Source organism: Natronobacillus azotifigens (genome assembly GCF_026805325.1).
Lineage (GTDB): Bacteria > Bacillota > Bacilli > Bacillales > Amphibacillaceae > Natronobacillus > Natronobacillus azotifigens.
Window position 1 is genome coordinate 1 of record NZ_JAPRAT010000004.1, and the last position, 57,671, is coordinate 57,671.

The 57,671-nt window shown below is 36.8% G+C and carries 52 protein-coding genes, 1 tRNA gene, 1 other RNA gene and 1 other annotated feature (1 of these 55 running past the window's edge); of the genes, 25 read left to right on the forward strand and 29 right to left on the reverse strand.

Annotated features, from left to right (window positions below):
- Positions 1-381: 381 nt before the first annotated feature.
- The 7 genes from OWO01_RS03045 to tadA all read right to left on the reverse strand — a co-directional run bounded on the left by OWO01_RS03045 (position 382) and on the right by tadA (position 4,926).
- Positions 382-648, reverse strand: coding sequence for a pro-sigmaK processing inhibitor BofA family protein (locus tag OWO01_RS03045; RefSeq protein ID WP_268778957.1), 267 nt, complete (start codon positions 646-648; stop codon positions 382-384).
- Positions 649-872: 224 nt separating this feature from the next.
- Complete coding sequence (locus tag OWO01_RS03050) at positions 873-1,091, reverse strand: YaaL family protein (RefSeq protein WP_268778958.1); 219 nt, start codon at positions 1,089-1,091, stop codon at positions 873-875.
- A 191-nt stretch (positions 1,092-1,282) separates the two neighbouring features.
- Positions 1,283-1,879 (reverse strand): recombination mediator RecR, encoded by a 597-nt coding sequence (gene recR / locus OWO01_RS03055; protein WP_268778959.1) that lies wholly within the window; start codon positions 1,877-1,879, stop codon positions 1,283-1,285.
- A gap of 13 nt (positions 1,880-1,892) precedes the next feature.
- The gene (locus OWO01_RS03060; protein ID WP_268779084.1) at positions 1,893-2,222 is read right to left on the reverse strand and encodes a YbaB/EbfC family nucleoid-associated protein; all 330 of its coding nucleotides are present in this window, start codon (positions 2,220-2,222) and stop codon (positions 1,893-1,895) included.
- Positions 2,223-2,241: 19 nt separating this feature from the next.
- The gene (dnaX, locus tag OWO01_RS03065) at positions 2,242-3,939 is read right to left on the reverse strand and encodes a DNA polymerase III subunit gamma/tau (protein ID WP_268778960.1); all 1,698 of its coding nucleotides are present in this window, start codon (positions 3,937-3,939) and stop codon (positions 2,242-2,244) included.
- 134 nt (positions 3,940-4,073) lie between these two features.
- Positions 4,074-4,338: signal recognition particle sRNA large type (ffs, locus tag OWO01_RS03070), an RNA gene on the reverse strand.
- A gap of 78 nt (positions 4,339-4,416) precedes the next feature.
- The gene (gene tadA / locus OWO01_RS03075) at positions 4,417-4,926 is read right to left on the reverse strand and encodes a tRNA adenosine(34) deaminase TadA (RefSeq protein WP_268778961.1); all 510 of its coding nucleotides are present in this window, start codon (positions 4,924-4,926) and stop codon (positions 4,417-4,419) included.
- Between the two features lie 129 nt (positions 4,927-5,055).
- On the opposite strand from tadA, the gene OWO01_RS03080 reads away from it, so the two are divergent.
- Complete coding sequence (locus tag OWO01_RS03080) at positions 5,056-6,348, forward strand: glycoside hydrolase family 18 protein (protein WP_268778962.1); 1,293 nt, start codon at positions 5,056-5,058, stop codon at positions 6,346-6,348.
- 44 nt (positions 6,349-6,392) lie between these two features.
- Here the strand turns inward: OWO01_RS03080 and OWO01_RS03085 are convergent, their stop codons facing one another.
- Entirely contained in the window at positions 6,393-6,908 is a 516-nt protein-coding gene (locus tag OWO01_RS03085; protein ID WP_268778963.1) for a type 1 glutamine amidotransferase domain-containing protein, read from the reverse strand.
- Between the two features lie 338 nt (positions 6,909-7,246).
- On the opposite strand from OWO01_RS03085, the gene OWO01_RS03090 reads away from it, so the two are divergent.
- Both OWO01_RS03090 and OWO01_RS03095 read left to right on the forward strand, forming a co-directional pair.
- Positions 7,247-7,888, forward strand: coding sequence for a deoxynucleoside kinase (locus tag OWO01_RS03090; protein ID WP_268778964.1), 642 nt, complete (start codon positions 7,247-7,249; stop codon positions 7,886-7,888).
- Positions 7,885-8,544, forward strand: coding sequence for a deoxynucleoside kinase (locus OWO01_RS03095; protein ID WP_268778965.1), 660 nt, complete (start codon positions 7,885-7,887; stop codon positions 8,542-8,544). The genes OWO01_RS03090 and OWO01_RS03095 overlap by 4 nt, the downstream gene beginning before the upstream one ends.
- A gap of 38 nt (positions 8,545-8,582) precedes the next feature.
- On the opposite strand, the gene proC is transcribed toward OWO01_RS03095, so the two are convergent.
- The 18 genes from proC to dnaA all read right to left on the reverse strand — a co-directional run bounded on the left by proC (position 8,583) and on the right by dnaA (position 31,390).
- Positions 8,583-9,404: a pyrroline-5-carboxylate reductase gene (proC, locus tag OWO01_RS03100; RefSeq protein ID WP_268778966.1), complete on the reverse strand. Its 822-nt coding sequence runs from the start codon at positions 9,402-9,404 to the stop codon at positions 8,583-8,585.
- A gap of 263 nt (positions 9,405-9,667) precedes the next feature.
- Positions 9,668-9,760, reverse strand: a tRNA-Ser gene (locus tag OWO01_RS03105).
- Between the two features lie 66 nt (positions 9,761-9,826).
- On the reverse strand, positions 9,827-11,101 hold the full coding sequence (serS, locus tag OWO01_RS03110) for a serine--tRNA ligase (protein WP_268778967.1): 1,275 nt from the start codon (positions 11,099-11,101) through the stop codon (positions 9,827-9,829).
- 66 nt (positions 11,102-11,167) lie between these two features.
- Positions 11,168-11,387, reverse strand: a binding site (T-box leader).
- Positions 11,388-11,427: 40 nt separating this feature from the next.
- Positions 11,428-12,018 carry a pyridoxal 5'-phosphate synthase glutaminase subunit PdxT gene (gene pdxT / locus OWO01_RS03115; RefSeq protein ID WP_268778968.1) on the reverse strand — a complete coding sequence of 197 codons (591 nt, stop codon included), beginning with the start codon at positions 12,016-12,018 and terminating at the stop codon, positions 11,428-11,430.
- A gap of 40 nt (positions 12,019-12,058) precedes the next feature.
- Positions 12,059-12,943: a pyridoxal 5'-phosphate synthase lyase subunit PdxS gene (gene pdxS / locus OWO01_RS03120; RefSeq protein ID WP_268778969.1), complete on the reverse strand. Its 885-nt coding sequence runs from the start codon at positions 12,941-12,943 to the stop codon at positions 12,059-12,061.
- Between the two features lie 891 nt (positions 12,944-13,834).
- Positions 13,835-15,172, reverse strand: a complete 1,338-nt coding sequence (locus OWO01_RS03125) for a D-alanyl-D-alanine carboxypeptidase family protein (protein WP_268778970.1) — start codon at positions 15,170-15,172, stop codon at positions 13,835-13,837.
- A gap of 457 nt (positions 15,173-15,629) precedes the next feature.
- Positions 15,630-16,313 carry a Crp/Fnr family transcriptional regulator gene (locus OWO01_RS03130; RefSeq protein ID WP_268778971.1) on the reverse strand — a complete coding sequence of 228 codons (684 nt, stop codon included), beginning with the start codon at positions 16,311-16,313 and terminating at the stop codon, positions 15,630-15,632.
- Complete coding sequence (locus tag OWO01_RS03135; RefSeq protein WP_268778972.1) at positions 16,310-18,178, reverse strand: heavy metal translocating P-type ATPase; 1,869 nt, start codon at positions 18,176-18,178, stop codon at positions 16,310-16,312. Before OWO01_RS03135 ends, OWO01_RS03130 begins: the two co-directional genes overlap by 4 nt.
- 60 nt (positions 18,179-18,238) lie before the next feature.
- A complete protein-coding gene (locus OWO01_RS03140) occupies positions 18,239-18,445 on the reverse strand; it encodes a heavy-metal-associated domain-containing protein (RefSeq protein ID WP_268778973.1) in 207 nt (68 codons plus the stop codon).
- An 822-nt stretch (positions 18,446-19,267) separates the two neighbouring features.
- The gene (gene guaB / locus OWO01_RS03145) at positions 19,268-20,740 is read right to left on the reverse strand and encodes an IMP dehydrogenase (protein ID WP_268778974.1); all 1,473 of its coding nucleotides are present in this window, start codon (positions 20,738-20,740) and stop codon (positions 19,268-19,270) included.
- A 184-nt stretch (positions 20,741-20,924) separates the two neighbouring features.
- The gene (locus OWO01_RS03150; protein WP_268778975.1) at positions 20,925-22,022 is read right to left on the reverse strand and encodes an HD-GYP domain-containing protein; all 1,098 of its coding nucleotides are present in this window, start codon (positions 22,020-22,022) and stop codon (positions 20,925-20,927) included.
- A 69-nt stretch (positions 22,023-22,091) separates the two neighbouring features.
- Positions 22,092-24,578 carry a DNA gyrase subunit A gene (gene gyrA, locus OWO01_RS03155; RefSeq protein ID WP_268778976.1) on the reverse strand — a complete coding sequence of 829 codons (2,487 nt, stop codon included), beginning with the start codon at positions 24,576-24,578 and terminating at the stop codon, positions 22,092-22,094.
- Between the two features lie 47 nt (positions 24,579-24,625).
- The gene (gene gyrB / locus OWO01_RS03160) at positions 24,626-26,554 is read right to left on the reverse strand and encodes a DNA topoisomerase (ATP-hydrolyzing) subunit B (RefSeq protein WP_418936193.1); all 1,929 of its coding nucleotides are present in this window, start codon (positions 26,552-26,554) and stop codon (positions 24,626-24,628) included.
- A gap of 73 nt (positions 26,555-26,627) precedes the next feature.
- The gene (gene remB / locus OWO01_RS03165) at positions 26,628-26,918 is read right to left on the reverse strand and encodes an extracellular matrix regulator RemB (RefSeq protein ID WP_268778977.1); all 291 of its coding nucleotides are present in this window, start codon (positions 26,916-26,918) and stop codon (positions 26,628-26,630) included.
- 18 nt (positions 26,919-26,936) lie between these two features.
- Positions 26,937-28,049 carry a DNA replication/repair protein RecF gene (recF, locus tag OWO01_RS03170; protein ID WP_268778978.1) on the reverse strand — a complete coding sequence of 371 codons (1,113 nt, stop codon included), beginning with the start codon at positions 28,047-28,049 and terminating at the stop codon, positions 26,937-26,939.
- A gap of 10 nt (positions 28,050-28,059) precedes the next feature.
- Positions 28,060-28,290 (reverse strand): S4 domain-containing protein YaaA, encoded by a 231-nt coding sequence (yaaA, locus tag OWO01_RS03175; RefSeq protein ID WP_268778979.1) that lies wholly within the window; start codon positions 28,288-28,290, stop codon positions 28,060-28,062.
- 396 nt (positions 28,291-28,686) lie between these two features.
- Complete coding sequence (gene dnaN, locus OWO01_RS03180) at positions 28,687-29,829, reverse strand: DNA polymerase III subunit beta (RefSeq protein ID WP_268778980.1); 1,143 nt, start codon at positions 29,827-29,829, stop codon at positions 28,687-28,689.
- Between the two features lie 208 nt (positions 29,830-30,037).
- A complete protein-coding gene (gene dnaA, locus OWO01_RS03185; protein WP_268778981.1) occupies positions 30,038-31,390 on the reverse strand; it encodes a chromosomal replication initiator protein DnaA in 1,353 nt (450 codons plus the stop codon).
- 587 nt (positions 31,391-31,977) lie between these two features.
- On the opposite strand from dnaA, the gene rpmH reads away from it, so the two are divergent.
- The 11 genes from rpmH to OWO01_RS03240 all read left to right on the forward strand — a co-directional run bounded on the left by rpmH (position 31,978) and on the right by OWO01_RS03240 (position 44,202).
- A complete protein-coding gene (gene rpmH, locus OWO01_RS03190; protein WP_017471599.1) occupies positions 31,978-32,112 on the forward strand; it encodes a 50S ribosomal protein L34 in 135 nt (44 codons plus the stop codon).
- Positions 32,113-32,194: 82 nt separating this feature from the next.
- The gene (rnpA, locus tag OWO01_RS03195) at positions 32,195-32,536 is read left to right on the forward strand and encodes a ribonuclease P protein component (RefSeq protein ID WP_268778982.1); all 342 of its coding nucleotides are present in this window, start codon (positions 32,195-32,197) and stop codon (positions 32,534-32,536) included.
- A 209-nt stretch (positions 32,537-32,745) separates the two neighbouring features.
- A complete protein-coding gene (gene spoIIIJ / locus OWO01_RS03200; RefSeq protein WP_268778983.1) occupies positions 32,746-33,522 on the forward strand; it encodes a YidC family membrane integrase SpoIIIJ in 777 nt (258 codons plus the stop codon).
- A complete protein-coding gene (gene jag, locus OWO01_RS03205) occupies positions 33,522-34,142 on the forward strand; it encodes an RNA-binding cell elongation regulator Jag/EloR (protein ID WP_268778984.1) in 621 nt (206 codons plus the stop codon). Before spoIIIJ ends, jag begins: the two co-directional genes overlap by 1 nt.
- A gap of 2,009 nt (positions 34,143-36,151) precedes the next feature.
- Entirely contained in the window at positions 36,152-37,528 is a 1,377-nt protein-coding gene (gene mnmE, locus OWO01_RS03210; RefSeq protein ID WP_268778985.1) for a tRNA uridine-5-carboxymethylaminomethyl(34) synthesis GTPase MnmE, read from the forward strand.
- Positions 37,529-37,569: 41 nt separating this feature from the next.
- A complete protein-coding gene (gene mnmG, locus OWO01_RS03215; protein WP_268778986.1) occupies positions 37,570-39,450 on the forward strand; it encodes a tRNA uridine-5-carboxymethylaminomethyl(34) synthesis enzyme MnmG in 1,881 nt (626 codons plus the stop codon).
- Between the two features lie 91 nt (positions 39,451-39,541).
- Positions 39,542-40,258, forward strand: coding sequence for a 16S rRNA (guanine(527)-N(7))-methyltransferase RsmG (gene rsmG / locus OWO01_RS03220; protein WP_268778987.1), 717 nt, complete (start codon positions 39,542-39,544; stop codon positions 40,256-40,258).
- A gap of 454 nt (positions 40,259-40,712) precedes the next feature.
- Complete coding sequence (gene noc / locus OWO01_RS03225; protein WP_268778988.1) at positions 40,713-41,570, forward strand: nucleoid occlusion protein; 858 nt, start codon at positions 40,713-40,715, stop codon at positions 41,568-41,570.
- A 211-nt stretch (positions 41,571-41,781) separates the two neighbouring features.
- Positions 41,782-42,564 (forward strand): ParA family protein, encoded by a 783-nt coding sequence (locus OWO01_RS03230; RefSeq protein ID WP_268778989.1) that lies wholly within the window; start codon positions 41,782-41,784, stop codon positions 42,562-42,564.
- Positions 42,536-43,375 (forward strand): ParB/RepB/Spo0J family partition protein, encoded by an 840-nt coding sequence (locus OWO01_RS03235; RefSeq protein WP_268778990.1) that lies wholly within the window; start codon positions 42,536-42,538, stop codon positions 43,373-43,375. Before OWO01_RS03230 ends, OWO01_RS03235 begins: the two co-directional genes overlap by 29 nt.
- Positions 43,376-43,494: 119 nt before the next feature.
- Positions 43,495-44,202, forward strand: coding sequence for a DUF554 domain-containing protein (locus OWO01_RS03240; protein ID WP_268778991.1), 708 nt, complete (start codon positions 43,495-43,497; stop codon positions 44,200-44,202).
- A gap of 1 nt (position 44,203) precedes the next feature.
- Here the strand turns inward: OWO01_RS03240 and yyaC are convergent, their stop codons facing one another.
- Positions 44,204-44,803: a spore protease YyaC gene (yyaC, locus tag OWO01_RS03245; RefSeq protein ID WP_268778992.1), complete on the reverse strand. Its 600-nt coding sequence runs from the start codon at positions 44,801-44,803 to the stop codon at positions 44,204-44,206.
- A gap of 82 nt (positions 44,804-44,885) precedes the next feature.
- On the opposite strand from yyaC, the gene OWO01_RS03250 reads away from it, so the two are divergent.
- The 8 genes from OWO01_RS03250 (at position 44,886) to OWO01_RS03285 (ending at position 51,545) form a co-directional block, all read left to right on the forward strand.
- Complete coding sequence (locus OWO01_RS03250) at positions 44,886-45,911, forward strand: YkvI family membrane protein (RefSeq protein ID WP_268778993.1); 1,026 nt, start codon at positions 44,886-44,888, stop codon at positions 45,909-45,911.
- A gap of 61 nt (positions 45,912-45,972) precedes the next feature.
- Positions 45,973-46,164, forward strand: a complete 192-nt coding sequence (locus OWO01_RS03255; protein WP_268778994.1) for a DUF951 domain-containing protein — start codon at positions 45,973-45,975, stop codon at positions 46,162-46,164.
- A gap of 222 nt (positions 46,165-46,386) precedes the next feature.
- On the forward strand, positions 46,387-47,487 hold the full coding sequence (gene ychF / locus OWO01_RS03260; protein ID WP_268778995.1) for a redox-regulated ATPase YchF: 1,101 nt from the start codon (positions 46,387-46,389) through the stop codon (positions 47,485-47,487).
- A 180-nt stretch (positions 47,488-47,667) separates the two neighbouring features.
- On the forward strand, positions 47,668-47,958 hold the full coding sequence (gene rpsF, locus OWO01_RS03265; protein ID WP_268778996.1) for a 30S ribosomal protein S6: 291 nt from the start codon (positions 47,668-47,670) through the stop codon (positions 47,956-47,958).
- Between the two features lie 12 nt (positions 47,959-47,970).
- A complete protein-coding gene (ssb, locus tag OWO01_RS03270) occupies positions 47,971-48,462 on the forward strand; it encodes a single-stranded DNA-binding protein (RefSeq protein ID WP_268778997.1) in 492 nt (163 codons plus the stop codon).
- Positions 48,463-48,482: 20 nt separating this feature from the next.
- Positions 48,483-48,716, forward strand: a complete 234-nt coding sequence (gene rpsR / locus OWO01_RS03275; protein WP_268778998.1) for a 30S ribosomal protein S18 — start codon at positions 48,483-48,485, stop codon at positions 48,714-48,716.
- Positions 48,717-49,236: 520 nt separating this feature from the next.
- Positions 49,237-50,553: an electron transport complex subunit RsxC gene (gene rsxC / locus OWO01_RS03280; protein ID WP_268778999.1), complete on the forward strand. Its 1,317-nt coding sequence runs from the start codon at positions 49,237-49,239 to the stop codon at positions 50,551-50,553.
- On the forward strand, positions 50,553-51,545 hold the full coding sequence (locus tag OWO01_RS03285) for an RnfABCDGE type electron transport complex subunit D (protein WP_268779000.1): 993 nt from the start codon (positions 50,553-50,555) through the stop codon (positions 51,543-51,545). Before rsxC ends, OWO01_RS03285 begins: the two co-directional genes overlap by 1 nt.
- Positions 51,546-51,763: 218 nt before the next feature.
- Here the strand turns inward: OWO01_RS03285 and OWO01_RS03290 are convergent, their stop codons facing one another.
- Together OWO01_RS03290 and OWO01_RS03295 are read right to left on the reverse strand one after the other, a co-directional pair.
- A complete protein-coding gene (locus OWO01_RS03290) occupies positions 51,764-53,128 on the reverse strand; it encodes an MATE family efflux transporter (RefSeq protein ID WP_268779001.1) in 1,365 nt (454 codons plus the stop codon).
- Between the two features lie 326 nt (positions 53,129-53,454).
- Positions 53,455-54,246 (reverse strand): HAD family hydrolase, encoded by a 792-nt coding sequence (locus OWO01_RS03295; RefSeq protein ID WP_268779002.1) that lies wholly within the window; start codon positions 54,244-54,246, stop codon positions 53,455-53,457.
- Between the two features lie 230 nt (positions 54,247-54,476).
- Between OWO01_RS03295 and OWO01_RS03300 the strand changes: the two genes are divergently transcribed.
- The 3 genes in view from OWO01_RS03300 to rplI are tightly spaced (at most 29 nt apart) and all read left to right on the forward strand, a layout consistent with a single transcriptional unit that may run on beyond the window.
- On the forward strand, positions 54,477-55,433 hold the full coding sequence (locus tag OWO01_RS03300; RefSeq protein ID WP_268779003.1) for a YybS family protein: 957 nt from the start codon (positions 54,477-54,479) through the stop codon (positions 55,431-55,433).
- Between the two features lie 29 nt (positions 55,434-55,462).
- Positions 55,463-57,436, forward strand: a complete 1,974-nt coding sequence (locus tag OWO01_RS03305) for a DHH family phosphoesterase (RefSeq protein WP_268779004.1) — start codon at positions 55,463-55,465, stop codon at positions 57,434-57,436.
- Positions 57,433-57,671 carry the 5' portion of a 50S ribosomal protein L9 gene (gene rplI, locus OWO01_RS03310; protein ID WP_268779005.1) on the forward strand. Its footprint extends 208 nt past the window's final position, so only the first 239 of its 447 coding nucleotides appear in the window; its start codon is at positions 57,433-57,435; the stop codon falls past the right edge of the window. The genes OWO01_RS03305 and rplI overlap by 4 nt, the downstream gene beginning before the upstream one ends.

The window sequence follows — 57,671 nt, forward strand, 5'->3', positions numbered from 1 at the left end:
ATAATTACGCTGCTTTTTTTGACAACTTCTATATCGTATCATACATAAGGTATAGAAGTCAATGATTTTTTTAATCTTTTGTCGAAACAACTTGGCCTCTCGTTGTTTTTTTACAATGTTATTTCGACGCTCAAATAATATACCATATAGTAATGAGTAGTGCAAGTTATTTTTGAATAAAGTCATCTATTCCTACTTGTACCCGGTGTAATCCTAGATAAAACACTAATTCAAAATTTAATTGTGAAAAAATTATTCATAAACACTAGTATTCAAAAATTGAAGAATCCCTGAGTACCATTTAAGCAAAAAACTCAACCTCCGATAGGAAATTGAGTTTTTCTCTCTCATTAAATTATAGATATAGATTACTACGAAAAGTTAAACAAAGACAAATATATGCAATGCAGTTAACGAAATCATACCCGGGATACCTAGAAACCCAGCAATTGTGGCTGTAACCACATTAATTGGTAAGTGCATACCTACAGATGCAGCAACTATATTAAAGAAAAATAAAAACAATGCACCAATTGCTAACTTCATTGCTCCTTGCATAAGTGCTTGAATCGGCTTTATTGGTGCTCCGACAATTAGTAAAATAGTAATCATTGCAATAATAATGCTAACGATCATAACTGAGTTCATCACAATCTCCCCTTTATCCCGGAGCAACCGTCCGTAAAGCACCCACTCGTCTACATCAAAAAAATCAAAGTTGGCTAAGTGGAAGGAACGGAAACTAGCACTCCGAATGGTTCAACTAACAATCAGTGGGGCAATATCGAATCTCTCCACCCATTATAGTTTCACTTTTTATACTTATAAAGAAATTATGATAATTCCATAAAAAATAGAACAGCTCGTCACAACTAAATGTGACGAGCATTTAAATTACGATAACGAGCCTCTCTCAACAAATAAAAATATTTCGCTTCTGCAACCATTAAATCATAGCGACCGACATCACTGGGCTCAACACTTCTTTCAATAATACCTTTCAACTTCATCCATTCTTTCTGTAAGCGAAAAATATCATCTAATAAAATTTGTTCTAATTCCTTCTGCTTTTTCTTTTTACGTAGACCCACATAGGTCACCACCTTTATCATAGAGCAATTGCCCGTAAGACTCCCTCTTCATAGCAGCAAGAAAAACAAAGTTGCTAAGTAGGAGGAGCGGGCGCTAGCACCCCGAATAGTTCAAGGGCCTTCAGGTCATCCTTTAGGGCTAACAATCAGCAGCGGTAAAGCTAAACCCTACACTGATTTGGCGTTTCCCTTTATAATTCACGTCTTCCTTCTAACGCTTTCGACAAGGTTACTTCATCGGCATACTCTAAATCGCCACCCATTGGCAATCCATGAGCTATACGAGTAATTCGGATACCTGATGGCTTTACTAATCGCGAGATATACATGGCGGTAGCTTCCCCCTCAATATTAGGGTTCGTTGCTAGAATTAATTCTTCGATCTCCTCATCCTTCAAACGAGTTAACAAGCTTGGTACGTTTATATCCTCTGGACCGATGCCATCCATTGGGGAAATTGCGCCATGCAATACATGATATCGACCATTAAATTCTTTCATTTTTTCCATTGCAATCACATCTTTTGGATCTTGCACCACACAGATGACTGTATTATTTCGTGATTCATCTTGACAGATTGCACAAGGATCTTGATCCGTAATATGACCGCAAGTAGTACAATGAGAAAGTTCTCGTTTTGCATTCACTAATGCTTTAGCAAAATCTAACACGTCATCTTCTTTCATATTTAATACAAAAAAAGCCAGACGAACCGCTGTTTTCGGTCCGATTCCTGGCAATTTAGTAAAGCTATCAATCAGCTTTGAAATCGGTTCTGGATAATACACTAATCATGCCCTCCTAGAACATTCCTCCAGGTAAATTCATTCCCTGTGTGAATTGTCCCATGGTTTCGTTAGACTTTTCTTCTACTTTATTTAAAACTTCATTTGTTGCGGCAATAATAAGATCTTGTAACATTTCCACATCATCAGGATCGACAACTTCTTCGTTAATTTCAACATCTAAAATCTCTTTCTTACCATTTGCTACTACTTTAACCATTCCACCACCGGCAGTAGCTTCAAACGTCATTTCTTGTAACTCTTCCTGAGCCTTCACCATATCCTTTTGCATTTTTTGCATTTGTTTCATCATTTTATTCATGTTACCCATACCACCACGCATAATATTTCCCTCCTAATATAATCTAGTCTTCATGGATTTCTAATAAATCATCGCCAACAAGTTTTCTTGCCTCAGCTATTACCGGATCTTCTTCTTCCTTTTCATCTTCCGGTTTCTCGTCTACTTGTTGTCGTTGTTTCTGAACATATTCTTGTCGAATTTCAAGCCAGTTTGTTTCTGGTATTGGAACAACGGTTATTGGCTGCCCTACTAATTCTTGTAATAATGATTCTATCTTATCTCGATGTTCCATAGCAAGCGAACAATGTATTTCGTATTTAAAAGCAATAATTAATGCATCCGCTGAAGCAGCACTTGGTTTAGCATCTTGTAGTGTTGCATGGGCAGGTGCGTTTTGCTGCTTTAACAATTTCATAAACGTTGCCCATTGCGATTGAACTTTCTTCAAATCGTCTTTTTGAGCAGTGTCAAGCACCTGGCGGATCCGTTCATAAGGAACTTTAAATCTGCTTTTCGTCGGTGGTTGTCTACGTTTATTCGTTTCATTGGACCGTTGCGCTTCTGCAGTTGCAGGCGGATTCTTTTTTAAGGCAGCTAAATCTTTTTCTAGTGTATCAAGTTTCTGTTTTAACTGCAAAACCTCGTTTGAATCTGCACTTTGCTCACTACCAGCTTGGGATTCCTCTGTTAATTTCAACAACGTAATCTCTATGAATACTTTCGGGCTATTTGTCCATTTCATTTCTTGCTGGCACTGATTTAAAGACGAAATTGCTTGTTGAATCCATTTTGCATTTACTTTTTCAGCCAATGCCTCAAAGGAATCATTGATCATTGCGCGTTCAAGAACTTCTGCTAAACCAGGTGCACTTTGGTATAACAAAAGGTCTCGCAAGAAATAAATCATGTCATGCACGAGTCGCCCAGGATCTTTTCCCTCTTGGATAAAATGATCGACCAATCGTAAGGCTTGTTGAACGTTTTTTTCAACTAGCGCTTCCACTAATTTAGTCAAGTTACCTTGAGAGACAGATCCGGTGATTGCTAAGACATCTGCTAAACCAACTTCCCCATCACTATAGGAAATCGATTGGTCTAATAAGCTTAATGCATCGCGCATTCCACCTTCCGCTGCTAAGGCGATTGCTTCATATGCTTCTGGCTCGACAGAAACTTCTTCTTCCCCCATGATTGCTTGCATTCTCGCTACGATCGTCTGTTGAGTAATTCGTTTGAAATCAAAACGTTGACACCTAGAGATGATCGTTAAAGGTATTTTATGTGGTTCTGTCGTGGCTAAAATGAAAATCACGTGTTTCGGTGGCTCTTCTAACGTTTTTAGTAATGCATTAAAAGCACCAATAGAAAGCATATGTACCTCGTCAATAATATAGACTTTATAAGATACTGCACTAGGCGCATATTTAACTTTGTCCCGGATATCACGGATTTGTTCGACACCGTTATTGGATGCAGCATCAATTTCCATCACATCAGAGATCGCCCCTGATTGAATACCTTGGCAAGATTCACATTGTCCACAAGGTTCTTTCGTTGGTGCCTGCTTGCAATTGATTGTCTTTGCGAAAATTTTTGCCGCACTTGTCTTTCCTGTTCCCCGCGGACCCGAAAACAGATAGGCATGCGAAAATTTCTCTTGAACAATTGCGTTTTGTAATGTCCGAGTAATATGCGATTGTCCTACTACGTCAGCAAAACTTTGTGGACGCCAGACACGATACAGTGCTTGATAGCTCATTTTAGCTAAACCCTCTCTTCTTCATTCTTTTCTATTATAACTGAATTGCCCAGCCAATGTGAACAATTCCTTGGAAAATACACAAAAATCTCTCACCATAATGGTAAGAGATTTATTTCATTCATATAATAATGCCGTGCACCCATCGTCGATGAGACAACCCCAAGCGTTACATAAGTTCATGGCTCAGCCCAGGCATCCCTGCGGCACACAAGAAAGACCGCTTACTGCTGCTTCCTTCCGGACCTGACAGGGTTCACGGGTTCTTGTTGCGCAGGACCCGAGCGTCAGCACCAATTCCTTATGGCAGACCTTAAGGTTATCCACCTCAGATGGGAATTCCGTCTCGCTATAGCGGATTGCGAGTATAGGGCACCGCTACCTCCCCACCTAGCACGGCAAGTTTGTTAACAATTTTCATGTGCACTAATTTAGCGCAAATACAAGTATAAAACTTTTTCACCAAAATTGCAATGTTTAATCGATGGTATTTTTTTCCTTATAATCAACTATAGAAAGCACTTTGGCTTGTTTCTTTTGTTCACGTAATTGTTTAAAAAAACGCGTTAATAGCTTCCCACAATCTTCTTCCATTATACTACCAACGACTTCTACTTGATGATTAAAACGTGAATCATTTAACAAATTCATTAAGGACCCTGCACAACCAGCTTTCGGATCATATGCACCAAAAACTACCCGAGGAATTCGTGCTTGAATAATCGCACCAGCGCACATCGGACATGGTTCTAAGGTTACGTAAAGGGTGCATTCTTCTAAACGCCAGCTTTCTACTGCTTGATTTCCTTTATCAATCACAAGCATCTCGGCGTGGGAAGCCGTCGTTTGTAATGCTTCTCGTAGATTAAACGCCTGAGCAACAACCTCTCCTTGATAAACAAGGACAGCCCCGATCGGCACTTCGCCTAACTGTTGTGCTTTCAATGCTTCTGCTATGGCCAGCTTCATATAATCTTCATCTGTCATCGTATAAGCTCCCATTTCTAGTATTTGTCCTTTATTGTAACAAATCTACAAGAAAAAAAGAACCTCACACTCCTATCTTCCCACGCATAGGCTAATTATGGAGATTTGATTATTAAGGAGGAAAAACGTATGCAAATACATGTAGTGCAGCAAGGTGATACACTTTTTTCGATCGCTAATAACTATGGCACAACGAGCCAAGCTATTAGTGATGCGAATGAATTGGATAATCCAGATCAACTTGTTGTTGGTCAAGCGCTTGTTATTCCAATCGTTGGTCAATTTTATTACGTACAGCCCGGTGATAGTTTATTTAAAATCGCACAGCAATTTAACCTAACTTACAAGGAATTAGCTAGCATCAATACAATTGATCCAAATCAACCCCTGTCCATTGGATTCCGACTATATATACCTGAACAACCGAAACGAACGATAGAAACAAACGCGTATGTAGAACCAATCGGTACAACTGTCTCACCAACACTAATTAATGCATCCGAAAAACATGCACCATTACTAACTTATCTAGCTCCATTTAGTTATCAAGTAAACCGTGATGGAAGCTTACAACCACCGCTACTCGATAATTTCCAAACGATTGCGGAACAAAATCAAGCCGTCCTTATGCTTGTCATTACCAATTTAGAGGAAGGAGCTTTTAGTGATGAACTTGGGCATTTGATTGTTACAGATGAACAAGTGCAAAACAGAATGTTAGACGAAATCATCCAAACTGCTCAAACAGTCGGTTTTCGTGATGTTCATTTTGATCTTGAATACTTACCACCAGAAGATCGTGAAGCATACAACCAATTTTTACGCAAAGCAAAAGAAAGACTTTCAACGGAAGGATTGCTCATGTCAACCGCACTAGCCCCGAAAACACGGGCCGATCAGCCAGGAGCATGGTATGAAGCACATGATTATCAGGCGCATGGTGAGATCGCTGACTTTGTTGTATTAATGACCTATGAATGGGGTTATAGTGCGGGACCCGCAATGGCAGTTTCTCCACTAGATCAAGTAAGGATCGTGATAGAATATGCACTAACAGAGATGCCCGCAGATAAAATCATGCTTGGACAAAATCTCTATGGCTATGACTGGACACTTCCTTTTGAACCTGGTGGAGATTATGCAAGAGCAGTTAGCCCGCAACAAGCCATTTTATTGGCACGTGATAATCAAGTTGCAATTTCTTATGACACGATAGCACAAGCACCATATTTTCGATATACCGATGAGGCTGGTGATCAACATGAAGTCTGGTTTGAAGATGCTCGATCTATTCAGGCAAAATTCGATCTCATTAAAGAATTAAATTTACGAGGCATTAGCTACTGGAAACTCGGTTTAGCTTTCCCTCAAAATTGGCTTTTGTTAGATAGTAATTTCACGATAAATAAATACCTCGATTAATAAAAATCCCCGCTTCACTTCAAGAAAAGTGGAGCGGGGATTTTTTATTTACTTAGTAAGCGAAGTGATTCTCGATTAAATGCATCGATATCATCTGGCGTACGGCTTGTTACTAATTGTTCTTGGCAGACAACGACCTCATCATCGATAAAATTCACACCTGCATATTCCATGTCTACACGTATCGATTTATATCCAGTCGCCTTTCTACCTTCCAAAGCCTTTGCGGTAATCAGAAGTTGAGGACCATGGCAAATGGCGAATACAGGTTTTTTTTCATCCATAAATGCTTTTGCAAAAGCAACAAAACGATCATCATCTCGCATAATATCAGGTGCAAAGCCACCAGGGATTAATAGTGCATCAAATTCTTCAACAGATACTTCTCCAATTCCACGATCTACTGGGAATTTTGACTCCCCTTTTTTCCCCGTAACAACTGCTTCTTTTTCATGGCCAATCGTCACTACCTCATGACCTGCGTCTTCATACGCTTCTGCAGGACCAGTATACTCAACATCCTCAAAGAGATCCGAAATGACAACAGCTACTTTTTTCATACAAATCATCTCCTCATTTTTTATCATGGAGTAACTCGCGGTTCACCCCGAAGGCATCAATGGCCTTTAGGTTATCCATTAAGACTACCAATCAGTCGGGGAAGATCATCCTCCACTAATTGAAGTTTCACTTTATCCTAAATCTTAGTTAAAAGTTTACCCTATTTCAATTGTTGTAAACCATTTTTGCATTTTTTCAAAGTAAGTATCTTGCTATCTATCTAGAGCTTCTCTTATATCCTTAAGAGTTTCCAATCATTCTTCATATCCAATTAGGCTCAAGTTATGGTAGAATAAGCTTTGTCTATTTTTTATACTATTATTGAGGAGGAAATAGGATGAATCACGTTCCTTTTCTTGCCGTTGAAGGACCAATTGGCGTTGGAAAAACATCATTAGCAAGAAAAATCGCCAGTCACTTTGATCTCCATTTATTGAAGGAGATAGTAGAAGAAAATCCATTTTTGAGCAAGTTTTATGATGATATCGATGCGTGGAGTTTCCAAACAGAGATGTTTTTTTTATGTAATCGATATAAACAATTAGAAGATATTCAACGTTTATACTTATCTGCGAATAAACCGGTCGTTGCGGATTACCATATAACAAAAAATATGATCTTTGCTAAACGAACATTAGCAGAAGAACAGTTTGATAAATATGAACAAATCTATCATATTCTCACCGCTGACATGCCAAAACCAAATGTAATGATTTATTTGGATGCTAGTTTAGACACATTATTAGCGAGAATTACTCAACGTGGTCGAGCTGTTGAACAGAATATCCAAGCTTCTTACCTACAACAATTAAAACAAGACTATGAGATATTTATGGATACTTTTGAAAAAGAAAACCCCGATATCCCAGTGATTCGAATCGATGGAGATCAGTTAGATTTTATTAAATATCAAACAGACCTCGAAAAGATTATTCAAAAAATAGAGCATCAACTAATCAAAGGAGCACGAAACAGATGAATTTAAGAGAAAAATATCAAATTCCCCATGATAGTGTGATCACCATTGCTGGAACAGTCGGCGTTGGTAAATCTACCATGACCCATGCACTAGCGGACGCACTAAATTTCCGAACATCTCTTGAAAAAGTGGATACCAATCCCTATTTGGACAAATTTTATGCTGATTTTGAACGATGGAGTTTTCATTTGCAAATTTATTTCCTCGCTGAACGTTTTAAAGAACAAAAACGAATCTTCGAATATGGTGGGGGATTTATTCAAGATCGATCGATCTACGAAGATACTGGTATTTTTGCAAAAATGCATTATGAAAAAGGAACAATGACTGGCATCGATTATGAAACATATCGTAGTCTGTTCGAAGCTATGGTTATGACTCCATATTTCCCACATCCGGATTTGTTAATATATTTAGAAGGTTCATTTGAAGACGTGACAAGTAGAATTAAAGAACGTGGTCGCCCAATGGAGCAACAAACGCCAGTGAGTTATTGGAAAGAAATGCACGGTCGCTACGAAAATTGGATCAACAGCTTTAACGCTTGTCCGATCTTACGTATCAATATCGCTGACTATGATTTGGTTGAGAATAAAGGATCAATTGAATCTGTTTTAGAAAAAGTAGGGCACTTTATTAATCAATCAAGAAAATAATAGGGTTATAAAAAAACGGACAGATTTGTCCGTTTTTTTTATTCGCTAAGTAATTTTCCTAGTTCAATCGAGCGATTTGTTGCCTGCTTGATTGCTTGTTTGAAGGCTAATTTAACTTGATAATCATCTAAAGCAAGTAATCCTTGCTCGGTCGTTCCCGCCGGGCTAGTGATTTTTTTTCGTAATGTTGCCGGATCATCTGAGGATACTTGTAACATTTGGGCCGCTCCTAAAATGGTCTGTTTAATAAAATCACTCGCTAACGACTTTTCTAAACCCAATTCAACCGATACATCTTCAAGTGCCTCAATCACATAATAAAAATATGCCGGCCCTCCCCCTGCTAGACCTGTTATAACATGAATTTCATCTTCTGTTACCTCACGAACCAATCCAATCGTTTCAAATAAGCTTTTAGCAATTTCCATATGCTCATCTGTAGCATGTACACCTTTTGTTAGCCCAGTTGCACTCTGACCAATCATGGCTGAAGTATTTGGCATCACTCGTACTACAGCCACTGGTGCTGCCAACTGCTCTGCAATATAATCCGTTGAGACTCCTGCCATTACGGATAAAATGAGGACATCTTTTGTAATGAATGATTTTAATTCCGCTAATGCTGAAGACGCATCATTTGGTTTCATTGCTAGTAAGATGACGTCCGCTTGATCAATGGTTGCTTTTACTTCACTATTCACTTCAACTTGATATTTTTCTTTAATCTGCGCTAACTGTTCTGGATCATTTTTATTCGTAACCATCACTTTATCTGGCTCAATAAAACCTTGCTGAACAACTCCAGCAATGATCGCTTCTGCCATTGCACCTGCACCAAGAAATGCTATTTTATTTAACATCCTAATCCCCCTCGTTAATTCATTGCTAGTATCCTAACAGATTTATCTTTTCTTGTATAGATAATTTGTGGAATATTTCGAAAATAATTGATCGTAAAACTCTGAAACACATCACGTACAATTTACTGATATTTAAACAAAAAGTGATTATTTTGTCATCAGCTTTATTTATCTCTACATTCTCGTAAGACTCTCCACAATGTTATTTATGCGCAACATAAAAAAACACCTAACAAAGTTAGATGTTTTTGAATAAATATGTATGGCGGAGGAGGAGGGATTCGAACCCCCGCGAGCCGTGAAGCCCCTGTCGGTTTTCAAGACCGATCCCTTCAGCCGGACTTGGGTACTCCTCCGTGACTGACGACAAAATTTATAATATCAGTTTCCGCCAAACATGTCAATATACTTCTGATCTTTTTTTACTTAATAACCGTTTTCCCACCCATATATGGTTGTAGCACAGTAGGTATATTTATAGAACCATCCGCATTTTGATTATTCTCTAGAATTGCCGCTACCGTTCTACCGATTGCTAAACCAGATCCATTAAGGGTATGAACGAATTCTGGCTTTGCTTTTTCTTCTCGACGGAAACGAATACCTGCACGTCTTGCCTGAAATGCCTCAAAATTTGAACAAGAAGAAATTTCACGATACGTATCATTACTAGGCATCCAAACTTCTATATCGTATTTTTTTGCAGCCGTAAAACCTAAATCAGCTGTACACATGCTCATGACACGATACGGTAATTCTAATAACTGAAGAACTTTTTCTGCATGCCCTGTCAATTCTTCTAATACTTGATAAGAATCTTCTGGTTTAACAAAATGAACAAGCTCTACTTTATTAAATTGATGTTGACGAATCAAACCACGTGTATCCCGACCAGCAGAACCTGCTTCTGAGCGGAAAGACGCACTATATGCAACAAATTTTTGTGGCAAATCACGCACTGACAAAATGTCATCTCGATAATAATTGGTTACAGGAACTTCTGCTGTTGGAACTAAAAAGTAATCCCAATCCTCAATTTTAAACGCATCTTCTTCAAATTTAGGTAATTGTCCTGTTCCCGTCATACTTGTTCGATTGACCATATATGGTGGTAGCATTTCTTCATACCCATGCTCATCTGCATGTAGATCCATCATAAAGTTTAACAATGCGCGTTCCAAACGAGCACCTAACCCTTTATAAAAGACAAATCGACTACCTGTTACTTTTGCCGCACGCTCAAAATCTAATAAGCCTAGTTCTGTTGCAAGATCCCAATGGGCTTTTTGTTCAAAATCAGGAGTTTTCACTACTCCCCATTGACGAACTTCTACATTATCATCTTCTGTTTCTCCAACTGGCGTAGATTCATGTGGGATGTTCGGAATCGTTAATAAAAGGTTTGATAATTCTTCTTCCACTTCATTTAATTTAACATCTTTTTCTTTAATTTCATCTCCAACTGCTCGCATTTCTTTGATCATTTCATCTGCATCTTGTTTTGCTTTTTTTCTTACTGCAATTTCTTTTGAAACTTCATTTCTTTTTGCTTTTAACTCTTCCGTTTCCGCAATTAAACTTCTTCTTAATTGATCCAAATCTTCAAACTTGTCTAAATCAGACAAATCTTCTCCACGATATTTTAATTTTGCTTTTACTTCTTCGAATTGATTACGTAAAATTTTCACATCTAACATGTTGAAACCTCCCGTTAAAATTTTTTTAAAAAAATTGAGAACACAAAAACTCCCATCCCTAAAATATATAGGGACGAGAGTTTAATTTCCCGCGATACCACCCTGATTGAAGAACGTATTCTTCCGGCTTCTTTTTAGAATAACGGTTTGCTTCGCGCAACCGGATATGCTTTTCACCCGCATATCAACTCAAGGATGGATTCATAGCTCTTTACACTGGTTTTCACCAACCACCAGCTCTCTACAAGTAAAAATAACTATTACTACTTCCTGTCAATGTGTTCGTCTATTTATTTGTGATTTTTTTAATCATAGCGAAAAACGCTCTACAATGCAAGTTCTTTCTTCGCTTCTTCCACCATTTTAACAAAAAATTGTGTCAAACGGTGATCATTTGTTAATTCTGGATGAAACGCGCTACATAGAAAATGTCCTTGCTTCGCTGATACAATCGCATCTTGGTACGTAGCCAACACTTCTACCTCGTCTCCAACAGAAACAATATATGGGGCACGGATAAAGACCGCTTCAAAATCATCCGCAACACCGGTAATTTTTAGCGATGTTTCAAACGATTCACGCTGCCGACCAAATGCATTCCGTTCTACCTTCATATCCATAAGCCCTAAATGCGGCTGATCTTGTCCAGCAATTTCATTTGCCAGCAAGATTAGCCCGGCACAAGTTCCGAAGATAGGTTTTCCCTCTTTACCAAATTGTTGTAAAGGAGATAAGAAACCATATTGATTAATAAGACGACGCATTGTAGTACTTTCTCCACCTGGTAAAATTAAGCCGTCAATCTCTGCTAACTGTTCTACCTTTTTTACGACTAAAGCTTCCGCACCACTCGCTTCAATCGAACGAACATGCTCTCGAACTGCTCCCTGTAAACCTAACACACCAACTTTAGTCATATCTAATCTGTCCTTTATGAAAAATTCGTAACTCGATTATTTACCAACCACGGTCTTGCATACGTTCTTCAGCTTTAATGGTACTGATTTCAATACCTTTCATTGGGGTACCGATTCCTTTTGATACTTCGCCAATTAATTTGTAGTCTTGATAATGTGTTGTTGCTTCAACAATTGCTTTCGCAAATTTAGCTGGTTCATCTGACTTGAAAATACCAGAACCAACAAATACACCATCTGCTCCTAATTGCATCATTAAGGCAGCATCAGCAGGTGTAGCTACACCACCAGCAGCAAAGTTAACTACAGGTAAACGTCCATTTTCTTTAATATCAACTAATACTTCATAAGGTGCACCTAGTTCTTTAGCAAATGTCATAATTTCATCGAATGACATCGTTGTAAGTTTACGAACTTGAGCTTGTACTTCACGCATGTGACGAACAGCTTCTACAATATTTCCTGTTCCTGGTTCCCCTTTTGTACGTAACATAGAAGCACCTTCACCAATACGGCGTGCCGCTTCTCCTAAATCTCTACATCCACATACAAATGGTACTGTATAGTCTTTTTTATTTAGATGGTACACTTCATCAGCAGGTGTTAATACTTCACTTTCATCAATATAATCAACACCCATAGCTTCGAGTACTCTTGCTTCCACAATATGACCAATACGCGCCTTTGCCATTACGGGAATTGATACTGCGCTCATTACTTCTTCTACTATTGTTGGGTCGGCCATACGTGCTACGCCACCCGCTGCTCGAATATCAGAAGGAACACGCTCTAAAGCCATTACTGCTACTGCTCCTGCTTCTTCAGCAATTTTCGCTTGTTCTGCATTGACAACGTCCATAATGACGCCACCTTTTTGCATTTCTGCCATTCCTCTTTTTACACGATCTGTACCTAAATTCGCCATCTTTCATTCCCCCTATACATTCGCCAAAAATTCTTATCATTTTCAGTACTATTATTCAACATTGTATACTAAATTAATCCGTTTGCGCAAGCCTATCTTGGCTATCTATTCTACAAGTTTACACAAATTTCAAATTCATTTTCAATTTCCGACCGATTTAGGTGGATATAGCAGATTTTTAGACGCTTTCACTATATTTACTAAAATTCTCAAAAATTAAGTTCCACCGACTCGCATCTTTAAAACAATTATGATTATAGTATGTATAAACTGTGGGGTGTGAATCTAGGTTTAAGTAGGCGTTTCAGCAAGGTTGCAGCTTTTTTTAGGGTTTAACCTAGGCGAAAGTGGTCGTTTCGACGAGGTTGCAGCTCTTTTTAGGGATTAACCTAGGCGAAAGTGGTCGTTTCGACGAGGTTGGTGCCATTTTCTGCCCTAAACCTTGGGGAAAAAACCGCCTTAAAGTTACAGTATTTTTTGATGCCCACCCCCACGTAAACATCATTAAAGTGAGAAGAAAAATCATTTACCTCACTATTTGAGTCTACTATGTAATCAATTTTTTATAAGTTTGCATTAGTAAAACGAACTCGTTTTTTAAAAAAATATATTCTACCAACAATAGGTGTATGCTAAATGATCATAGAAAAACTCCACTTAACGTATGATCGTTAAATGGAGTTTATTTTCTCACTATATAAAAGAACTTTCATTTCGTGCGTTTATCCCGGAGCAACCGTCCGTAAGACTCCCACTTTAAAACAACGAGAATATCGTGGGAGTATCGGACGCTAGTACCTCGAATGGTTCAAAGGCCTTTAGGTCATCCTTTAGGGCTAACAATCAGTAGGGAAACACCTAAAAACCCCCACTGATTGAAGTTTCACTTTATTAGGAAAACCAACCAGTTACAGTATCTACTACAGAAGAAAAGATCCCACTGAAAAAGTCACCAATTGCTCCCATCGTAATCATAAACCAATTTGCTTTATCTACTGAAGTTGTTGTCACTAAATCAACTACCTGTCCTTCTTTATCTGCTAATATATTCCCGTAATTTGCATTACCCTCATAAACTAATTCCACGGTTCCAATCTTTTCTCCTTCTTCTATCGGAGCGATTAATTCACCGTTTTCATTAAGTTTTTCTTCATCGATATGATATTGAATAGAATAAGCATCTTCTTCTCCAATACGAACCATTGCAGACAATGCTTCGCTCAATTCAACTTCTACTATATCTTCTCTTCCTCTACTAACAGCAATAGATTCTTGATCTTCTAGTTGATAGCCAGCAGGAAACAATTCTTGTTCATTAAATTCACCATAACCATATTCCATTAATCGCTTTGTTTCTTGAAAACGCGCTCCTCTACTATCGGTACGCATTACTACTGATATTAAACGACGTCCATCACGAGTTGAAGTACCCGTAAACGAATACCCTGCAGCTGTTGTAAACCCGGTCTTTAATCCATCGATTCCTTCAAAGTAATAGGGAGCAAAATTAGTATTATCCCATGGCAACATCCAGTTCAAGTTTTCTAATATATGACCATCTAACTCGGACGTAATTGTACTAGAAAAATCTAACGCTTCTGGATAATCATTTACCAAGTGGTATGCTAACAACGCTAATGAACGTGCAGACAAAAGATTATCATCAGTAGGACTTGTCCCTTCTGGATAATTTTCTCCTAACAATTCATTTGGTAGACCAGTAGAGTTAACAAAATGAGCATCAGGAAGACCCATTTCCTCGGCTTTTGCATTCATCATACGTACAAATTCACCTTCAGAACCAGCGATTAACTCTGCTAATGCAATCGTAGTAGCATTATCTGATATAATCGCCATACCTTCATATAATTGATGAACAGTATAATCTTTAGACTGAGTCAATCCAATCCCTGAAGAAACCACATCAGCTGAAATAGTGTAAGCATAATCGCTAATTTGTGTCGTTGTATCCCAACTAATTCTACCTTCATCTATAGCTTCTAAAACAAGGTACTCAGACATCATCTTAACCATACTTGCTGGTGGTAATTTTACATCAGCATTTTTAGCGAATAGAATTTCTCCTGTATCACCATCTACCAAAATAGCAGATTCTGCTTCTGTATCTATTCTAGAAGCACTTACTTCTAAAGTGTTTATATTAAAGAAAGTAACCAACAAAACAAAAATTAACATACTAGAAAAGACTTTGTTTCTTATATTTCTCAATTCATTATACCTCCAGCAAATTTTATCTACCTAAATTATTTTAGCACAGGTAACAGGAAAGGGAAATGGACTTTCGACTATATTTTCTTCTAATATTTTCATATCAGCTTTACTCTATTTACTGTTGATTTTTTACTAAAAAAATCTTGAATTAGTCTTGAGACAAACTCGTCAAAAAAAGACTACTAACATCGAAATGGCTAATTTTTCTAAAATTTACTTATTAATTTTCACATCATTTTATCATGAAAAACTTAATTCAAAACTTCTCTATTTACTCGAAAAGATAGAAATAATTAATCTTCTTTTCAATGCGATATTTATCCGAAAAAAAGACCCTATCGTTGCCTATAGGGGCGAACACTTTATTATTAGATTCATCAAATTGATCACTGCTTATCACTTTTAAATTTCAATCAAACAGGAGTATAAAATTAGTGGATCTTCTTTACATCTTTCATAACAATTGATCAATAGCTTTGATCTTAATTTTCTTTTGGCCTTGTTGTTTTAGCCAACCTTCTTTTTCAAGTTTTGCTAGTATACGACTAACTGTCTCAGGTGACGTACCTAGATAAGTAGCTAAGTCTTTTCTTGTCATCGGTAACTGAAGCGTTGCTTCGTTTTGCCCATTCGGCATTAATTTTGCTAAAAAACGAACAAGCCTAACTTCAACCTTTTCTGTTGCTACTCGTATTGTTTGTTGCTCTGCTTCTTCTAAGCGTTCCGCCAAACGATTCAATAACCGAATTGCAATAGCAGGAAAACGAACAAGCAATTTATGAAGGTCTGATCGAGCTATTTTACATATTTGAGCATTTTCCATGACTTTTGCATAAGTTTCATGCTCACTTTCTAGAAAAAGAGCCAACTCTCCAGTAAAGTCGCCCGGTATCAGCAAACGGACAAGCTGCTCTTTCCCTGTGTCTGATAAACGATATAAACGCACCTTACCCGTATGAATTACATATAAAGCATCTGATTGATCGCCAGCATGAAACAGATGGGTACCGGCAGGTTGTTGAGTCGAGCTAATCATTTCCATTACTTCAGCTAATTGTTCTGGAGCCAAGTGGTTAAAAATAGGGACCATTTTCACACACCCTTGTAGCGAACAATCATTGGTTTGTTTACTAGTCATTTTAACGACCTCTCCTTCTTAAAACGTATTAACCGCATACCATTAAGGATGACAACTAATACACTTAATTCATGAATAAACATTCCTGACGCTAAATGAATCGTCTGATTTAGAACACCAAATAATAAGATAAACACCGTTACTAGCGCAATGGTAATGTTCTGTATCCGGTTTCGAACTGTTTGTTTAGCTAACCGGAATGCATGGAATAATTGGTCTAGCTGATCAGCCATTAAAACAACATCCGCAGTTTCTATCGCCACATCCGTCCCGCTCATTCCCATGGCAACACCTGTATCAGCCAATGCTAGGGCAGGTGCATCATTAATGCCATCGCCAACCATAACTACCCGTTCACCATTTGCTTGGAATTGTTTGATATGATCCAATTTATCATTAGGCATCAGTTCAGCATAAACTTTATCAATACCCAATTGATCGGCCACGGCTAAAGCTGTTCGTTCGTTGTCTCCTGTTAGCATAATCATTTTTTTAGAACCAGAGCGTTTTAATTGCTCGATCACATCTCGTGCTTCAGGACGTATTTTGTCAGCAATCATAATTAACCCCATCATGTTTTTTTCACACGCGACAAAAATGACCGTTTGCCCTTTCGATTCTTCTTCTTGAGCTAACAAATGTGTGTCCTCATCAAATTCAACCTCTGCATCTTTTAACAACTGTCGATTACCAATTAACCAACGCTTTTCATCCAGTATAGCACGAACGCCTTGTCCTTTAATGATTTCAACAATTTCTTTAGGCTCATCAAATTTTAAATTTCTATTTTTCGCTTCTTGGACAACTGATCGACCAATATGGTGCTCAGATGCATTTTCGATTCCTGCGATTTGAGCCAACCACTCATTCTCATCAATTTCACTCCGATTAATAATCTTAGTAACCTCAGGTTTACCAAGTGTTAGTGTTCCTGTTTTATCAAAGACAAATGTCTTAACCTTACTAAAGCGATCAATCGCATCTCCCCCCTTCATTAACACTCCGTTTTTCGCCCCATTTCCAATACCCGCTACATTTGAAACAGGGGCACCAATAACTAAAGCTCCTGGGCAGGCAATTACTAGAAAAGTGATCGCTAAATGAACATCGTGCATAATAAGATAAACAATAAGCGATAGAATCATTACACCTGGTGTGTAATACTGTGCAAAACGATCTAAAAAACGCTCCGTTTTTGATTTCGCATCTTGTGCTTCTTCAACTAATTCAATAATCTTGGCGAATGCAGTAGCCTCACCAACTTTTTCAGCCTTAACTTTAATGAATCCTATATCTACAATCGTACCACTATAAACATAGTCCCCACTTTTCTTATCAACTGGCATACTTTCACCTGTTATCGTTGCTTGATTAATGGTAGCTTCGCCTTGTACAACTTCACCGTCAACAGGTACTTTACCACCAGCCCTGACAATAATTTGGTCATTTTGATTCACCTCTTCAACGCGGACGATAACCTCTTTGTCTTCTCTGATCACTGTCGCTTTTTCAGGCGCAAAATCGACTAACGATTGGATCGAAGCTCGCGTTTTAGCCAACGTACGTGATTCTAGAAAACTACCAAACAAAAATAAAAAAGTTACTACGGCAGATTCGAGATACTCACCAATTATAAGTGCACCGATAACAGCAATACTAACAAGGAGTTCAATACTGAATAACTTTAGCTTAATTGCCTGATACGCATGATAGAAGATAGGAACACTTGCAATAATTGTCGCTAATACAAGTAGAGGATCAGCCACCTTCCCTATACCCATAAGGGGAAATACAAAAGCTAAACCAATTAATAAACCTGATGCAATTATGATTTTATTTTTATAACGTTGCAAGATCTTTGCCATACATGCTCCTCCTCGTAATGATGAGGGCACAGGTCCCTATTTGACCTATGCCTTGTCACATTATTTGACTTGATACCCTAAATTCTCAATCGTTCCTTTTATCTCTGATTTATTCGTTTCGTTCGGATCAAAAGTTACTTTCACTTTACTTGAATTAAACATTAATTGTGCAGACTCAACACCAGCGATACGTAACACGCCAGTTTCAATCTTCTTTATACAACTCGGGCACCCAAGCTGCTCTAACTGTAAAATTACTTTTTCCATGTTGTTCTCCCCTTTCTTTGTTGCTTTAAGCATACTGAAAAAAAGAGAAACAAAACTTGATCATGATCAAGTTTTAAAAAATAACTTTATTTTATTTAAAATTTAGCTAAGCGTAAACAATGCTGACTATATGAAAATTCTAAAATAACTGTCGCATAACTTTTTGTGGAGTCTATCTCAAAAATCAATCTTATTGTTGATATGAAATGGATGTGATATGGAATAATAATTACAGTTATTATTACAGCGTCTGTATAAACTGTTCATTAGCGAGTCTAGGTATGTAAGTGTTTTGACGAGGTTAGAGCACTTTTTTGGGGTCAACCTAAGTGAAAGTGGTTGTTTCGACGAGGTTGAAGCTCTTTTTAGGGTTTAACCTAAGTGAAAGTGGTTGTTTCGACGAGGTTGAAGCTCTTTTTAGGGTTTAACCTAAGTGAAAGTGGTCGTTTCGATGAGGTTGAAGCTCTTTTTAGGGTTTAACCTAAGTGAAAGTGGTTGTTTCGACGAGGTTGAAGTTCTTTTTAGGGTTTAACCTAAGTGAAAGTGGTCGTTTCGATGAGGTTGAAGCTCTTTTTAGGGTTTAACCTAAGTGAAAGTGGTCGTTTCGACGAGGTTAGGTGCATTTCCTGCCCTGAACCTAGGCGAAAAACCCACCTTAAAGAAGTTACAGTACTTTTTGATCCTCCATCTTCATGTGAACATTTTTATGTGAAGAAGATAAATCACTTACTTCACAGTTTTTGTCTATTATGCCGTAAGCAAATAGGCATAAAGAAAAAAAGACTACTACCATCGAAATGGCTAATAGTCTTTTTGAGCTGTTTATTGAACAGAATAGTTCGGTGCTTCTTTGGTAATTTGTACATCATGTGGATGTGACTCTCTTAGTCCCGCTCCAGTCATTCGAACAAACTGTGCATCACGACGGAAAGATTCAAGATCTTTAGCACCACAATAGCCCATACCAGAACGAAGGCCTCCTAATAACTGATGAACTGTATCTGCGATTGGTCCTTTATAGGCAACTCTACCTTCAATACCTTCAGGGACTAATTTTTTTGCATCATTTGTATCTTGGAAATAACGATCTTTGGAACCAGATTTCATTGCTGCAACAGAACCCATGCCGCGATATACTTTATAACGACGGCCTTGGAAAATTTCTGTTTCTCCCGGACTTTCCGTTACACCAGCAAACAAGCTACCTAACATTACTGCATGTGCACCAGATGCTAATGCTTTTGCGATATCACCAGAATATTTCACTCCACCATCAGCAATAATAGGAACACCAAATTTAGCAGCTTCTACAGCACAATCATAAACTGCTGTAATTTGTGGTACACCTACCCCTGCAACAACTCTTGTTGTACAGATAGAACCTGGACCAATTCCGACCTTTACAGCTGTAGCACCCGCTTCAATTAATTCTCTAGTAGCATCTGCTGTTGCAACATTACCAGCGATAATGTTTAAATCAGGATATTTTTCTCTCACATTCTTCACTTGTTCGATAACACCTTTCGAATGCCCGTGTGCTGTATCAATAACAATAACATCCACACCAGCCTCAACAAGCTTATCAATTCGTGTTATCGCGTCACCAGTTACCCCTACTGCAGCGCCTACTAATAAACGACCTTGCTTATCTTTTGCTGAGTTAGGGAATTCAATCACTTTCTCGATATCTTTAATTGTAATTAGTCCCTTTAAAACACCCTTATCGTCAATCAACGGTAATTTCTCAATCCGGTGTTTTTGAAGAATTTTACTTGCTTCTTTTAATGTTGTCCCTACTGGTGCAGTAACTAATTTTTCACTAGTCATTACTTCAGAAATTTTAATCGAGTAATCTTCAATAAAACGTAGATCTCGGTTCGTCAAAATCCCTACTAAAATTTGCTCCTCATTGTTATTGACAATAGGAACACCTGAGATTCGGAATTTCCCCATCAAATGTTCTGCGTCAAACACTTGGTTATCTGGTAAAAGGAAAAATGGGTTCGTGATTACACCACTTTCAGATCGTTTTACCCGGTCAACGTGCTCTGCTTGATCTTCAATCGACATATTCTTATGAACAATACCCAATCCACCTTGTCTAGCCATTGCGATTGCCATTTCTGCTTCCGTTACCGTATCCATACCAGCACTGATTAATGGAATGTTTAAATGAAGTGTTTCCGATAATGAAGTCTTAATTGATACATCTCTAGGTAAAACTTCTGATTTTGCAGGCACCAATAGTACATCATCAAAAGTTAAACCTTCTTTTACGAACTTGTCCTCCCTCATTGTTATCCTCCTTATTGGTTTCTCTTTATTTTTCATTTATTCTTACTAGAATAAAACCATGCAATTCTTATTGTTATTTACAATACGACATTGTGACTTTATTTTCAACCTTTTTTCGAATTTAACTAGTGCTTAGATCCCAAAATGCAAAAAACAAATCAAAAAAATGATTTGTTCTTTTGCATTATAAAATAATCGACTCGATCGTTACGTTGTTGTGCGTATCTAGTACGATAAATTCTTTTGTTTTTTTTGTGAAAACCATTAGTTCTTTTTGTTTTCCTAGTTTTATAGAACTAATTTCCGCCGCTTCCCCATTTGATAGCTTCACTTTCGCTCCACCCATCACATTCTCTATAAACGAGACAAAGGTTTTGAAGATTTCTGTGTCGAATTGAATATCAATTAATTGATACATGTCCGAAATCACTTCAAAAAAGGGACGGTTATTTTGATAGAAACGTTCAGATGTCATCGCATGGTATGCATCAGCTATAGCAATAATTTTTGCATAGGAATGAATTTTATCTGAAGTTACCCCTAAAGGGTAACCTGTACCATCTAATTTTTCATGATGCTGTAAGATTGCTAGTTTTGCAGGCTTCCCTATTGAAGAGCACTTTTCCACAAAACGATAAGAATAGGTAGGGTGTTTTTTTATTTCTGTAAACTCACCTTCAGAAATAGCCCCTTTCTTTTCAAATAGGGAACGGTTCATTTTAGCCATACCACTGTCTGCTAAAAATGCAGCAATACTGATTTGAACCCATTCTTTTTCCCAACCTAAGCGTTTGGATAATAATGCGGTCAGTAAGCTGATTGCTACACTATGATGATAGAAATAATTATCTTTTGAAGCTTGATTTGCTAGCAATAAAATTTGCGATTTTGCAAAATCAACTCTTTCTAACAAAGGTACAATCAATTGACGAACATCTTGAATTTCGATTGGTGTACCACTTTGCCAGCTCACAAATAGTTTCCGGTAGTGATCAACTACTTGATGATAATGTTCAAGAAAGGTTAACTTGTGTTCTTTCGTTGTACTGAAGTTGCTTAGTTGATCTATTTGATCTATTTGATCCAATTCTTGCGGTTGAAACGGCAGACCATTTGCTAGCCTGGAGGCTACTTCAACTTCCTCGATAAGAAAGCTTTGTAATACTTGGATATGAGTCTCAGAAACGATTGTGTCTTTTTTGACAATCGGATGGTTGGTTTTCCCGTAAATATCTTCTGTTATCACACAATTTGGAACAAGTTGCAAGGGATGTACCTGCAAAATGATCACCCACCTTAGATTCAATCCATTAACAAAAGAGCGAATTCAGAGCGATTGTTTCAAACCGCTCTATTCTTCTTGTACCTCTTCAGCTAATGGTTCAACAACATCTTCTAATTCTTCTTCTTTCAATTCGATTCGCGCAACTGTAGCTACTTTCTCTTCCTCTTGAATACGAATCAACCTTACACCTTGTGTATTACGACCTGTTTTTGATATACCTTCTACTGGCATACGTATCAATACACCAGAAGCTGTAATAATCATAATATCTTCGTCTCCGGTAACCGTCTTAATTGCTACCACTTTTCCTGTTTTCTCCGTAATGTTACAAGTAGAAACCCCTTTACCACCACGATTGGTAATCCGATACTCTGATTCATGCGTCTGCTTTCCGTAACCATTTTCTGTTACGTTTAATATATGATAGCCATCTTCAATAATTTCCATAGAGACGACTTCATCATTTTCTCGTAAAGAAATACCTTTTACACCTGCAGCAGTACGTCCCATGGAGCGAATTTGCTCCTCTTCAAAGCGAATTAATGAACCATTTCTTGTCCCAATCATGATATGCTTTTGTCCATCCGTTAGACGAACAGAGATTAACTCGTCTTCCTCACGTAAATTTAAGGCTATTAAACCACCTTTACGAATATTAGCAAACTGAACAAGTGGAGTACGTTTAGAAACACCATACTTCGTCGTAAAGAATAAGTAGGAATCTTTCTCAAACTCATGGACAGTAATTACTGCATTAATCCATTCTCCTTTTTCAATTTCTAATAAATTTATAATCGGTAGCCCTTTAGCCGTTCGACTAAATTCAGGGATTTCATAACCTTTTAATCGATACACTTTTCCTTTATTTGAAAAGAATAACACCGTGTCATGTGTAGAAGTAGAAACCAAATGTTCGACAAAATCGTCTTCATTCGTATCCATTCCTTGGACACCACGACCTCCACGACGTTGTGTTCGGTACGTCGATGAAGGGAGACGCTTAATGTAACCTTGATGAGTTAACGTAATGACGATGTCTTCCTCTGGAATTAAATCTTCATCTTCAAAGAAATCAATGCCACCAGAAACAATTTCAGTTCTACGTGTATCATTAAAGCGTTCTTTAATTTCCAACAATTCTTCACGGATAATCTCTAACACTTTTTCTTCATCTGCTAGAATTGCCTTTAATTCACTAATGAGCGTTAATAACTCATTATATTCTTGTTCAATCTTTTCACGCTCTAATCCTGTTAAACGTTGCAAACGCATATCTAAAATCGCTTGTGCTTGTTTTTCTGATAAGTCATATTTCTCGATTAAACCAGTACGAGCAATATCAGCTGTTTCAGATTGACGAATCAACGCGATAATTTCATCAATATGATCAAGAGCAATTCTTAAACCTTCTAGAATATGTGCTCTTGCTTCAGCTTTTTCTAATTCATATTTCGTTCTACGTCTAATAATTTCTTTCTGGTGTTCTAGATAGTATTCTAACGCTTGTTTTAGGTTCAATACTTTTGGTTGTCCATCAACTAATGCAAGCATGTTAATACCAAATGAAGTCTGAAGAGATGTCTGTTTGTACAGATTATTCAGTAAAACATTCGGGTTCGCATCACGTCGTAATTCAATTACCATCCGCATACCGTTCCGGTCCGATTCATCGCGTAAATCAGTAATGCCCTCAATTTTCTTATCACGAGCTAATTCTGCAATCTTCTCCACTAATTTCGCTTTATTCACCTGGTATGGCAATTCACTTACAATGATACGGGATTTACCGTTAGCTTGTTCCTCTATTTCAGCTTTCGCACGAATAGTAACAGAACCTTTTCCCGTTTCAAAAGCTTTTCTTATCCCAGATCTGCCAAGGATCATTGCACCTGTTGGGAAATCAGGACCAAAAATATGATTTTCCATTAACTCATCAATCGTTATTTCCGGGTTTTCACTAACTGCTAAAACAGCATCAATGGTTTCTCCTAATTGATGTGGAGGAATATTGGTCGCCATCCCAACCGCGATTCCCGAAGCACCATTGACAAGTAGGTTTGGAAAACGTGCAGGTAGAACAACAGGCTCTCGTTCAGATCCATCATAGTTATCTGCGTAATCAATCGTATTCTTGTTAATATCACGCAACAGTTCCATGGAGATCTTAGACATTTTCGCCTCTGTGTAACGCATCGCAGCAGCTGGATCACCATCGACCGAACCAAAATTACCATGACCATTGACAAGCATATAACGATAACTAAAATCTTGTGCCATTCGAACCATTGCTTCATAAACAGCCGAATCACCATGAGGGTGATACTTACCAATAACATCACCAACGATACGAGCAGATTTTTTATAAGCCTTATCCGCATGCATACCTAAGTCATTCATTGCATATAATATTCTTCGATGAACAGGTTTTAATCCATCACGTACATCTGGTAGCGCTCTAGCTACGATTACGCTCATTGCATAATCCAAAAAAGAAGTACGCATTTCTTTACCAATATTTATTTCTTGTACTTGTGGACGTTGATTATCCACCATACGATTACCTCCTATCCGGATGAGGACACTACTTTTTCACTAAACTGTTAAATATCTAAATTTTTCACATAAACGGCATTTTCTTGAATGAAATTACGACGTGGCTCGACTTTATCGCCCATTAGCATATCAAAAACTTGATCTGCTTCAATGGCATCATCAAGATTAACTTGCAACAGTGTACGATTGTCTGGATCCATCGTAGTTTCCCAAAGTTGGGTAGCATTCATTTCACCTAAACCTTTATAACGCTGTAGTCCAGGTCTTGGTTGTTTCGGTAATTCACCTAAAATTCGTTCTCTTTCTTTCTCATCATAAGCATAATAGACTGCTTTTCCTTGTTGTATTTTATACAATGGTGGTTGGGCAATATAAATATATCCATGGTCAATCAATGGGCGCATATAACGATAAAGGAATGTTAAAAGTAATGTACGAATGTGCGCACCATCGACATCGGCATCTGTCATGATAACAACTTTATGATAACGTGCTTTCGTAATATCAAAATCCTCTGCGATCCCAGTTCCTAGCGCAGTAATCATCGAACGAACTTCATTGTTTGATAAAATTTTATCTAGTCGAGCTTTTTCGACATTAATAATTTTACCACGTAGCGGTAAAATTGCTTGGAAGTGTCGATCTCGTCCTTGTTTTGCAGAACCACCTGCAGAGTCACCCTCTACAATATACAGTTCACTTACTGTAGCATCTCTCGAAGAACAGTCTGCTAATTTACCAGGTAAATTAGAAATTTCTAATGCGCCTTTTCGTCTGGTAAGTTCACGTGCTTTCTTTGCTGCCATTCGAGCACGAGAAGCCATTAATCCTTTTTCTACAATGATTTTTGCTGTGTTCGGATTTTCAAACAAAAACTTATGGAATAATTCACTGAATGAAGAGTCTGTAATCGTTCGTGCTTCGCTATTCCCTAATTTCGTCTTCGTTTGTCCCTCAAATTGTGGATCTGGATGCTTGATTGAGACAATCGCTGTTAATCCTTCTCGAACATCATCCCCTGTTAAGTTCGGATCATTTTCTTTAAAGAGATTATTTTTTCGTGCGTAGTCATTGATCACTCTTGTTAATCCTGTTTTAAAACCAGATTCATGCATACCACCCTCGTATGTATGAATGTTATTCGCAAACGAATAAATATTACTTGCGAATCCATCATTGTATTGAATGGCAACTTCTACCGTAATACCTTGTTCTTCTTTTTCAGCAAAAAATGGTTCATGAAGTACTTCCTTGGAATGATTTAAATGCTCAACATAAGATTTAATTCCACCTTCATAGTGAAACGTTTCTTTTTTCTCTGCTTCGCCACGTTTATCCTCGATCGAAATGGTCAGTCCCTTATTCAGAAAAGCTAGTTCACGTAAACGATGAGATAGCGTACCATAATCATATTCTGTCGTCTCAGTAAAAATAGTAGGATCAGGAGTAAAATGTATTCTTGTCCCCGTAATATCGGTTTCTCCGATTTCCTCTAATTCATGATTTGGAATACCTTTTTTAAAGTCTAGATAATGAATCTTACCATCACGATGCACATAAACTTCTAATGATGTCGATAGTGCGTTAACAACAGAAGCACCAACTCCATGTAGTCCACCAGAAACTTTATAACTACTGCTATCAAATTTACCCCCAGCATGTAATACGGTCATGATGACTTCGACTGCTGGGCGACCTGTTTTTTCATGAGTTCCAACAGGAATCCCGCGACCATTATCAATAACAGTAATACTATTGTCTGGCTCAACCGTCACTTGAATGTGATTACAATGTCCCGCTAATGCCTCATCAATACTGTTATCAACAATTTCCCAAACTAAGTGATGTAACCCTTTGACACTTGTTGACCCGATATACATACCCGGTCTTTTTCGAACAGCTTCAAGTCCTTCTAATACTTGAATCTGATTTTCATCGTATTGTTGTTCCTGTAAATTGTTTTCTTCCATTGCCATTTTTTTCACCTACACTTTTCATTTAGGAGATACAAATGTATGTACGACCCATTTTTTAATTCTAAGTCCAACCTTATGTTTCCGATATATCTAAATCACTATAATCCTCTAAATTACTGATCGTATCCATCATATTTGCTCGCTTTTTAAGGGTTAGGATAGATAAAGGACTATAGTAAATGTATTTTTTGGTAATCACAATGGATTTTGTTTCTTCTTCTTCTAAACCAAACGTTTTCATATTCTTTTCCTGATTTTCCATCATTTCGTCGTTAATTGTAGAAGACTTTATATATTGTTGATCAATAATAGCAACTACATCCTCTGATTGAATGACATGATCTCCACCGATATGAATAAACATTGCTCATCCTCTTTTCTATTATCGAATAATGGTTCCATTTTTCACTTCAAATAATTCAGCTTGTTGAATGGTTTCGTGTTGAATATCACTAACACTTGTTGTGGATACAAATGTCTGAACTTTTCCTTGAATCGTATGAAGTAGATGGGATTGACGATAGTGATCTAACTCGCTTAAAACATCGTCTAGTAAGAGAATGGGGTATTCGCCAACTTCACTTTTTATTAATTCTATTTCTGCTAATTTTAAAGATAATGCCGTTGTACGCTGCTGACCTTGAGAGCCATAGGTTTGCACATCTTTATCATTTACGAAAAATAATAAATCATCACGATGGGGTCCAAACAATGTGCTACCTCGTTCAATTTCTTTATCCATATTATTCATAAAAGCAGATTGATAGCTTGTTTTTATTTTCTCCCTCTCTGCTGTTTCTGATACATCAATCGAGGAGAAATACGTAATGGTTAATCGTTCTTTATCATCACTTATCCCTTGATGAATCGGGATTGCCCATTTCCGTAATAAATCCAAAAATACAAAACGTTTTTCAACAATTATTGCTGCATGTTCAATTAACTGTTCGGTCAAGACTTCTAGCATTGTACGATCATTCGTTTGTCTACGTTGAAGATTTTTTAATAAATGATTTCGCTGTTTTACTATTTTTTGATATTGACCGAGATGATAAATATAAACAGGTTGTATTTGTCCAATTTCCATGTCAATAAAACGTCTTCTGATCTGTGGACTACCTTTAACTAAATGTAAATCTTCTGGTGCAAACATCACTACATTTAAGGCTCCAATATAATCACTGAGACGTCTCTGTTCCATATGATTCAGTTTTGCAATTTTTCCTTTCGTTGAAAATTGCATCTCCATCGGAAAGGTTTGATTTCGTTTAAAGACCGTTCCTTTTATTTTAGCATAGTTTTGTTCCCATTGAACAAGTTCTTTATCTCGGGAAGTACGATAAGATTTAGAAAAGGCTAGTACATAAATGGCTTCCATCAAATTGGTTTTGCCTTGAGCATTTTCGCCAATAATCACATTTACTTTATCAGCAAATGATAACTGTAGATCTTGATAATTACGATAATTGGTTAGGTGCAGATCTTTAATATACATAGTTCTTTCCCTAGTTATTTTGCTCTTTCACAATTTGAAAAGCACCAATATCTTCAATCTCAATGACGTCATCTACGTATAATTTACGACCTCGACGTTGATCTTGCTCACCATTAATAAACACACTATACTCTGATAAAAAAATTTTCACCATACCACCAGTATCAATTACATTTGCTAACTTCAAAAATTGTCCTAATGGTATATATTCTGTGTGAATAGCTATTTTTTCTGTAGCCATAGGTTACCACCTTTCTTTCTAATTCGATTGAACTCCCCTTATAAAAACTAATTCAATTATTTTTGTTTTTTCTCTAGATAAAAGCACGATCATCTTTACCCTGAAGCAACCGTCCATAAGAGTCCACTTCTAAACAACAAGAAGATCCAAGTTGTTTAGAGGGAATAACTCGTAGTTTCAAGACAAAGGCTTCTAACGCCATTATGTCATCCTTTAGGACAACAATCAGTGAGAAAACATATAAAAATTTTCACTGATTGAAGCCTCACTTTATCTTCTCTCTCTATTTTACTAAAGTTTCTGCAATAAGCAAAGTACCCATATTTATATTGGAGGTCTTTATCACGAAAAGAGGATAGAGTAAGAAGTTTTACTCTATCCATAAAAATTTTCAATTTAATATGTTCGTACTGGTAAAATTAATTGTAGAATTTGTTCATTATCCATCGGACGAATAATGAATGGGCGCATGGCACCTGTAAATTCAATCTTAACCCGATCTTCTTGAATAATCTTCAACGCATCAATCATATATTTTGCACTAAAAGATATTTTTAATTCTTCTCCTTCAATAGTATCGGTGGTTACTTCTTCCGTAACTTGCCCAACTTCAGGAGTATTGCTACTAATTTCTAGTTGATTGTTTGCTTTTGTTTGCAATTTCACTACATTATTTCGATTCTCTTTTGCCAGTAAAGAGGCACGATCAATCGCTTGTAAAAGTTCTTTTGTTTTCGTCAGAACAGTTGTTTTACTTTGATCAGGAATCAAACGTGATGTTTCTGGATAATTTCCATCCAAAAGTCTTGATAGGAAATAAAGATTTTTTGTTTGGAACAAAATTTGATTTTCGGTAACACTAATCATAATTGTTTCTTCATTATCATCAATTATTTTATTCAATTCAGCTAAACTTTTACCGGGAATAACAATATTATCAAAATCTAATTGATCATTTTCTGTAGATAATGGTATTTTTCTTGATGCTAATCTGTGACTATCTGTTGCTACAAAATCTAACTGATCATTTTCTAAACGCATATTCACTCCAGTTAAAATGGGTCTTGTCTCCACTGTAGAGACAGCAAATACGGTTTGTCGGATTAGCTCTTTTAATAAGTCATTTTTTAGTTCAAAACTATTATCTGTATGTAATACCGGTAGTTGCGGATATTCTACAGCATCTTGACCATTTAAATGGAATTCTGAACCTCCTGATAAAATCGTTACTTGAAATTGATCATCGGTAACAATTTCAACCGTTTTTAACGGTAATTTGCGAATAATATCTGGAAAATATTTCGCTTGAACAACAATACTACCAGTTTCAATTTCTTCAACATTGATTATTCCATCTTCTTCTTTAGGGATAAAAGATTCGATCGAAATATCAGAATCACTACCAGTTAATTTAATCCCATCTTTTGATGCCTCAATCTTTATGCCAGTTAAGATTGGTATTGTTACTCGTGATGAGATAGCTTTCATTACATGTTGGATACTTTCAATTAGTAAATCTCTTTGAACAACAAAGCGCATGAATCTATTCCTCCTAAGGGAAGTATTATATATATTTTTTTTATAAAAAAATAGTAGTAATAGTAATAGGGGCTGTGAGTATGTGGATAACTAGAAAAAACACCTAGATATTGTTTAATCACAGCCTGTGGATTAATTGTTAATAGGTTTGCACCTCTCGTCCACATTATTCACATGTGGATAAAAGATTCTTTCTATCATTTTATCATTATAGGTTCTTCAATTGTTCTTTAATGTCTTCGATATCTCTATTTAAAAGTTCATCTTCACTTATCATTTTCGATATTTTCTCATGTGCATGGATAACAGTTGTATGATCGCGTCCTCCAAATTCTTCTCCTATTTTGGGTAAGGAAAAATCCGTCAGTTCTCTTGATAAATACATTGCAATTTGACGAGGAAATGCAATTGATTTGGTTCTTTTCTTTGCAGCAAATTCTTCTAATTTTATATTGTATTTTTCTGCAATAACTTCTTGGATTGCTGGGATTGTAATAACTTTCGGTCTAGAGTTTGGAATAATATCTTTTAATGCTTCCGCAGCTAATGATGCGTCTACATCTTGATTAATTAGGGAGGAGTAGGCCACAACTCGAATTAAAGCACCTTCTAATTCTCTAATATTTGTATCAATTTGGTTCGCAATATAAAGCATTACTTCGTTTGGAATTTCTAATCCTTCAGCTTTTGCTTTTTTTCTTAAAATAGCAATTCTTGTTTCTAGGTCTGGAGGTGTAATATCAGTAATTAGCCCCCATTCAAAACGTGATCGAAGTCTATCTTCTAGTGTTGGTATCTCTTTTGGTGGGCGATCACTAGAGATGATAATTTGCTTACTTTCCTCATGTAATGTATTGAAAGTATGAAAAAATTCTTCTTGTGTTTGTTCTTTTCCAGCTAGAAACTGAATATCATCAATTAATAGAACATCTACATTACGATACTTGCTTCGAAAGTTTTCTGCCTTATTATCACGAATCGAGTTAATAAATTCATTCGTAAATTTTTCTGAAGAGAGATAAACGACTTTCGCATTCGGATTGTGATCGAGTACGTAGTGACCAATTGCATGCATTAAGTGTGTCTTACCTAGTCCTACACCACCATAAATAAATAATGGATTGTATGCTTTCGCTGGAGCTTCTGCTACTGCTAAAGAGGCTGCATGTGCAAAACGATTACCAGATCCAATAACAAATGTATTAAACGTATATTTATCATTTAACATAGTTTTTGATGCTTCTTGATTGTTTGTTTCTTTTATGGAGATAACCTTTTGTGCCGCGCTAGTAGATTGATCAATCGCAGTTTCTGTTTCCGGGATAATAAATTTTGTTTTTAATTTTGCACCAGTTACTTCAAATATGGCATCTGATATAAGACTCGTATAGCGGTTCTCTAACCAATCACGAGCAAATTCATTAGGAGCAGAAACGATCAGCGTATCGTCTGTTATACTATCTGCTTTCGTATTTTTTAACCAGGTATCATAACTAGGCTTACTTACTTTTTCTTTAATAGTTACTAGTGTACTTTCCCATAACTCTTCGATATTTTCCAATGACAATTCCCCTTCCTAGTATGAATAATAGATAAATAAATATAAAAAACCTCTCGCAATCTCTGAAAAATGAAGGGAAGATCGAAAGGCACATTGTTTATCTTGTGGATAGATAATCTAGAATACATAGAGAATAATTGATAATATAAAGGCTATCCACAAACATGTGTATAAATAAAATAACAGGGATGTGAATAAATATCCACAGGTTATCCACCGTGTGTGGATAATTGATTTATTTTTCTACAAAATTCACGAGTTAAACACAGTAATGATATCAGAAAAATAGTAGAAGTGCAAGGGTACTTTGGTACTTATCCACATATTTAGGGTATTGTGAGTGAATAACATCCACAAGGGATGAAATTGTGATTATTTTGTCGATAAGTGTTGTGGATAGTATTTTTATGAAAAAAACTGTTCACAGTGGTTGTGGATAAAGAGGTTTTCACTTATGATGTACAAATAGGGTGATTTATCGAGTGATATTCTATATTGCTGTTGACAGATAGACATAGGATTCCGTATAATGTATTGGACTGTCTTTTCTATATGATTTTTAATTCCTCAGGGAGGTGTACTATATAATGAAACGCACATTTCAACCGAATAATCGAAAACGTAAAAAAGTTCACGGCTTTCGCTCTCGTATGAGCACTAAAAACGGACGTAATGTTCTTGCACGCCGTCGTAAAAAAGGTAGAAAAGTATTATCAGCATAGTCCACTGAATTTATTCAGTGGTTTTTTTTCCGTTTTCAACAAAATAGGCTCTCTTTTGAAGTAGTTATGGAGGTAACATTCCATGAAAAAAATGTATCGTTTAAAAGAAAATGAAGAGTTTCAAACCGTCTTTAAAAAAGGGTTGTCATTCGCAAATCGTCAACTAGTTTTGTACTATTTACCTAAGGAAGGACAAGCCCATTTTCGGATTGGGTTGTCTGTTAGCAAAAAAGTAGGAAATGCAGTTGTAAGGAATCGAGTGAAACGTTATTTAAGACAAGCGTTTTTGGAGTTAGAGAACCAGATTGATCAGCAATATGATTTTATTATTATTGCTAGAGTACCGACGAATACGCTCGATTATCATCAAATGAAAAAAAGTTTAACGCATCTATTAATGAAAACAAAGTTGCTTCGTAAATAGTTAGAGAGATACTCTTCTTTTTTCGAATATATCTCTCTGTTTTAGAAACAATACGTAAACGGAGCTTTTCTGGGATGGACGTGGACATGTCCGAAGCTATCTCATGAAATTTCTCTAAAAGATTTTACGAAGAAGATAGAATTGAAGCATAGTTAGTGATAAAATAAGAAAAGATTTTATATATATGTGGGAAGTGAAGGAGGAAAATCATGCGTAAGAAGGTCTTGCTTATATTGGCCTTAATTGGTTTTGTTTTGCTATTAACGGGTTGTGGAGATATAAACGCTGACATAACTGCTGAAAGTGAAGGTTTTTGGGATTCCTATTTTGTGTATCCTTTATCGTGGGTTATTATTAGAGCGGCTAATTTCTTTAATGGAAGTTATGGTTTAGCGATCGTAGTGGTGACTGTTGTAATTCGTTCCCTACTAGTACCATTAAATGTGAAGCAATTAAAAAGCTCAAAAGCGATGCAGGAAATTCAACCAGAATTGCAAGCAATAAGAGAAAAGTATAGCTCAAAAGATGCACAAACTCAACAAAAACTCCAACAAGAAACAATGAAATTATTTCAAGAAAATAAAGTAAATCCGATGGCAGGTTGTTTGCCTATGTTGGTACAGATGCCAATTTTAATTGGTTTCTACCATGCAATTATGCGTACACCTGGTTTAGATGATGGAAGCTTCCTTTGGTTCGAGTTATCTGAGCCAGATCCTTTTTATATCTTGCCGTTAGTTGCTGCGAGTGCTACATTCTTACAGCAGAAGTTAACGATGGCAGGAACGAATACAACTCAAAATGCTGCAATGCCTCAAATGACAATGATGTTGTACATGATGCCACTTATGATCGGTGTAATGTCGATGTTTTTCCCAGCAGCATTATCGCTTTATTGGGTAGTAGGTAACGTATTTATGGTATTACAAACGATTTTCATTCGTAAACCGTTCCAATTTCAACAAAAAGCGGGAGGACAAGGATAGTGAAACAGGTTACTGCTTCTGGACAAACTGTCGAAGATGCGGTCCAATCAGCCTTGATACAGTTAAACACCACAGAGGACCAAGTGGATATCGATGTAATTGATGAAGGTAAAAAAGGTGTACTAGGTATCTTTGGAGCTAAACGTGCAATCGTAAAGGTGAAAGTAAAAGATGATCCGATTGAAGATGCAGCAAATTATTTAAAGCAAATAGCAGCAACATTTGAAAGTGATGTACAAGTTCAAACCACTATAGATGGTAAGTCGATCAATTATGAACTCTCAGGTGAGAAAATCGCCATGTTGATTGGTAAGCGTGGACAAACACTTAATGCACTTCAACATTTAGTTCAAGTAATGATCAATCGATCAACCAATGATCGTTACCGCATCGTTGTTGATGCAGAAGGTTATCGAAATAGACGTAAAGAAACGTTAGAACAATTAGCGCATCGATTGGCGGATAAGGCGATTAAAGTGCGGAAAAATGTGTCGCTTGAACCAATGCCTTCTTATGAAAGAAAAATTATTCATAGCGCATTACAAGATAACGAAAAGATTGAAACATTTTCCGATGGATCAGAACCAAATCGTCATGTTGTAATTAAACCAGCTAGATAAAAAAATTTAATAAGAAATATTTTGTGCCAGTGAGAAGAAACTCACTGGCTTATTTTTATGTTTATAGTATAGACACCTGCTTCAGCCAGAAAATTTAATTATCAATCTTTTATAGTGATGTATATGTTAGTTTGATTAGAAGATTTTAGTAAGAAAGTAGTTGAATTCAAAAAAATATTATTCATGGTAACGATAGAATATAACGATTTTTTTTTACTAATACTCACTTAAAAATCTTCATGCTTAGTAGATATAAAGTGAAACTTCAATCAGTGGGGGTTTTTAGGTATCCCCCACTGATTATTAGCCCTAAAGGATGACCTAAAGGCCCTTGAACCATTCGGGGTGCTAGCGTGCGTTACTCCCACCTAAACAACTTGCTTTTATCGTTGTTTTGAGGTGGGAGTCTTACGCACGATTGCTCCGGGATAAATTGTGATGCAAGTGATTTAATTTCTTCACTTTAATGAGGTTCACATGAGGATGGAGGATCAAAAAGTACTGTAACTTCGTCATAAGATATGATTTTACCTAGGTTGAGGGCGAAAAAATCACATAACTTCATCAAGAAGATCGATCTTGCCTAGGTTGAGAGTAGGAAAAGGCTCTAACCTCGTCAAGATAGCCGATCTTGCTTAGGTTGAGGGTGGAAAAAGGCTCTAACCTCGTCAAGATAGCCGATCTTGCTTAGGTTTAAGATGGAAAAAGCATCCCACCTCGTCAAACCTCATCGAAACGCCCACTATGATCTAGATTCACTTCCTCACAGTTGATAAAAACAAAATAACAGAAAATTGAGGATGGTTGTACTCTAGACATAGATATACTAATTGTAAAAATCAACTATGCACTCTAACAAGCATATTAAATGAAATTGGCAACACTCACTAAATTCTTTTAATGCTTTTCTATGTTTTCTTTTTTCGTTTGATCGTTTAAAGCATGATCAGTTGCAATCGTTGTTGTTGAGTAAAAACTCTTTCTTATAAATCTTCTTCAGTATACTTATAGATTATGTAATCCCCTTTTCAATCAGAATAATCATACATAGAAAATGCGAAAGTCTGGTTAAGCATTAGACCGAAACTTAAAGTTAATGTTAGAATTATTGTAAATACGTATTTTTTACCATAAAAACCTCTCCTGAAAAAAGGCTAACAAGAAATAAGTGGTATTTTAAAGTGTTTTTGAAAAAATCATAGGAGTGTTTTAAAGAATGGATAACCCAAAAATCTTACAATTAATCAGAACTATTATTTTAGTAATTTCTCTTTACTTCTTACTCATACAAGAAGAAATATCTTTTTTTATCGGAGGAATAATCTTTTTTGTAATCTTTGAAGTTTTTATAAGGCATAAGAAAAAAAGGTATAAAAACTAATAGTAGAAAAAGAACGCTTATCATAGCGTTCTTTTTTTCGAATTCAACTACCTTAATGGCACATTATCGCTAAGGTGATTAAGAGTGTCTTTCGTTTTATTCCACTTAGATTTAAGAATAAAAAAAGCAAGAAAGAGGGTGAGACAAAGCAAAATCCCTTTACTCAAAATACGAATAATCTTCTCGCATGAAAAAGTGGAAGAGCACCGCACCTGAAATATACTCACTTTCCGCTGGCACGGATTCAGCTAACTAGGATAAGCAAATTTCGCTTTCCGAGTGGATCTTCAGTTCGAAATGTTCCCGTAGGAGTCTCGCATATTTCAGGTGCTTAATTACGTTTCTCGGAAAAATAACTGAACCATAATTGACTATACCTCTATAATGGTTCGTTCGGTTATTATACTGCTTATTTTTGTCACAGCCTCAGCAAACTTGACTTGTGGATAGTGTGTTGTACACTGGTTATCCACAGGTGGATAACCAATAGTTTGTTGATAAGTAAGTTTTTACTAGTGTTCATTTTTTTGTAGGTGTGATATTCTATTAAGTTAGTGACATTATTTTTTAAAATAGGAATGGTATTAATTTATATATAGATAGAAAAACTAATTTGGAGGTGAAAATAATGGAACTAGATACAATTGCCGCAATTTCAACGCCATTAGGTGAAGGAGCAATCGCGATTGTCCGATTAAGTGGAGATCAAGCGATTTCTATCGCAAACAAAATTTTTAACGGTGCTGACCTAACAACGGTTGATTCTCATACGATCAATTATGGGAAAATCATCGATCCAGATACAGAACAAATGGTAGAAGAGGTAATGGTAAGCATCATGCGTGGACCAAGAACCTTTACCCGAGAAGATGTCATTGAAATTAATTGTCATGGTGGATTAGCGTCGGTAAACCGACTGCTGGAACTTGTCTTACAACTGGGGGCAAGATTAGCAGAACCAGGTGAATTTACGAAACGAGCATTTTTGAATGGACGAATTGACTTATCTCAAGCAGAAGCTGTAATGGACCTAATTCGTGCGAAAACTGACAAAGCGATGGGAGTTGCTTTGAAACAATTAGATGGAAAGCTCTCCAAATTCATTCATCGCTTACGAGCAAATTTAATTGAGTCCGTTGCTCATGTTGAAGTGAATATCGACTATCCAGAATATGATGATGTGGAAGAAATGACTCAGGGAATTATGTTAGAGAAAATTGAGGAAGTCTCTCAAGAAATAGCAAGATTATTGGCGATGGCGAAGCAAGGGAAGATCTTACGAGAAGGTATTTCAACCGCTATCATCGGTCGACCAAATGTCGGGAAATCTTCGTTAATGAATGCCTTGGTTCATGAGAATAAGGCCATTGTTACTGACGTTCCAGGGACAACACGTGACGTGATTGAGGAATATGTCAATGTTCGTGGGGTGCCACTCCGATTGGTTGATACGGCAGGAATTCGTGATACCGATGATATAGTTGAAAAAATTGGTGTAGAACGATCTCGCCAGGTTTTAAAAGAAGCGGATTTAATTTTGTTAGTGCTTAATAACAATGAGCCGTTGTCAGAACAAGATCTACAATTATTTGATTTAGTGAAAGACCTCGAATGCATTGTGTTGATTAATAAAACAGACTTACCAAATAAAGTGGATAAAGAACAAGTAGAAAGTTTAGCAAAGGATTTTCCGATCATTACAACTTCTTTAATTGAAGAAGAGGGGCTAGATCAATTAGAAGAAGCCATTGCAAAGACGTTCTTTACCGGCAATATCGAATCAGATGATTTATCTTATGTTTCTAATGTAAGGCATATTCAACTTTTAAAGCAATCGCTACATTCATTAGCTGATGCTAGGGGAGCGATAGAAGCAGGGATGCCAATGGATTTGGTTCAAATCGATGTAACAAGAACGTGGCAGTTATTAGGAGAAATCATTGGTGATACGGTACAAGATAGCTTAATTGATCAATTATTTTCACAGTTTTGCTTAGGAAAATAGAAAGGCTAAATGCTATTTAGCGAATAAAGGAGAGAAGAAAAATGGTATATGATGCAGGACACTTTGATGTCATTGTTATTGGAGCGGGTCATGCAGGTGTAGAAGCTGCCAACGCTGCGGTAAAGCGTGGGGCGAAGACATTAATGCTTACCTTGAATTTAGATATGGTTGCCTTTATGCCGTGTAATCCATCGATCGGAGGACCTGCTAAAGGCGTTGTTGTTAGAGAAATGGATGTTTTGGGTGGTTTAATGGGGAAAGTAATCGACAAAACAAACATCCAAATGAGAATGTTAAACACAGGAAAAGGTCCTGCTGTTCGTGCGTTACGAGCGCAAGCAGATAAACCTTTATATATTCAAGAAATGAAATACCAATTAGAGAAGTTAGAGAAATTAACTATGAGACAAGCGATGGTAGAACAATTGATTGTAGAAGACGGAGTGTGTAAAGGGGTAATTACAGAAACGAAAGCGGCTTATTACGCAAAATCCGTTGTTATTACAACAGGAACATTTATGCGTGGTCGTGTCATCATCGGAGATATGTCTTATGAAAGTGGCCCGAACAACCAACGACCATCGGTGAAATTATCGGAGCATCTAGAGGAATTAGGTTTTCAGTTGGTGCGATTTAAAACAGGAACACCTCCTCGTGTGAATAGCAGAACGATTGATTATGATAAAACAGAAATTCAACCAGGAGATGAAGTGCCAAGTAGTTTTTCTTATGAAACAAAAACAACGATTACAGATCAAATTCCATGTTGGTTGACGTATACAAATGAGAAAACGCATCAAATTATCAATGATAATTTGGGATTATCTGCGATGTATTCTGGGATGATTAAAGGTACGGGTCCTCGTTATTGTCCATCTATAGAGGATAAAATTGTTCGTTTTCATGATAAACCAAGACATCAAATTTTCTTAGAGCCTGAAGGAAGAGATACAGAAGAAGTGTATGTGCAGGGGTTATCTACTTCCTTGCCTGAATTCGTCCAACATGAGATTTTACGATCTATTCCTGGTTTAGAAAAAACAGAAATTATGCGACCGGGTTATGCAATCGAATATGATGCCGTCGTTCCTACTCAGCTATGGCCGACTTTGGAAGTGAAGAATATTTCTGGATTATTCACTGCCGGCCAAATCAACGGAACTTCTGGATATGAAGAGGCTGGTGCACAAGGGTTAATGGCTGGAATTAATGCAGCTGCTAAAGCATTAGAAAAAGATACGTTAATTCTTGATCGTTCGCAAGCATATATTGGCGTGTTAATTGATGATCTTGTAACGAAAGGGACCAACGAGCCTTATCGTTTATTGACTTCAAGAGCAGAATACCGTTTGTTGTTGCGTCATGATAATGCGGATATTCGTTTATCAGACATTGCTTACCAACTAGAGCTTATATCAGAAGAACGCTACAAAAACTATCAAGCAAAAATGATGATGATTGCTGAAGAGAAGAAGCGGTTAGCGAAAGCAACCATTAAACCTTCGGAAGACTTGGAGAACTTAATGGCTGAAATCGGTGGTACAACGTTAAGGGAGCCAACAAAAGCAGCAGAACTTTTAAAGCGACCAGAAGTTTCGTATGCGTTTATTGAAAAAATTGTACCAGCTGAAAGAGATTTGCCGTATGATGTGAAAGAGCAAATCGAAATTCAATACAAATACCAAGGTTATATTGAAAAATCAAATCAACAAGTAGATCGTATGAAAAAAATGGAGAATAAAGTAATACCAGATAATATTGATTATGATGCAATTAGTGGATTAGCAACCGAAGCAAAGCAAAAACTAAAAACTGTTCGCCCGTTGTCGGTTGGACAAGCATCAAGAATATCTGGGGTAAATCCAGCGGATGTTTCTATTTTACTTGTTTACATTGAACAAGGAAGTATTGCTAAAATATAGTGATCCGTGTAGGCTAGTTATTTCATAAAAAGATATCAATTCGAGCATAGTAAAGAGAAGAGTTAATCATTATTGGAAAGGGTGATTTTATTTGGATGCGCAGTTGTTTGTGGAAAAATTATCGGAGAAGGGCATTTCTTTATCAGAACAACAAGTAGAGCAATTCTCTATCTACTTTCAAACACTAGTAGAGTGGAATGATAAAATTAATTTAACGGCAATTACAGATAAACCGGAAGTGTATCTAAAACATTTTTATGATTCATTAACCGCTGCTTTTTATCACGATTTCACCAAAGAATTACACATTTGTGATGTAGGAGCAGGGGCAGGGTTTCCGAGTATCCCGTTAAAAATCTGTTTTCCGCAATTGAAGGTAACCATTGTTGATTCATTAAATAAACGTATTACATTTTTAAATCATCTAGCCAATCAGTTGGAGTTGTCGGGGGTAGCATTTTATCATGATCGCGCAGAAACATTTGGTCAAAATAAGCAATTCAGGCATGCTTTTGATGTTGTGATGGCAAGAGCGGTAGCAAGAACATCTGTGTTAAGTGAATTATGCCTTCCTTTATGTAAAACGGGAGGAACTTTTATTGCAATGAAGGGTCCGCATGCACAAGAAGAGCTAGAAGATGCAAAAAATGCCATTGCTTTACTAGGGGCTGAAGTAAGAGAAATACACACACTTGCCTTACCGAATGATAACGGAGAAAGAAACATCGTATTGATGGAAAAGAAAAGAAAAACACCAAAACAGTATCCAAGAAAACCTGGTGTTCCGAACAAAACACCGTTGCAATAATGAGAGATAGATTTTTATGAATCAATTACGAATTTGCAGGATTATATGATAGAATAGTAGAAGTATAATATACTAGATCGGTATAGCGGAAAAGGTAAATTTTGTAATAAACTAAAGGTTCAGATCGCTTCATCGGTAAATGCTGAGCTGTTATCGTGGATCAACCGTTCGTAAGGTGCCGACTTCACAACAACAAGAAAATGAAAGTAGTTGTTTTAGTAGGTGGAACTTACCATGCCATCCCGAAGGACTCAAAGACCTTTATGATTAACGAGCAGTGGGGAACACCTAAAAACCCTTACTGGTTGAAGTCCCGATTTACAACATTTCAATGTAAAAATTCATTGCTATACACAAAATGTTTCACGTGAAACATTTTGTGTATAGTGTTTACATAGCAAAGGTTTCATGCTTCATAGGAAGGAATGGAATACGAAAAAAGGTGGTGTTTATTATGTTATCCCCATTCAGTCGAATTTTTGGTATGGGTGAAAAACCAAGTGAGGTTGAGGAGGAATCCTATTTATCTAGCGAGGTTATTCAAATACCAATAAAAGATATTGAGCCTAACCGTTTTCAACCACGTTCTATTTTTAATGATGAGAAAATAGCAGAGTTAGCACAAACGATTCGTACACACGGGATGATTCAACCGATCGTGGTTCGTAAACGTGATAACTTGAATAACAAGTATGAAATTATTGCTGGAGAAAGAAGATGGCGCGCAGTAACTTCATTATCTTGGGAAAATGTTCCGGCTATTATTCGTGATATGAATGATAAAGAAACAGCTTCTGTTGCATTGATTGAAAACTTACAGCGTGAAGAATTAACGGTTATTGAAGAAGCGAAAGCCTATGAACGTCTATTGGAAATCCACCAGTTGACGCAAGAGGCGTTGGCCCAACGATTAGGTAAGAGTCAATCCACCATTGCGAATAAAATGAGATTGTTGAAATTACCAGACAGTGTCCAAAATGCGATCATGACGAAGAAAATAACGGAAAGACATGCTCGAGCACTTATTATTTTAAAAGATGAAGAAAAACAAGAGCTACTTCTAAATGAAATTATCGAAAAACAGTTAAATGTAAAACAAACAGAAGAGCGAATTGAAAAAATGATGAGTGAAACACCGAAAAAGAAAAAACCGAAATTAAAAGGTGTTAACAAAGACATGAGAATTGCCATGAACACGATTAGACAATCATTAAATATGGTATCTGATACTGGTATTGCTCTAGAAACGGATGAGCAAGATCTAGCGGATTATTATCAAATTACGATAAAAATTCCTAAAAACAAAAAATAAATGAAACTGTTTGTAAAAACTCCACTATATAAGTAGATAATGGAGTTTTTTTGTGTACTATAATGGGTTTCGTTTAGCAAATAGATTGATCATTTTTGCAGTTTTTCTATGATTTTAAATTAAAATTCTATCTATCTATAAATTTCAATGTATATTTGAAAAAAAAGTGATAGAATAGAAAGGAAAGAGTTATGATTAGGTAGGTGACACCATGGGGAAAATAATCGCCGTAGCAAATCAAAAAGGCGGCGTAGGAAAAACTACATCTGCAGTTAATTTAAGTGCGTGTTTAGCACATTTGGACTATAAAGTTTTGTTAGTTGATATCGATCCACAAGGAAATGCAACAAGTGGGGTAGGTGTGAATAAAGCAGACATAGACCGGTGTATTTATAATGTGCTTGTGGAAGACATGCGTGCTGACGAAGTTAGTGTTCCTACAACGGTAAAAAATTTAGATGTTATACCGGCAACGATTCAATTAGCTGGCGCAGAGATTGAATTAGTACCGACGATTTCAAGAGAAGTACGATTAAAAAAGGCGCTAGATTCTTCCGTAGAAAAATATGATTTTATCATCATCGATTGTCCGCCATCATTAGGATTATTGACGCTTAATTCTTTAACGGCAGCCGATAGCGTTTTAATTCCAGTACAATGTGAGTACTACGCACTGGAAGGGTTGAGTCAATTGTTAAATACAATTCGATTGGTGCAAAAACACTTGAATAAACATTTGATGATTGAAGGTGTATTGCTAACTATGTTAGATGCGCGGACGAACTTAGGGCTTCAAGTGATTGACGAAGTAAAGAAATATTTTCGGGATAAAGTATATCAATCGATCATTCCTAGAAATGTACGATTGGGAGAGGCACCGAGTCATGGGCAGCCGATTATTACTTATGATCCAAAATCACGAGGTGCCGATGTGTATCTTGATTTAGCGAAGGAAGTGATTGAAAATGGTGAGAGGATTAGGGAAAGGAATTAATGCTTTTTTTCCAGAACTAGAAGATGTAGAAGAAGATAAAATTCAAGAAGTGAATATTAAGGATATTCGCCCAAACCCATATCAACCGAGGAAAACGTTTCAAGTAGAAGCTATTGAAGAATTAAAAACTTCGATCCTTGAATTTGGGATTATCCAGCCATTGCTTGTTAGAGAATCAATTAAAGGTTTTGAAATCATTGCAGGGGAACGTAGATTTCGGGCAGCCAAAGAAGCGGGACTTGAAACGGTTCCAGTCATCGTTAAGAAGTTAACAGATCAAAAAATGACAGAACTTGCATTGTTGGAGAACTTACAACGAGAAGATTTAACCCCGATTGAAGAAGCTCAAGCATATGCAAACTTAATGAAATCTTATCAAATGACGCAAGATGAACTAGCGAAAAAGCTAGGGAAAAGCAGACCACACATTGCAAACTTAGTTCGATTGTTACAATTGCCAATACAAGTAACCGCATTGATTAACAATGGTGAATTATCTATGGGGCATGGGAGAGCGTTATTAGGTTTGAAAGCTAAAGATAAATTACAAGCGGTTGTAAAAAAAGTTCAAAAAGAACAATTGAACGTTAGACAAATAGAACAATTAATTCAACAGCTAAATGAAAAAGAACCAAAACAAAAGAAACAGGCTAACAAAAAAGATATTTTCCTAGTAGAAAGAGAAAATTTGTTGAGAGATCAGTTAGGTACGAGTGTGAAGATCCATCAAGGAAAGAAAAAAGGGAAAATAGAAATTGAATTCTTCTCCACAGAAGATTTGAATAGAATTGTTGATTTGTTTCAAAGTTAGATAATATATTCATCTGGTGTAGGCTTAATTAGCTTCCACCAGTTTTTTTATGAAGAGAACAAATAATACATTTACATAGAATGTTTCACGTGAAACATTTAGGGTGGAGGGATGATAATATGGCATTACTAGGCACCTTAGTCAATGGGTTTGCAATAATTATCGGCACTGTTTTGGGCTTGTTTTTTAAAAATATCCCAGAAAAACAAAAGGAAACAATCTTAAGTGGTGTTGCACTTGTGGTCATACTTATTGGGTTGGATATGGCTTTACAAGTAAACCACATTATCATTGTCATATTAAGTATGATGATGGGAGCCGTGATCGGAGAAGCAATTGATTTAGATAGAAAATTAAATAAGATTGGTGCTAGGGTGGAAAGACTGATTTCGAATAAAGAAATGGATTCGAGAATCTCTCAAGGTTTTATAACCGCAAGCTTAATATTTGTTGTTGGTGCAATGGGAGTTATCGGTGCATTAGATGGCGGATTACGGAATGATCATGGTGTACTACTAACAAAGTCGATTCTTGATGGTTTTACTGCTCTCGTATTAACAACCACCTTAGGAATAGGAGTTATCTTCTCTGCTATTCCTGTCGTGATTTATCAAGGAAGTATTGCGCTATTAGCTACCTTCATTTATCGATGGATACCAGCTACCTTTCTTGACGCCTTTATTGTCGAAATGACTGCAATAGGAGGGCTTTTAATTGTCGCCATTGGATTGAACATGCTTTCAATTACGAAGATTCGTGTGGCAAACTTACTACCTTCATTACTAATTGTAGGTATGCTGTTGTCGATCTATCAATATTTTTTCTAGATCAGCTAAGACGTTTATACAACTTTCGCTCAATTTCTGCAGCATAATTTCGATGGAGGTGATGTAAAGATTTTGAGATAAGTTCTGCTAACTCCATAACAAGATGTAAGCGAGTGTTTTGCAAAGTTAAATAGTCAACTGGAGTACTTGCGTTCACAATACCAGTTATATGAAGATCTCCAACCGGTGGTAAATCCTTTTTTAGTGCAAGGCCAGGTCGAACTGCTCCAATGCCAGCTTTAATGGAACCAATAGAAGATTGTCTGCCGAGACAAGCATCTATCGCGATGATGAACGGTTCTTTATGATTATTACGAATGGCTGTTAAAGTGTCTGCCAAATTTAGGGCGTGAACAGGTTTTTTTAATGTACCGTAAATAGAAAAATGAGGTTGTTTCCACCTAGATAATAAAGAACCAGTAATTGGTCCAAGGGCATCGCCAGTCGAACGATCTGTACCAATACAAACAATAACGATTTCTCTATCTTCATCCGGTAACCATTGCATTACAAAATCACTGATCGAACGATAAATGAGGGGTGTTTGATAATGCCACCTCTCTTCCGTTTGTTTCGGTTCATTTTGATTACCTAGATTCATAGTTCGGCCTCCTAAAACATATTTGTATTAGTATACGGAAGAATGGCTCTTTCTATACACGCAAAATTTAGGAGTGAACAAAATGGTCAAATCAGGATTGAAATGGGTGTTTTTAATTGTAGGTACAATGATTGGTGCCGGCTATGCATCAGGTAGGGAATTATGGCAATTTTTTGGCCCGGAAAGTGGACTAGCTATACTCCTGTTTGCGGTTCTGTTTATCATCAGTTGTCAGTCCATCCTCATGATCAGTTATCGTTTGAAGACAACGCACTATTTACCAGTGTTAAGTAATTTAGTAGGGAAGAGGTTTGCTAAACTGTATGATGGGATGATCATTATTTATCTCTTTTCTACTACGGTAATTATGTTAGCTGGAAGTGGGGTGACGGTACAAGCTTATCGTTTGCCAACATGGTTTGGTATTTTGTTAATCGCATGTTTGTTGATTGTTGTTTTTCAATGGGATATCAAAGGTGTACTTGTACTTAATAGTTTTATTTTACCCTTGTTAATAACAGGGCTAGTAAGTGTACTTATTTCTTTTGTAAGTAAAAATGGTTTTGTATTCGAAAACTTATTAATTAATCAAAGTAATTGGTTAGCGGCATTTCCCTTCACAGCTTTAAATATCTTGCCACTGATAGCTGTAATCGGAGCGATTGGTTCTCAAATCGAACATAAAAAAGAAACATATGTCGCCAGTATAGGAAGTGGACTTATTTTAGGTTCAATATCCATGCTGTACAATAGTAGTTTGTTGCAAATTGCTGATCAGATTATATCGTTTGAAATGCCATTGTTCGGAATCCTTGCTTATTATCCCTATACGATGTTTCTATTTATCACCGTTTTATTATGGTTCGCCATTTTCACTACAGCAGTGACAGGCACACTAGGATTAGTTACACGAATCCACAATACGTTCCCAATACCTTTATCAAAATTAGTAATCATTATTGTGATCTTGATGTTACCGTTAACGAGTTTAGGGTTTCAGACATTAATAGAGGTCTTATATCCGTTATATGGTGTGTTGAATCTATATGTTTTAGCAAATTTATTGCTTTATCCAATACTTCACCGATACAAACTTGCTGAAAAATGATAAAATACTAGTGGATACGTATTGTTGTAAATGAACGTTTTGAAATAGGAGGTCTTGCAAGATGGAAAAACACTTTCAATTGAATGATGTTGTTCAGATGAAAAAGCCCCATCCATGTGGGGAAAACCGATGGAAGATTATTCGTATGGGGATGGATATTCGAATTAAGTGTGAGGGTTGTGGACATAGTGTAATGATCCCTAGAAAAAAATTTGAAAGCAAGCTAAAAAAAGTCCTTCATACAGCTGAGTAAGATTGTTTCACATGAAACATTTTATAATCAGTATAAAATGAACTTTTTATGGTCCTTCATCAAATGATAATTGTAAAAGCGTAAGTAGAAAATAGAGAAGTGAAGAACAAAATAGATATGAAAGTTAATTTTTATTCACTTGTCAATTGGATTAGCAATAACTATAATTGGTATGAATTAAACGTTCATATGAGCGGTATACCCTTAAGGAGTGAAAGTTTTATGGCATTGACAGCAGGAATTGTTGGCTTACCTAATGTAGGGAAATCAACGTTATTTAACGCGATTACTCAGGCGGGAGCTGAGTCAGCAAACTATCCATTTTGTACAATTGATCCGAATGTAGGTATCGTTGAAGTACCAGATCACCGTCTAGACAAATTAACGGAATTAGTGAATCCAAAAAAGACGATACCAACAGCATTTGAATTCACAGATATTGCAGGAATTGTTAAAGGAGCGAGTAAGGGAGAAGGACTAGGAAACCAATTCTTGTCTCATATTCGTCAAGTTGACGCCATCTGTCATGTCGTTCGTTGTTTTCAAGATGATAATATCACACATGTTTCTGGGACGGTAGATCCGATTGCAGATATTGAAACGATTAATCTAGAATTGATCTTAGCTGATCTAGAAACGGTCTCGAAGCGATTGCAACGCGTCGAGAAATTGGCACGTCAAAAAGATAAAGAAGCGGTAATTGAATTTGATATTTTAGCAAAATTAAGAGATGCATTTGAAGAAGAAAAGCCAGCGCGTTCGGTATCTTTCACTGATGAACAACAAAAATATGTAAAAGGTTTACACCTGTTAACGAGTAAACCAGTGCTTTATGTAGCTAATGTTGGGGAGGACGAGCTGTTAGAAGCAGAAAATAACCCGAATGTGCAAAAAGTACGAGAATTTGCAGCTGAAGAAAGAGCAGAAGTAATTGTGATTAGTGCAAAGGTTGAATCAGAAATTGCGGAACTAGATGGTGAAGAAAAAGAAGAGTTCCTTGAAGAGTTAGGGATCCCTGAATCAGGACTTGATCAACTAATTAAGGCAACTTATACATTATTAGGATTGGCAACTTACTTTACTGCGGGAGAGCAAGAAGTTCGCGCTTGGACATTTACAAAAGGAATCAAAGCACCTCAAGCAGCCGGAATTATTCATACAGACTTCGAACGCGGGTTTATCCGGGCAGAGACTGTGTCCTATTCAGACCTTGTTGAAACAGGATCCATGAGTGGTGCAAGAGAAAAAGGGAAAGTTCGGTTAGAAGGTAAAGAATACTTGGTGAAAGATGGAGATGTTATTCATTTCCGTTTTAATGTGTAAGCCTGGATCATTATTCAGTTAATCAATCAGATGTATGTGTTATTTGGTAAAATTTCATCAATTTCTTGCTTATTTACTAAACCTTTGCTATAATAATTGCTTGTGAGTAATGAACAATTATTACTCCTTGTTCTTCGTGAAACGCGGAGAGCCGCTAAGACCAAAAGGAGGTGCAAACGGATGAGAAAATATGAAATTATGTACATCATCCGCCCAAACATTGAGGAAGATGCAAAAACTGCAGTAGTTGAACGTTTCAACAAAATCCTTACTGATAATGGTGCGGAAATTGAAAAAGTTGAAGAAAAAGGCAAGAAGCGTCTTGCTTATGAAATCAATGATTTTCGTGATGGTTACTATTTAGTGATTAATTTTAAAGGCGATGAAAAAGCAATTAATGAATTTGATCGTTTAGCGAAATTCTCTGACGATATTATTCGTCATATTGCAATTCGCGAAGACGAACAATAAGGAGGGGTTCTCATGTTAAATCGTGTCGTACTTGTCGGCAGGTTAACGAAGGATCCAGACTTACGCTATACTGCAAGTGGAGTTGCAGTAGCTAATTTCACCATAGCTGTAAATAGACCTTTTTCGAACCAACAAGGAGATCGAGAAGCAGATTTTATTAACTGTGTCGTTTGGAGAAAACCAGCAGAAAATTTGGCAAACTATATGAGTAAAGGGAGCCAAATTGGTGTAGACGGACGTATTCAAACAAGATCTTTTGATGGACAAGATGGGAAACGCGTGTATGTTACAGAAGTGGTTGCAGACTCTGTACAATTTCTAGAGTCAAAAGGCGGTAGTGGGTCTAACACGAATAGTGGCGGACAAGGGTCTGGAAGTTATCGTTCAGAACAGAACCAAAACCAAGCGCCTAACCATAACCAACAACAATCTTCAAATGGTTCTAGCCCGTTTGATAACAACGCAGAACCTATTGATATATCAGATGATGATTTACCATTCTAATTAGTAAAGGAGTGTTTTAGATGGCAGCTCGTCGCGGTGGACGTTCAAAACGTCGTAAAGTGTGTTTCTTCACAGCGAATGGAATTACACACATCGATTATAAAGATGTTGACTTGCTAAGAAGATTCGTTTCAGAACGCGGAAAAATTCTTCCTCGTCGTGTAACAGGAACTTCAGCAAAATATCAACGTAAATTAACAAGAGCAATTAAACGCGCGCGTCAAATGGCTTTATTGCCATTCGTAGGCGAATAATACGAAAAACCATTCAATACTGATAGTCTACCTTAGACCATCAATAATTGGATGGTTTTTTTTGCAAGATAAGAAAGTTTGAAAAAAATTAGCTTTATGGTGATATTTTATTGTGTTTTATTATTAAATAGATGCCAATAGATTTTCAAGTATCACAGTAGGGTCTGATGGTTGCTTTATAACAAGATAAGAAAGTTTAAGAAAATTAGCTCTATGACGATATTTTTAGGTGGTGTTTTTCTTTCAATAGATGTAAAAGAATTAATAGTATAACAATAGGGTATGATAGTTGTATTCTTAGCATTTTTTTTTTTAAGATATCAGATGAAAAATTCCTATTTTGATAAATTCCCACTAGTTTCCGTAATATAATGAAGACTTATTTATTCAAATCTGAACAAGTTCATGTTAAAATTTATAGGAATGCTAATTCTAGCAATAGCAGACTACGTATAATTGTAGTGTGGAATTTGTGTTACTAACTTAAAAAAAATTCACAGATAGAAAGGAAGGGTGTCGCATGTTTCTTTTAAAAGGAAAAAGAGAAGGCGCTCAAACAGAAGAGAGGAAGCACCGTACCGAGCATAGACCGATCGAAGAGGCTTCTGTTCCATCAACATTGATTTACCCACTATCCATGCACATTGGAGCCCCAGCAACACCTCTTGTTGAAGAAGGAGATAAGGTGAAAATTGGCACGCTAATCGCTGAAAAAGCTGGATTTGTTTCAGCGAATATTTATTCCTCCGTTTCAGGTGAAGTAATCGAAATCTCAGATATGAATACGACAAATGGAAAAGGCCCATGTATTGCAATAAAAAATGATTTCCAAGATGAATGGGATGAACCTCTATTTAATGAAGGGGAAGAATTAGATCGCGAGCGAAAATTGAAAATTATCGAGAAAGCTGGGATTGTAGGTATGGGTGGTGCGACTTTTCCAACGTCTGTGAAATTATCACCGCCACCAGAGAAAAAAATCGATACGTTAATTATTAATGGAGCAGAATGTGAGCCATATTCAACTGCTGACCATCGCCTTATGGTAGAGTATGCAAAAGAATTAATAGAAGGGGTTCGCGTTCTATTAGAAATTGTCTCTGCAACGAACGTTTATATCGCAGTAGAATCTAATGGTCACGAAAGTGTTGAAGCATTAAAAAAAGCGATAGGCGATTCAGATTACATTCAGGTCAAAGAACTACCAACGATTTATCCTCAAGGATCAGAAAAGAATTTGATCAAAAATTTAACAGGACGTGAAGTTCCTCCTGGTGGACTGCCAGCAGATGTTCACGTAATGCTTATGAATGTAGCAACAACTTATGCAGTATATGAAGCTGTTCGTTTAGGGAAACCATTAACGAAAAGAATTACAACGGTTTCAGGAGAACCAATCAAGGATCCAAAAAACCTATGGGTACGAATAGGTACGCCAATCGAAGAATTAATCAAAGAGTGCGATGGTTTTCAATCAGCACCAGGAAAAATGATTCATGGTGGACCGATGATGGGGAAACCAATTACATCTGGAAGAGTACCTGTAACTAAAGGAACATCCGTAATTACCTTCTTAGAACCTGAGGAAGTAACCACAGATGAACGAACGGCTTGTATACGCTGTTCGGAATGTTTAAATGTCTGTCCAGTAAGTCTCCAACCAATTCTTATTAGTAACGCATACGAAAATGGAGACATTGATCAAGCGGAACAACTTGGAGCAATGGACTGTATTGATTGTGGTAATTGCTCATATATTTGTCCTTCTAAAATTCCGATTTTGGATAACATTCGATCAGCTAAAATAGAGATCAGGTCAAGGAAGGAGAAAAAGTGATGGAGAAAACTCAATTGTTAAATAAAGATAAATTATCAATCGATGCTGCACCTCATTTATCGTCTAAACGTAGTTCATCTTGGATTATGCAACAAGTATTGATTGCATTGCTCCTTCCAACAGCAGCAGCAGTTTACTTTTTTGGATGGCGCGTGTTACTAATGGTTGCTGTAGGTATCCTATCTTGTGTTGGATTTGAATATCTTTTTCAAAAATGGAAAAAGCAAAAAACAACAATTAAAGATTATAGTGCTGCTGTAACTGGGATGTTATTAGCACTAAGTTTACCAGTGACTGCTCCTTTATGGTCGCTCATTGTTGGTAGTGCATTTGCCATTCTTATTGTAAAACAATTGCCTGGTGGGATTGGAAGAAATGTATTTAATCCAGCAGTTGCAGCACGTGTTATGTTGAAAGTATTCTTTTCACCGTGGATTACAAACTGGATAACACCAGTACCAGATGCTGTGTCTACAGCAACTCCATTAGAGTATATCAGCGATTTCACTCCTTACGTACCAGCAGAAGTTCCAAGTTTAATGGATCTATTTCTTGGTATAGGCCTTGGAGGAAACGTTGGAGAAACTTCTAAATTAGCAATTATATTAGCATTGATATATTTAGCTGTTCGAAAGATCATTAATATAAAAATTCCGATACTCTTTGTTGCAACAGTTGCTATTGTTACATCTATTTATGGAAATTTTCAATTCGACTATATGATGACACATGTGTTAAGTGGAACATTAATCTTTGCAGCTACATTCATGGCCACTGATTATAGTTCTGGACCACTCACCCCTGATGGCAAGACGATATTTGCAATTGGTTGTGGAGTGTTAACGGCAGCCATTCGGATTTTGTTTAACTTCCCAGGCGGGGTTGGTATTGCAATCTTAATTATGAATGCTTGTGTACCAATGATCGATAAACATCTAGCACCGAGAATTTACGGGCATAGAAAACGACCTGTCCGACAACGGAGTGCATAGTTTAAAAGAAAAAACACAGGCAGCTTTTGTTTTAAAAGCTGCCTGTGTTTTTTTGGTGGAATGAAGAAGTCTTGCGTATTTGTGAAGATTGAGCATACCAAGAGACGAGGGATCGATGCACGTAAACTTCAGAGAACGCACGCAAATAAGAAAAGTCGCACGCAAATCTCGCAGAATGCAAACAAATTTCAAAAAAACGACCACACCTCTAGCGTTCCTTATTCAACGGCCTCGATCATTGAATTTCTTTTATAGATAATTCCCAAGCGTAATAGGAAACCGATAGCAGCTCCTGTTAGCCCTAATGATATGCCAATCCAAAAACCAAAAGGTCCGATATCTGTGAACCCAGCAAGTCCATATCCAACCGGAATACCAATGATCCAGTAAGAGACAAAAGAAATATAGAATGGAATTTTCACATCTTTATAACCACGAAGTACCCCTTGCAACCCGGATTGGGCAGCATCAGATAGCTGATATAGAATAGCAATCAAAAACAACTGACTTGCTAGATTGATAACCTCGGGATCATTGGAATAAAGCATCGCGATTTGTTCTCGAAAGAAGAATAGAAAAATTGTAGCAATACCTAATATACCAATTCCGCTAAATACACCAAGAAAGCTGTATTGTTTTGCGGCTTTTAATTTTCCAGCTCCTACAGAGAATCCTACAACAATCGTCAATGCCATCGAAAGGCTAAGCGGAATCATAAATAGTAAGGTGGTAAAGCTTATTACAATTTGATTTGCTGCAATAGTAGTTGTCGAAAACATCATCCCTATTAACAAGGTAACTACCGAAAAAATACTTGCCTCAAAAAAGATCGATAAACCGATCGGAATTCCTATTGATAATTGTTCTTTCCAAGCTGTCCATGATGGTTTTACCCATTTGATAAACAGTTTGTATCCTCTAATTGATCCAAGTCTAAATGTCATCCAAACACTGCTAATAAAGATAATCCAATAGGTTAACGCGGTGGCGTAACCAGCACCAATCCCACCTAAAGCAGGCATACCAAATCTGCCGAAAATCAAACTATAGTTGAACAGAATGTTAAAAGGTACCGCTAAGATAGTTATAAACATTGTAATACGAGTAAAACCTTGCCCATCATAAAAATTACGCAATACGTTAGATAAGAATAGAGGCACAATACCTATCGAAAGACCACCTAAATAGTGAAAAGCAATATGTTCTACTTTTGGATCTAAGTTCATGATCGTTAAAATAGGTGATAATACAATGGTGCCGATAATGATAATCATCAGCGCAATCGTAATCGCTAGATAGATCGCTTGCATAACGGTGTTATGAATTTTATGGTGTTCTTTTTTTCCGATAAAATGAGCGATAATCGGAGTGACGGCAAGCATAATACCGTTCATTCCAGTAAAAACTGGTGACCATAAACTTCCACCAATTGCAACTCCTGCTAAATCCTCTGTACCTACTCGACCAGCCATAATCGTATCAACGAGATTCATCATTGATAAGCTAACTTGGGTAATCATAATTGGCCAGAGGATTCGTAAAAATAATCGTAATTTATCAGTAAAGGTATCTGCATGATACATACAATTACCTCCTTTATTTTCTAATCGTTACGTGTTGGAATAAGACATTCTTGATGTTTCTCACGCATAGAATCATCAAAATAGCTTAGCAAATTTATCCTAAAAAAGCAATGACAATTAAAGGGTTAGGATAAAAATAAAAAACTAGCTAAGTCATGATAGACTTAGCTAGTTTAACGGTTGCTTAGGAATATGGGTAACTTTTTGGAAAAGCTATATTCACGACCAACTCTGAGCGCAAAATACTAGACAACTTCACGAAGCATCTTTGATAAGTAATTAGCAAGACAACCTATCTCGATTCATTCGATTCAGTTGCTAGGCTTTTAATTAGCGTTCACGCTCTTTATAACGTCTAATGCTTCAGTAAGTGTTTTTACTTCATAAGTAGGAGAAACATCTTCAATTAACTGACCATGATGATTAATCCAAATATTTTTGATACCCGCTCGGTTAGAACCGAGAATGTCTGTCATCAAATTATCTCCAACCATAATTACTTCCTTTTTCTCGACCTGAGCTTGCTCAACTGCATAATCAAAAATAGAAGGATCAGGCTTTCCTCGTCCAAATGATCCGGAAATAATAATATGATCAAAATAGCTCTTAATTTCAGGAGTAATCAAAAGTTTCTTCTTTTGCAAAGAAGGCGAGCCATTGGTGAGCAATAATAGTTGATACTCCTCTTTTACTTGCTCTAACACAGAAAATGTATCTTCATAAACAAAAGGATGTTTCTCACGCTCGATAATGAACTGTTCCGCAAGCTGCTCACCTAGAGTAGCATCATCAATTCCACAAGTTTGTAGCCCCTGAATCCATGCGTCTTTTCGATAGGTAGGAACGATCTTATGCATTTGTTGAAAATCTTCACCAGGATCATCAAAGTTTCCCCATAAACCTTCAAATGGATTGATACCAATCATCTTTGTGAAAGGATACGTCGGATAGCTTGCATAAAGTTCTCTTGCAGCTGATCGGACAGCCTCTTCTAATTTTTCTGAATCTACTTCATATTGTTCTTTTGCGATTTCACACGTGGCTTCAAATGCTTTTTTGACACTTTTTTTATCCCAAAGTAATGTGTCATCTAAATCAAAGAAAATAGTTGTTATCATCGGATTTCCCCTTTACGATATGTTATGATATTTATTATAACAAGGATCTATTAATTGTGGCATTTTTTTCGAAAAAGTCCGACAATTAGCAAAGCCTGTTTTGATTTGTCATTTTCGAAAGATATCGCTATAATTGTGGTTACCATAAGAACAATTCCTGAAAAACAGTTGAATCAAGCACAGCACTCCAGCTGTGCTTTTTCTAAGCAAGGAATAGAGGAGCTTAACCTATGCAACAAAATCATATACATCAAATAAAGGAAGGCGTATTATTGGGACTTATTTATCTCATCTTAATCGCTCTAACTTTATTTATACCCGCAATTGAATTAGTAACATTCGTATTATTACCGGTCCCAGTTGTGATTTTTACGTCACGATATGGACAAAAAAAAGCCTTAATATTTGGGCTGTTGATTGCAATTACAACACTACTTTTTACTGTATTTATTTTCTTGATTTCGTTGCCGTTAATATTTTTATCTCTATTAAGTGGTATAATGATGGGAATGGCGATTTATCGTCAGCGTCACCCTTATGAAACATGGGCACAAGGAACATTAGGTATGGCAATTGGGCTTGTCGCATTGTTTTTGCTTGTAGAAACCATAGCAGAGGTTAGTTTCATTACACAATTTCAAGAGACGGTTCGCGAGTCGCTTGCATCGACACAACTCATGTTAGAATCGATCGGCATGCCACTGACAGAAAATGAATTAGCCAGGTGGGAAAATTCAATGCTAGGAATTATTGATTTATTGCCCACGCTATTCCTTGTATTATCGATGGGAATTGCTTTTGTCTCCCAATGGGTTAGCTATCAAATAATCAATCGCCGATCAAAGAGAAACTTAACTTTTCCACCGTTTCATACCTTTTTGTTGCCGAAGATTCTTCTTTGGCTCTACTTTATCACTATTATTGTTAGTTGGTTTAATTTTGGGGAACAAACAATGACAGCAATCATCGTTATCAATGTATCCACATTTTTAGGCTTGTTATTTTCATTACAAGGTTTTTCTTTAATCGTATTTTATTGCAAAATGAAAAATAAACCGAAAATCGTTCCTATCCTAATTATCATCTTTAGCATTATTATTCTCCCAGTAGGTCTTTATCTTGGGAGAATGTTAGGTATAATTGACGTAGGGTTCATGATAAGAAAAAAGCTAACGAATAGGAAATAAAGGCTTTGCATATTTAGGAGCTGACTCACATGAAAGGTTTATTTCAAAAACCAAATTTCAGTAATCACATCGTAATCATCTATTGTCTATCTTTCTTACTGTTAGGTTTTACTTGGTATGTTCAGTGGATGCTTGGGATTGCTATGACAATCGTACTCGGTTTTTCTTTATATTATAGCATTCGTTCAGAAAGGCATTTGCTTAACGAACGAGAGGAATATATTACAACCCTTTCTCACCGTGTAAAAAAAGTAGGGGAAGAGGCATTATTAGAGATGCCAATCGGTATCGTGTTATATAGTGAAAATTATCAGATTGAATGGACAAATCCTTATTTGAATCAATTTGCTGAAGCAGAGACGTTTGTTGGTCAGTCATTAGATGAATTATCGGAAAAACTGGTAAAAGCCATAAATAAAGAAGAAGACAATGTCTCAATAAGTATTGGTTCTTGTAATTTTCAAGTAACAATCAAAAAAGAAGAGCGATTGCTCTATTTCTTTGATCGAACACAACAAACAGAAATTCAAAATCTCTATCATAATGAGCAAACGGTATTAGGGATTATTTTTCTTGATAACTATGAAGAAATCACACAGGCTATGGATGATACTGCAAAAAGCCAAGTGAATTCACAAGTTACCTCTATTTTAAATGACTGGTCAAATGAGAAGGGCATTTATTTAAAGCGAATTTCACAAGAACGATTTTTAGCCATTTTAAATCAGCAAATTTTGAATCAACTAGAAAAAGTGAAATTTGAAATATTAGATGAAGTAAGAGAACTTATATCAGATAATAAAAATGTGCCTTTAACGTTAAGTATCGGGATTGGTCTCGGTGGTGTTTCACTACCATCACTTGGTGAATTAGCGCAATCAAGTTTAGATCTAGCTTTAGGTCGAGGTGGCGACCAAGTTGTTATTAAAGATGATCAAGGAAAAGTAAGATTTTACGGTGGGAAAACTAATCCGATGGAGAAACGTACGAGGGTAAGAGCTCGTGTTATCTCACACGCCTTAAAAGAACTAGTTCAACAAAGCGAGCAAGTCATTGTCATGGGACATAAAGCGCCAGATATGGATGCGGTTGGTTCAGCCATTGGGATTTTAAAGGTTGCTCAAGCAAATGAAGTCGAAGCGTTTGTTGTTTTGGATGAGAACGACATGGATACAGGTGTTTACCGGTTAATGGAAGAGGTAAAAGAAACGGATTTATGGGATTATTTTATTTCCCCAGCAGAAGCACAAGAAATGGTGACAAAAAACACGTTACTTGTTGTCGTGGATACACATAAACCGTCCCTTGTTGCCGAAGAAAAACTACTGAATAAAACAGAGTACGTAGTTGTGATCGATCATCATCGACGAGCGGAAGAATTTATTGAACACCCGACGCTTGTTTATATGGAACCATATGCATCTTCTACCGCAGAGTTAGTGACTGAACTATTAGAATATCAACCAAACACATTAAAATTAAGTAGGTTAGAATCGACCGCTTTATTAGCAGGAATTATCGTTGATACGAAAAGCTTCACTCTAAGAACGGGGACGCGTACCTTTGACGCAGCATCCTATTTGCGATCAAAAGGAGCAGATACGATTCTTGTCCAACGTTTTCTCGAAGAAGACTTAGAAGTTTATATTAAACGAAGTCGATTAATTGAAAACACCATTATTTACAAAGATAATATTGCAATTTCACGTGGAATTCCAGGCCAGACATATCATGCAGTTGTGATCGCGCAAGCCGCGGATACTTTGCTAATGATGAGTGGAATTGAAGCATCTTTCGTTATCTCTGACAGATTGGACGGGAGGGTAGGTATTAGCGCTCGCTCTTTAGGAGATATCAACGTCCAGTTAATCATGGAAAAAATGAACGGTGGTGGGCACTTAACCAATGCTGCTACACAGCTAGATGGTGCTTCCATAAATGATGCTTATGAACAATTAATAGAGATAATCGATCATACTGTTGAAGGAGGAGAACAAGAATGAAAGTGATTTTTCAAAAAGACGTAAAAGGTAAAGGGAAAAAAGGAGAAGTTAAGAACGTTTCCGAGGGCTATGCTCGCAATTACCTACTAAAAAACAATTTAGCTATCGAAGCGACTCCCGGAAACTTGAAAGGCTTAGAAGCTCAAAAAAATAAAGAACAAAAACAAGAGCAAGAAATTGTTACAGAGGCAAAACAATTGAAAGAAAAGCTCGCGAATATGGAAGTGGAAGTAAA

Bases quoted from the DNA above. Each gene is read 5' to 3' on its own strand.
- OWO01_RS03045 (WP_268778957.1), bottom strand. From the start codon at position 648: ATGAACTCAGTTATGATCGTTAGCATTATTATTGCAATGATTACTATT.
- dnaX (WP_268778960.1), bottom strand. From the start codon at position 3,939: ATGAGCTATCAAGCACTGTATCGTGTCTGGCGTCCACAAAGTTTTGCT.
- tadA (WP_268778961.1), bottom strand. From the start codon at position 4,926: ATGACAGATGAAGATTATATGAAGCTGGCCATAGCAGAAGCATTGAAA.
- OWO01_RS03080 (WP_268778962.1), top strand. From the start codon at position 5,056: ATGCAAATACATGTAGTGCAGCAAGGTGATACACTTTTTTCGATCGCT.
- OWO01_RS03085 (WP_268778963.1), bottom strand. From the start codon at position 6,908: ATGAAAAAAGTAGCTGTTGTCATTTCGGATCTCTTTGAGGATGTTGAG.
- OWO01_RS03090 (WP_268778964.1), top strand. From the start codon at position 7,247: ATGAATCACGTTCCTTTTCTTGCCGTTGAAGGACCAATTGGCGTTGGA.
- OWO01_RS03095 (WP_268778965.1), top strand. From the start codon at position 7,885: ATGAATTTAAGAGAAAAATATCAAATTCCCCATGATAGTGTGATCACC.
- proC (WP_268778966.1), bottom strand. From the start codon at position 9,404: ATGTTAAATAAAATAGCATTTCTTGGTGCAGGTGCAATGGCAGAAGCG.
- serS (WP_268778967.1), bottom strand. From the start codon at position 11,101: ATGTTAGATGTGAAAATTTTACGTAATCAATTCGAAGAAGTAAAAGCA.
- pdxT (WP_268778968.1), bottom strand. From the start codon at position 12,018: ATGACTAAAGTTGGTGTGTTAGGTTTACAGGGAGCAGTTCGAGAGCAT.
- pdxS (WP_268778969.1), bottom strand. From the start codon at position 12,943: ATGGCGAATTTAGGTACAGATCGTGTAAAAAGAGGAATGGCAGAAATG.
- OWO01_RS03130 (WP_268778971.1), bottom strand. From the start codon at position 16,313: ATGACTAGTAAACAAACCAATGATTGTTCGCTACAAGGGTGTGTGAAA.
- OWO01_RS03135 (WP_268778972.1), bottom strand. From the start codon at position 18,178: ATGGCAAAGATCTTGCAACGTTATAAAAATAAAATCATAATTGCATCA.
- OWO01_RS03140 (WP_268778973.1), bottom strand. From the start codon at position 18,445: ATGGAAAAAGTAATTTTACAGTTAGAGCAGCTTGGGTGCCCGAGTTGT.
- guaB (WP_268778974.1), bottom strand. From the start codon at position 20,740: ATGAGGGAGGACAAGTTCGTAAAAGAAGGTTTAACTTTTGATGATGTA.
- gyrA (WP_268778976.1), bottom strand. From the start codon at position 24,578: ATGGTGGATAATCAACGTCCACAAGTACAAGAAATAAATATTGGTAAA.
- gyrB (WP_418936193.1), bottom strand. From the start codon at position 26,554: ATGGCAATGGAAGAAAACAATTTACAGGAACAACAATACGATGAAAAT.
- remB (WP_268778977.1), bottom strand. From the start codon at position 26,918: ATGTTTATTCATATCGGTGGAGATCATGTCATTCAATCAGAGGATGTA.
- recF (WP_268778978.1), bottom strand. From the start codon at position 28,049: ATGTATATTAAAGATCTGCACCTAACCAATTATCGTAATTATCAAGAT.
- yaaA (WP_268778979.1), bottom strand. From the start codon at position 28,290: ATGGCTACAGAAAAAATAGCTATTCACACAGAATATATACCATTAGGA.
- dnaN (WP_268778980.1), bottom strand. From the start codon at position 29,829: ATGCGCTTTGTTGTTCAAAGAGATTTACTAATTGAAAGTATCCAACAT.
- rpmH (WP_017471599.1), top strand. From the start codon at position 31,978: ATGAAACGCACATTTCAACCGAATAATCGAAAACGTAAAAAAGTTCAC.
- rnpA (WP_268778982.1), top strand. From the start codon at position 32,195: ATGAAAAAAATGTATCGTTTAAAAGAAAATGAAGAGTTTCAAACCGTC.
- spoIIIJ (WP_268778983.1), top strand. From the start codon at position 32,746: ATGCGTAAGAAGGTCTTGCTTATATTGGCCTTAATTGGTTTTGTTTTG.
- mnmE (WP_268778985.1), top strand. From the start codon at position 36,152: ATGGAACTAGATACAATTGCCGCAATTTCAACGCCATTAGGTGAAGGA.
- mnmG (WP_268778986.1), top strand. From the start codon at position 37,570: ATGGTATATGATGCAGGACACTTTGATGTCATTGTTATTGGAGCGGGT.
- noc (WP_268778988.1), top strand. From the start codon at position 40,713: ATGTTATCCCCATTCAGTCGAATTTTTGGTATGGGTGAAAAACCAAGT.
- OWO01_RS03230 (WP_268778989.1), top strand. From the start codon at position 41,782: ATGGGGAAAATAATCGCCGTAGCAAATCAAAAAGGCGGCGTAGGAAAA.
- OWO01_RS03235 (WP_268778990.1), top strand. From the start codon at position 42,536: ATGGTGAGAGGATTAGGGAAAGGAATTAATGCTTTTTTTCCAGAACTA.
- OWO01_RS03240 (WP_268778991.1), top strand. From the start codon at position 43,495: ATGGCATTACTAGGCACCTTAGTCAATGGGTTTGCAATAATTATCGGC.
- yyaC (WP_268778992.1), bottom strand. From the start codon at position 44,803: ATGAATCTAGGTAATCAAAATGAACCGAAACAAACGGAAGAGAGGTGG.
- OWO01_RS03250 (WP_268778993.1), top strand. From the start codon at position 44,886: ATGGTCAAATCAGGATTGAAATGGGTGTTTTTAATTGTAGGTACAATG.
- OWO01_RS03255 (WP_268778994.1), top strand. From the start codon at position 45,973: ATGGAAAAACACTTTCAATTGAATGATGTTGTTCAGATGAAAAAGCCC.
- ychF (WP_268778995.1), top strand. From the start codon at position 46,387: ATGGCATTGACAGCAGGAATTGTTGGCTTACCTAATGTAGGGAAATCA.
- rpsF (WP_268778996.1), top strand. From the start codon at position 47,668: ATGAGAAAATATGAAATTATGTACATCATCCGCCCAAACATTGAGGAA.
- ssb (WP_268778997.1), top strand. From the start codon at position 47,971: ATGTTAAATCGTGTCGTACTTGTCGGCAGGTTAACGAAGGATCCAGAC.
- rpsR (WP_268778998.1), top strand. From the start codon at position 48,483: ATGGCAGCTCGTCGCGGTGGACGTTCAAAACGTCGTAAAGTGTGTTTC.
- rsxC (WP_268778999.1), top strand. From the start codon at position 49,237: ATGTTTCTTTTAAAAGGAAAAAGAGAAGGCGCTCAAACAGAAGAGAGG.
- OWO01_RS03285 (WP_268779000.1), top strand. From the start codon at position 50,553: ATGGAGAAAACTCAATTGTTAAATAAAGATAAATTATCAATCGATGCT.
- OWO01_RS03290 (WP_268779001.1), bottom strand. From the start codon at position 53,128: ATGTATCATGCAGATACCTTTACTGATAAATTACGATTATTTTTACGA.
- OWO01_RS03295 (WP_268779002.1), bottom strand. From the start codon at position 54,246: ATGATAACAACTATTTTCTTTGATTTAGATGACACATTACTTTGGGAT.
- OWO01_RS03300 (WP_268779003.1), top strand. From the start codon at position 54,477: ATGCAACAAAATCATATACATCAAATAAAGGAAGGCGTATTATTGGGA.
- OWO01_RS03305 (WP_268779004.1), top strand. From the start codon at position 55,463: ATGAAAGGTTTATTTCAAAAACCAAATTTCAGTAATCACATCGTAATC.